This is a genomic window from Kitasatospora sp. P5_F3 (assembly GCF_054049135.1).
In genome coordinates this window covers 1-56331 of the sequence record NZ_JBFUMY010000041.1, presented here as the reverse complement: position 1 = coordinate 56331, position 56331 = coordinate 1, and the positions used below count along the sequence as shown (strand labels likewise).

The 56331-nt window shown below is 71.4% G+C and carries 51 protein-coding genes and 1 pseudogene (1 of these 52 only partly in view); 35 read left to right on the top strand and 17 right to left on the bottom strand.

The features are described from left to right. Positions 1-358 (bottom strand): annotated as a pseudogene (locus ACXJMZ_RS24000) (IS256 family transposase); it reaches 384 nt to the left of the window's first position. A gap of 49 nt (positions 359-407) precedes the next feature. On the opposite strand from ACXJMZ_RS24000, the gene ACXJMZ_RS23995 reads away from it, so the two are divergent. Together ACXJMZ_RS23995 and ACXJMZ_RS23990 are read left to right on the top strand one after the other, a co-directional pair. Further along, positions 408-878, top strand: a complete 471-nt coding sequence (locus ACXJMZ_RS23995) for a hypothetical protein (RefSeq protein ID WP_457032117.1) — start codon at positions 408-410, stop codon at positions 876-878. Positions 879-1487: 609 nt separating this feature from the next. Beyond that, on the top strand, positions 1488-3188 hold the full coding sequence (locus tag ACXJMZ_RS23990) for a stealth family protein (RefSeq protein WP_457032116.1): 1701 nt from the start codon (positions 1488-1490) through the stop codon (positions 3186-3188). 23 nt (positions 3189-3211) lie between these two features. Here the strand turns inward: ACXJMZ_RS23990 and ACXJMZ_RS23985 are convergent, their stop codons facing one another. Next, positions 3212-4342 carry a sensor histidine kinase gene (locus ACXJMZ_RS23985; protein ID WP_457032115.1) on the bottom strand — a complete coding sequence of 377 codons (1131 nt, stop codon included), beginning with the start codon at positions 4340-4342 and terminating at the stop codon, positions 3212-3214. After that, complete coding sequence (locus ACXJMZ_RS23980; RefSeq protein WP_457032114.1) at positions 4339-5010, bottom strand: response regulator; 672 nt, start codon at positions 5008-5010, stop codon at positions 4339-4341. The genes ACXJMZ_RS23985 and ACXJMZ_RS23980 overlap by 4 nt, the downstream gene beginning before the upstream one ends. Before the next feature lie 231 nt (positions 5011-5241). On the opposite strand from ACXJMZ_RS23980, the gene ACXJMZ_RS23975 reads away from it, so the two are divergent. Both ACXJMZ_RS23975 and ACXJMZ_RS23970 read left to right on the top strand, forming a co-directional pair. Continuing rightward, positions 5242-7095, top strand: coding sequence for a phosphatidylglycerol lysyltransferase domain-containing protein (locus ACXJMZ_RS23975; protein ID WP_457032113.1), 1854 nt, complete (start codon positions 5242-5244; stop codon positions 7093-7095). A 230-nt stretch (positions 7096-7325) separates the two neighbouring features. Then, positions 7326-7928, top strand: a complete 603-nt coding sequence (locus ACXJMZ_RS23970; RefSeq protein WP_457032112.1) for a hypothetical protein — start codon at positions 7326-7328, stop codon at positions 7926-7928. 42 nt (positions 7929-7970) lie between these two features. Here ACXJMZ_RS23970 and ACXJMZ_RS23965 read toward each other — a convergent pair whose 3' ends face one another. Next, positions 7971-10652 carry a SpoIIE family protein phosphatase gene (locus tag ACXJMZ_RS23965; RefSeq protein ID WP_457032111.1) on the bottom strand — a complete coding sequence of 894 codons (2682 nt, stop codon included), beginning with the start codon at positions 10650-10652 and terminating at the stop codon, positions 7971-7973. A 218-nt stretch (positions 10653-10870) separates the two neighbouring features. Between ACXJMZ_RS23965 and ACXJMZ_RS23960 the strand changes: the two genes are divergently transcribed. From ACXJMZ_RS23960 to ACXJMZ_RS23940, 5 genes are all read left to right on the top strand, one after another. Continuing rightward, positions 10871-12031 carry a rhodanese-like domain-containing protein gene (locus tag ACXJMZ_RS23960; protein WP_457032110.1) on the top strand — a complete coding sequence of 387 codons (1161 nt, stop codon included), beginning with the start codon at positions 10871-10873 and terminating at the stop codon, positions 12029-12031. Positions 12032-12093: 62 nt separating this feature from the next. Further along, positions 12094-12717, top strand: coding sequence for a DUF5819 family protein (locus tag ACXJMZ_RS23955; protein WP_457032109.1), 624 nt, complete (start codon positions 12094-12096; stop codon positions 12715-12717). Next, positions 12714-13931, top strand: coding sequence for an HTTM domain-containing protein (locus ACXJMZ_RS23950; RefSeq protein ID WP_457032108.1), 1218 nt, complete (start codon positions 12714-12716; stop codon positions 13929-13931). The genes ACXJMZ_RS23955 and ACXJMZ_RS23950 overlap by 4 nt, the downstream gene beginning before the upstream one ends. A gap of 75 nt (positions 13932-14006) precedes the next feature. Continuing rightward, positions 14007-16013 (top strand): FUSC family protein, encoded by a 2007-nt coding sequence (locus ACXJMZ_RS23945; protein ID WP_457032107.1) that lies wholly within the window; start codon positions 14007-14009, stop codon positions 16011-16013. After that, positions 16010-16678, top strand: coding sequence for a TrmH family RNA methyltransferase (locus tag ACXJMZ_RS23940; RefSeq protein WP_457032106.1), 669 nt, complete (start codon positions 16010-16012; stop codon positions 16676-16678). Before ACXJMZ_RS23945 ends, ACXJMZ_RS23940 begins: the two co-directional genes overlap by 4 nt. A gap of 146 nt (positions 16679-16824) precedes the next feature. Here the strand turns inward: ACXJMZ_RS23940 and ACXJMZ_RS23935 are convergent, their stop codons facing one another. From ACXJMZ_RS23935 to ACXJMZ_RS23925, 3 genes are all read right to left on the bottom strand, one after another. Continuing rightward, complete coding sequence (locus tag ACXJMZ_RS23935; protein ID WP_457032105.1) at positions 16825-18087, bottom strand: peptidoglycan-binding protein; 1263 nt, start codon at positions 18085-18087, stop codon at positions 16825-16827. An 89-nt stretch (positions 18088-18176) separates the two neighbouring features. Further along, on the bottom strand, positions 18177-19058 hold the full coding sequence (locus tag ACXJMZ_RS23930; protein ID WP_457032104.1) for a pyridoxamine 5'-phosphate oxidase family protein: 882 nt from the start codon (positions 19056-19058) through the stop codon (positions 18177-18179). Between the two features lie 29 nt (positions 19059-19087). Beyond that, complete coding sequence (locus ACXJMZ_RS23925) at positions 19088-19525, bottom strand: VOC family protein (protein ID WP_457032103.1); 438 nt, start codon at positions 19523-19525, stop codon at positions 19088-19090. Positions 19526-19635: 110 nt separating this feature from the next. Here ACXJMZ_RS23925 and ACXJMZ_RS23920 point away from each other — a divergent pair, with 110 nt between their 5' ends. After that, the gene (locus ACXJMZ_RS23920) at positions 19636-20181 is read left to right on the top strand and encodes a CGNR zinc finger domain-containing protein (protein WP_457032102.1); all 546 of its coding nucleotides are present in this window, start codon (positions 19636-19638) and stop codon (positions 20179-20181) included. Between the two features lie 164 nt (positions 20182-20345). On the opposite strand, the gene ACXJMZ_RS23915 is transcribed toward ACXJMZ_RS23920, so the two are convergent. Continuing rightward, positions 20346-21818: an FAD-dependent oxidoreductase gene (locus ACXJMZ_RS23915; RefSeq protein WP_457032101.1), complete on the bottom strand. Its 1473-nt coding sequence runs from the start codon at positions 21816-21818 to the stop codon at positions 20346-20348. A gap of 114 nt (positions 21819-21932) precedes the next feature. On the opposite strand from ACXJMZ_RS23915, the gene ACXJMZ_RS23910 reads away from it, so the two are divergent. Beyond that, positions 21933-23024 (top strand): glycosyltransferase, encoded by a 1092-nt coding sequence (locus ACXJMZ_RS23910; RefSeq protein WP_457032100.1) that lies wholly within the window; start codon positions 21933-21935, stop codon positions 23022-23024. Here the strand turns inward: ACXJMZ_RS23910 and paaN are convergent. Further along, positions 23021-24721 carry a phenylacetic acid degradation protein PaaN gene (gene paaN / locus ACXJMZ_RS23905; RefSeq protein ID WP_457032099.1) on the bottom strand — a complete coding sequence of 567 codons (1701 nt, stop codon included), beginning with the start codon at positions 24719-24721 and terminating at the stop codon, positions 23021-23023. The two genes, ACXJMZ_RS23910 and paaN, sit on opposite strands and share 4 nt — an antisense overlap. A gap of 122 nt (positions 24722-24843) precedes the next feature. On the opposite strand from paaN, the gene ACXJMZ_RS23900 reads away from it, so the two are divergent. After that, positions 24844-25425: a TetR/AcrR family transcriptional regulator gene (locus ACXJMZ_RS23900; RefSeq protein ID WP_057228670.1), complete on the top strand. Its 582-nt coding sequence runs from the start codon at positions 24844-24846 to the stop codon at positions 25423-25425. A 25-nt stretch (positions 25426-25450) separates the two neighbouring features. After that, a complete protein-coding gene (locus ACXJMZ_RS23895) occupies positions 25451-25993 on the top strand; it encodes a DinB family protein (protein WP_457032098.1) in 543 nt (180 codons plus the stop codon). Positions 25994-26014: 21 nt separating this feature from the next. On the opposite strand, the gene ACXJMZ_RS23890 is transcribed toward ACXJMZ_RS23895, so the two are convergent. Continuing rightward, positions 26015-26503, bottom strand: coding sequence for an Lrp/AsnC family transcriptional regulator (locus ACXJMZ_RS23890; protein WP_457032097.1), 489 nt, complete (start codon positions 26501-26503; stop codon positions 26015-26017). A 188-nt stretch (positions 26504-26691) separates the two neighbouring features. On the opposite strand from ACXJMZ_RS23890, the gene pdhA reads away from it, so the two are divergent. The 4 genes from pdhA to ACXJMZ_RS23870 all read left to right on the top strand — a co-directional run bounded on the left by pdhA (position 26692) and on the right by ACXJMZ_RS23870 (position 31753). Continuing rightward, positions 26692-27831, top strand: coding sequence for a pyruvate dehydrogenase (acetyl-transferring) E1 component subunit alpha (pdhA, locus tag ACXJMZ_RS23885; RefSeq protein ID WP_457032096.1), 1140 nt, complete (start codon positions 26692-26694; stop codon positions 27829-27831). Next, positions 27828-28817: an alpha-ketoacid dehydrogenase subunit beta gene (locus tag ACXJMZ_RS23880; RefSeq protein ID WP_457032095.1), complete on the top strand. Its 990-nt coding sequence runs from the start codon at positions 27828-27830 to the stop codon at positions 28815-28817. The genes pdhA and ACXJMZ_RS23880 overlap by 4 nt, the downstream gene beginning before the upstream one ends. Positions 28818-28822: 5 nt before the next feature. Continuing rightward, positions 28823-30073 carry a dihydrolipoamide acetyltransferase family protein gene (locus tag ACXJMZ_RS23875; protein WP_457032127.1) on the top strand — a complete coding sequence of 417 codons (1251 nt, stop codon included), beginning with the start codon at positions 28823-28825 and terminating at the stop codon, positions 30071-30073. Between the two features lie 285 nt (positions 30074-30358). Beyond that, a complete protein-coding gene (locus ACXJMZ_RS23870) occupies positions 30359-31753 on the top strand; it encodes a globin domain-containing protein (protein ID WP_457032094.1) in 1395 nt (464 codons plus the stop codon). A 7-nt stretch (positions 31754-31760) separates the two neighbouring features. Here ACXJMZ_RS23870 and ACXJMZ_RS23865 read toward each other — a convergent pair whose 3' ends face one another. Beyond that, positions 31761-32285 carry an NUDIX domain-containing protein gene (locus tag ACXJMZ_RS23865; RefSeq protein ID WP_457032093.1) on the bottom strand — a complete coding sequence of 175 codons (525 nt, stop codon included), beginning with the start codon at positions 32283-32285 and terminating at the stop codon, positions 31761-31763. 371 nt (positions 32286-32656) lie between these two features. Between ACXJMZ_RS23865 and ACXJMZ_RS23860 the strand changes: the two genes are divergently transcribed. Both ACXJMZ_RS23860 and ACXJMZ_RS23855 read left to right on the top strand, forming a co-directional pair. After that, positions 32657-33469: an IclR family transcriptional regulator gene (locus ACXJMZ_RS23860; RefSeq protein ID WP_457032092.1), complete on the top strand. Its 813-nt coding sequence runs from the start codon at positions 32657-32659 to the stop codon at positions 33467-33469. A gap of 263 nt (positions 33470-33732) precedes the next feature. Further along, on the top strand, positions 33733-34158 hold the full coding sequence (locus ACXJMZ_RS23855) for an SsgA family sporulation/cell division regulator (RefSeq protein WP_457032091.1): 426 nt from the start codon (positions 33733-33735) through the stop codon (positions 34156-34158). 86 nt (positions 34159-34244) lie between these two features. Here the strand turns inward: ACXJMZ_RS23855 and ACXJMZ_RS23850 are convergent, their stop codons facing one another. Further along, entirely contained in the window at positions 34245-34622 is a 378-nt protein-coding gene (locus tag ACXJMZ_RS23850) for a phage holin family protein (RefSeq protein WP_457032090.1), read from the bottom strand. 94 nt (positions 34623-34716) lie between these two features. Between ACXJMZ_RS23850 and ACXJMZ_RS23845 the strand changes: the two genes are divergently transcribed. From ACXJMZ_RS23845 to thiC, 4 genes are all read left to right on the top strand, one after another. Then, positions 34717-35034, top strand: coding sequence for a cupin domain-containing protein (locus tag ACXJMZ_RS23845; RefSeq protein WP_457032089.1), 318 nt, complete (start codon positions 34717-34719; stop codon positions 35032-35034). A gap of 47 nt (positions 35035-35081) precedes the next feature. Then, positions 35082-35744, top strand: a complete 663-nt coding sequence (gene tenA, locus ACXJMZ_RS23840; protein WP_457032088.1) for a thiaminase II — start codon at positions 35082-35084, stop codon at positions 35742-35744. Between the two features lie 181 nt (positions 35745-35925). Next, positions 35926-36126: a DUF5326 family protein gene (locus ACXJMZ_RS23835; RefSeq protein WP_457032087.1), complete on the top strand. Its 201-nt coding sequence runs from the start codon at positions 35926-35928 to the stop codon at positions 36124-36126. A 269-nt stretch (positions 36127-36395) separates the two neighbouring features. After that, complete coding sequence (gene thiC / locus ACXJMZ_RS23830; RefSeq protein WP_457032086.1) at positions 36396-38210, top strand: phosphomethylpyrimidine synthase ThiC; 1815 nt, start codon at positions 36396-36398, stop codon at positions 38208-38210. A gap of 77 nt (positions 38211-38287) precedes the next feature. On the opposite strand, the gene ACXJMZ_RS23825 is transcribed toward thiC, so the two are convergent. Next, entirely contained in the window at positions 38288-38692 is a 405-nt protein-coding gene (locus tag ACXJMZ_RS23825; protein WP_457032085.1) for a CBS domain-containing protein, read from the bottom strand. A gap of 235 nt (positions 38693-38927) precedes the next feature. Between ACXJMZ_RS23825 and ACXJMZ_RS23820 the strand changes: the two genes are divergently transcribed. Beyond that, entirely contained in the window at positions 38928-39383 is a 456-nt protein-coding gene (locus ACXJMZ_RS23820) for a DUF5994 family protein (RefSeq protein ID WP_457032084.1), read from the top strand. Between the two features lie 13 nt (positions 39384-39396). On the opposite strand, the gene ACXJMZ_RS23815 is transcribed toward ACXJMZ_RS23820, so the two are convergent. The 4 genes from ACXJMZ_RS23815 to ACXJMZ_RS23800 all read right to left on the bottom strand — a co-directional run bounded on the left by ACXJMZ_RS23815 (position 39397) and on the right by ACXJMZ_RS23800 (position 43390). Then, the gene (locus ACXJMZ_RS23815; protein ID WP_457032083.1) at positions 39397-40011 is read right to left on the bottom strand and encodes a DJ-1/PfpI family protein; all 615 of its coding nucleotides are present in this window, start codon (positions 40009-40011) and stop codon (positions 39397-39399) included. A 25-nt stretch (positions 40012-40036) separates the two neighbouring features. After that, on the bottom strand, positions 40037-40810 hold the full coding sequence (locus ACXJMZ_RS23810; protein ID WP_457032082.1) for a hypothetical protein: 774 nt from the start codon (positions 40808-40810) through the stop codon (positions 40037-40039). Between the two features lie 142 nt (positions 40811-40952). After that, a complete protein-coding gene (locus tag ACXJMZ_RS23805) occupies positions 40953-42074 on the bottom strand; it encodes a metallophosphoesterase (protein ID WP_457032081.1) in 1122 nt (373 codons plus the stop codon). 158 nt (positions 42075-42232) lie between these two features. Continuing rightward, positions 42233-43390 carry a LacI family DNA-binding transcriptional regulator gene (locus ACXJMZ_RS23800; protein ID WP_184916672.1) on the bottom strand — a complete coding sequence of 386 codons (1158 nt, stop codon included), beginning with the start codon at positions 43388-43390 and terminating at the stop codon, positions 42233-42235. Positions 43391-43718: 328 nt separating this feature from the next. On the opposite strand from ACXJMZ_RS23800, the gene hisC reads away from it, so the two are divergent. From hisC to cydD, 11 genes are all read left to right on the top strand, one after another. Beyond that, entirely contained in the window at positions 43719-44798 is a 1080-nt protein-coding gene (gene hisC, locus ACXJMZ_RS23795; protein ID WP_457032080.1) for a histidinol-phosphate transaminase, read from the top strand. A 169-nt stretch (positions 44799-44967) separates the two neighbouring features. Next, positions 44968-45738 (top strand): hypothetical protein, encoded by a 771-nt coding sequence (locus tag ACXJMZ_RS23790; RefSeq protein ID WP_457032079.1) that lies wholly within the window; start codon positions 44968-44970, stop codon positions 45736-45738. Between the two features lie 189 nt (positions 45739-45927). Next, positions 45928-47208 carry an efflux RND transporter periplasmic adaptor subunit gene (locus tag ACXJMZ_RS23785; protein ID WP_457032078.1) on the top strand — a complete coding sequence of 427 codons (1281 nt, stop codon included), beginning with the start codon at positions 45928-45930 and terminating at the stop codon, positions 47206-47208. Continuing rightward, complete coding sequence (locus ACXJMZ_RS23780) at positions 47208-47942, top strand: ABC transporter ATP-binding protein (RefSeq protein ID WP_457032077.1); 735 nt, start codon at positions 47208-47210, stop codon at positions 47940-47942. Before ACXJMZ_RS23785 ends, ACXJMZ_RS23780 begins: the two co-directional genes overlap by 1 nt. Next, positions 47939-49138 (top strand): ABC transporter permease, encoded by a 1200-nt coding sequence (locus ACXJMZ_RS23775; RefSeq protein ID WP_457032076.1) that lies wholly within the window; start codon positions 47939-47941, stop codon positions 49136-49138. Before ACXJMZ_RS23780 ends, ACXJMZ_RS23775 begins: the two co-directional genes overlap by 4 nt. 9 nt (positions 49139-49147) lie before the next feature. Next, complete coding sequence (locus ACXJMZ_RS23770; protein ID WP_457032075.1) at positions 49148-49729, top strand: DUF5666 domain-containing protein; 582 nt, start codon at positions 49148-49150, stop codon at positions 49727-49729. 115 nt (positions 49730-49844) lie between these two features. Then, on the top strand, positions 49845-50579 hold the full coding sequence (locus ACXJMZ_RS23765) for a response regulator transcription factor (protein WP_457032074.1): 735 nt from the start codon (positions 49845-49847) through the stop codon (positions 50577-50579). Continuing rightward, a complete protein-coding gene (locus ACXJMZ_RS23760) occupies positions 50580-52010 on the top strand; it encodes a sensor histidine kinase (protein WP_457032073.1) in 1431 nt (476 codons plus the stop codon). A 165-nt stretch (positions 52011-52175) separates the two neighbouring features. Beyond that, positions 52176-53711, top strand: a complete 1536-nt coding sequence (locus tag ACXJMZ_RS23755; protein ID WP_457032072.1) for a cytochrome ubiquinol oxidase subunit I — start codon at positions 52176-52178, stop codon at positions 53709-53711. A gap of 9 nt (positions 53712-53720) precedes the next feature. Then, positions 53721-54722 (top strand): cytochrome d ubiquinol oxidase subunit II, encoded by a 1002-nt coding sequence (gene cydB, locus ACXJMZ_RS23750; RefSeq protein WP_457032071.1) that lies wholly within the window; start codon positions 53721-53723, stop codon positions 54720-54722. Between the two features lie 2 nt (positions 54723-54724). After that, positions 54725-56331: thiol reductant ABC exporter subunit CydD (gene cydD, locus ACXJMZ_RS23745; protein WP_457032070.1), on the top strand; the 1607-nt coding region annotated here is incomplete at its 3' end.

Sequence of the window (56331 nt, the reverse complement as noted above, 5' to 3'; positions counted from 1 at the left end):
GGGCCGGAGCGCCTTGGCGATCTTGTCCCAGTCCTGGCGGGCCGCGTGGCGGAAGCTGTTTCGCAGGAGATGAACTACGCAAGTCTGGACAACTGTCCGGGGCCAGACGGCTTCCACCGCTTCGGGCAGGCCCTTCAGCCCGTCGCAGACCAGCATCAGGACGTCCTCCAGGCCCCGGTTCTTCAGGTCCGTGAATGACGACGTAGACCGGGCGGTTGGCGACGTGCCCGTCCCTGATCTTGACGTTGATCGCGTCCACGAACAGGACCGGATAGACGCGGTCCAGCGGGCGGTTGGCCCATTCCGCCATCCCGTCCATCACGCTGTCGGTGATGGTGGAGATGGTGGCCGTGGACACGCTCGCACCGTAGACCTCGGCCAGGTGCGCGGAGAGCGACCGCGAGCGGTTGTACGAGCTTGTGATGCGTGGGACGTCGTGCCTGATCCCCGTGGAGGCGGCCGTGTGGCTCGTTTTCCAGGTCGAGGAGTTACGCAACTGGCTGATCGGCAACGGCTTCGTCCCGATGGTGGAAGGGCCGGACGGCTGGTACGCCGTGGTGGATTTCGCCCCTGCCCTGGAGACGCTCTGGGAGCCGCGGCAGCCCGATTGTGAGTCTCTCCAAGACGGTCTCAGTGAGTCCAGCAAGGGTGTCCTCATCGCCGCCGCCAACCTGTCCGGTCTCTCGACCGACCCGCTCCGCCACTCAATCCAGGCTCTCGAGTACGAGGAGGCCCGGTTGGTGGCCCAGGCGGTCATGTACGCGGCTGGCTTCATGGACGGGTCGGCCGATCCGTTCGGCAATGAGGTGCCGAACGACGGGACCGGTACCGGGCCGAATGCCGCCGCCCACGAGAAGCGGTGGTCCAGCCAGAGCTGACCTCAACAGAGCAGGGCGGACTGGAGACGATGGTTTCCGGCCCGCCCTGCTCGTTTCCGGCGCTCTCCTGTGGGCACAACCGGAACCGGGCGGGATCAGACGGCGCGGGAGGCGAGTTCCCGGCGGCGCGCTTGCAGGCAAGCGCGATCTCGCCAAGCAGTACGCCCAGGACGCGTGCGCAGCACTGGCAGGTGGTGCGGAGTTGGTCGAGCCAGATGCGGACGTCCTTGGCGAGCTTCTTCCGGCCGAGGCTGGGGCGCGGGTGGTGCCGTAGACGCGGACGCAGCAGGTGTCGCCGACGGCCCGGCCCAGAAGACCGGACCAGCCACCTACGCGCTCGCCAGCTGACCAAACCGGACGAATCCATGTGCCAGGCGCAGTCCTTAACCTGTGTTGGCTCCTCCCACCAGGCAACTCTTCGTCCTGGTCAGCGAGTTCTGTGAACAACCCACCAGCAAAGGGTGCCTCTCGAAAGAGAGGCACCCTTTCTTGTTTGGTCTCGGCCGCCGGGAGTTCACCGGTCGGCCAATGAGTTTTCGGCGTGAGAGCCCTCAGGGTTCTCCCAGATCGCGGTGGCATCCTGCTGACTCCCGCTCTCTGGAGTTGCCCATGCCCGCTGCTGTCCTGGCCGGCCGTGCTGCGCGGCGTCTGGTGCGCCGGCTGTGCCGTCTGCCCGTCCGGGTCGTCGCAACGCCGGAGCCGGAGCAGGTGCCCGATCCGGTCCGGACGGCGGAGGAGCGACTGCTCGGACTGCACCCCGGGCTGGTCCGGCACGGTGACCGGTTGGCCGGGGTCCGGGACGATCTGCTCTCCTGGCAGGCCCGCGACGCCGGGCTGGCCGAGGTGGCCGAGGTGCTCGACCGAGCGGGGGTCGGGTACGCCCTGGTGCCCGACCCGGGCTACCGGCACCGGCTGGCGATCCGGCCGGGCGACCGCAGGGCCGTCCTGGACGCCTTTGCCGTAGCCTGCGCCGATCAGCCGGTGTACTTCGAACTGCTCGGCCACGGCAAGGAGTTGGGCCTGACGCTGGCTGACGGTCTGTTGGCGGCGGTGGCGGCCACCGAGGCGGTCATGGCCGAGCCGGAGGAGGGGGCGCAGGAGGAGCCGGAGATCGAGCGGGTCAAGGGTCTGCGGGTGTTCCGCCCCACCGTGACCACCGGCCGGACCCTGTACTACGGCGCCGACCACGGCTGCGACCTGGAGTTCTGGGACGTGGACGCCGAGGGCTCCGGCGCGGTCGCCGCGATCGCCGAGACGCCGTACGGCTGGTGGCTGCCGTCGATGGAGACCTCGGGACCGGTGCGGATCGCGGGCCGCGACATCCCGGTGCTCGGGTTGCTGGCCGGTACCTTTCCGAAGGACGTCGACTTCCCGGTCGACGCCGTGATCACCTGGGTGGACGACAGCGACCCGGGATGGCGCCACCGCCGGGCCGCGGCGCTGGCCACGGCCGGCCCGGAACTGCGGCTGGACGCGGCCGACCACCGGTACCGCAACCGCGACGAACTCCGGTACTGCCTGCGGTCGATCGCCGCCTACGCACCCTGGGTGCGGCAGATCTTCCTGGTCACCGACGACCAGGTGCCGCCGTGGCTCGACACCGCCCACCCCGGGATCACCGTGGTGCCGCACCGGGAGCTGTTCGCCGACCCGGCCGTGCTGCCGGTCTTCAACTCGCACGCCATCGAGACGCAGCTGCACCGGATACCGGGCCTGGCCGAGCACTTCCTCTACTTCAACGACGATCTCTTCCTCGGCCGCCCGGTCCAGCCGCACTCCTTCTTCCTGGGCAGCGGCCTGCCCAGGATCGTCCGGAACAGCAGGACGGTGCCGCCCGGTGAGCGCACCGAGGAGGACAGCGTCTACACCGCGGCGCAGAAGAACGCCCGGGCCGCGCTGCTGGCGGCCTTCGGCCGGACCTATCCGCAGATCCTCAGCCACTCGCCCTACCCGCTCTCCCGCCGGCTGCTCGCCGACTCCGCCGAGCGGTTCGCGGCCGGGCTGGCGGAGACCGGCCGGTCGGTGTTCCGGAGCTCCGCCGACCTGCCCCCGGTCACCCTGGCGCTGTACGCCGCGCACGCCGCCGGGCAGGCGGTGGACGCCCGGCTGGAGCACTTCTACGCGGTGACCGACCGGGCCGAGCAGCTGGGGCAGTTGGCGGACCTGCTGGCGTCCCGCTGGGCGGACACCTTCTGCCTGGCGGACGGGGACGGGCCGGAGCTCCCGGCGGAGGAGCAGAGCCGGGTGCTGGCCGAGTTCCTGCGCGACTACTTCCCGGTGGCCTCGCCGTACGAGCTGTCGCCGCCGTGATCGACTGCCGCTGACCCCCGGCCCTACTCCCCCGAGGCCGGCAGCTCGGCCCGGACCACGAAGCCGCCCTCCGGAGTGGGCGCCGCGACCAGGCTGCCGCCGAGCAGGACGGCCCGCTCGCGCAGCCCGACCAGGCCGTGGCCGCCGCCGGGCAGGGCCGCCGCGGTGTCCGGCGGCCGGGTCGGCGGGCCGTTCCTGACCTCGACCAGCAGCCGGGTGCCCCGGGTGGTGAGCCGGACCTCCACGGCTGCGCCCGGCGCGTGCTTGCTGATGTTGGTGAGCGCCTCCTGGACGGTCCGGAAGGCGGCCCGCTCGACCGCCTCCGGCCAGGGCTGGTCCCCGGTCGCCAGGCTGGTGGTGACGGTCAGTCCGCTGTTCTCGATCAGCCGGGGCAGGTCGGCCAGCCGGGGCTGCGGGGCGAGCGGATCAGTACCCCGTACGCCGGCCGCGCGCAGCACCCCGACCATCTGCCGCAGCTCCTCCAGGGTGCGCACCGACAGCTCCCTGATGGTCCGTGCGGTGGTCTGCGCGGCCGGGTCGGCGGTGCTCACCTGGAGCGCCCCGGCCTGAATGCTGATCAGACTGACCTGGTGCGAGACCACGTCGTGCATCTCCCGGGCCAGCCGGGCCCGCTCGGTGCTCAGCACCCGGTCGGCGAGCAGGCGATTCTCCCGCTGCCGGCCCTCGGTCAGTTCGTCCAGCCGGGCGGCCAGTTCGGTCCTGGTCCGGGCCAGCAGGCCGATCGCGGCCGGTGCGGCGCCCAGCATCACGCACTGGATGGCGTACAGCGCGTTGTCCCGGTCGAGCGCCAGCGGGTGGTCCTCCAGCGGCCAGTGGAAGAACTCGACCAGCGCGAAGACGCTGGCGCTGAGCGTGGTGATCCGCAGCCCGGGCCGGTACGCGGCGACCGAGTAGACCGCGGTGACCGGGGCGATCCAGATGTAGTTCACGAAGGTGCCTGGCAGCACCAGCAGCAGGGTGAGCAGCGGGCAGCGGCGGCGCAGCAGCAGCGCCACGGTGGCCAGCCCGGAGAGTGCCAGCTCCCACCAGGAGGAGTCCTTGGCGACCAGCGCGGCGTCCATCGCGGACAGCAGCACCGGCAGCAGCAGCATCAGCCAGGGCGCGGTCAGCCGGGCCCTGGCGGCGGATCTCATGCGCTCGGCTCGGGCGGGGTACGGACCAGCCCGGCGCGGTTGGCCAGCACGGCGGCCTGCACCCGGTTGGCGGCGCCGAGCTTCCCGAGGATGGCGCTGATGTGGTCCTTGACGGTGCCGGTGCCGAGGAACAGCCGGTCGGCGATCTCGGCGTTCGACAGTCCCTCGCCGAGCAGTGCCAGGACGTCCAGCTCACGTCCCGTCAGGCCGCGGGTCAGCGCCGCCGCCTCGGCGTCCGGGCCGCCGCCCTCGACGTAGCCGCTTATCACGGTGCGGGTCACGGTCGGCGAGAGCACGCTGCCGCCGGCCGCGAGCACCCGGACGGCGTGCACCAGCTGCTCGGGGGCGGTGTCCTTGAGCATGAAGCCGGCCGCCCCGGCCCGCAGTGCGGTGCCGATGTACTCGTCGGTGTCGAAGGTGGTCAGCATGGCCACCGCAGGGGGGTGCGGCAGGGCGCGCAGCCGACGCAGCACCGAGATGCCGTCCAGGTCGGGCATCCGGATGTCGAGCAGCACCACGTGCGGGCGAAGCTGGGTGACCTTCTCCTCCGCCAGTGCACCCGAACAGTCGCCAACCACCTCCAGATCGGGGGCCGATCCGACGATCAGGCCCAAGCCGGAGCGGACCAGGATCTCGTCGTCCACGATCAGGACGCGGATCGCCGTCATGGTCTCTCCCTCGGGATGGTGGGGGTGGTGGTGCTCCGAGCCTAGGGGCAGGTCGGAACCGGTGTGACGGCGGCCGGTGGGAGATCACCCCCGCCGTTCGGCGGGGTACGGAATCCGCTACCGGGTTCACGTAATTCTCATCTGCCGTGAGCAACCATGGAATGCGGTGTAACCGCCCGTAGGTGATCTCGTGCGGATGCGCCCTCACAACTGATCGTTTGGAATTGAGCTGTGTCCTCCACCGTGAAGCCGGAGCCTCCGACCACCACCCATGGCGAGCGCCCCGGCGCCGCCGCCCGTCTGCTGTCCCGCTGGCGGCCCAGGGCTGCCAGGGCGACCGTCTGGTACCTGCGTCTGCTGGCCCTGCTGAATCTGGTGGCGGTGCTCGCCGTCCCGTTCCGGGACCAGGTGCAGACGCACAACGAGGGCGAGTACTTCACCCCGTACCTGATGACCGCCGGGCTGACCTCGGCGGTGCTGTCGCTGCTGCTGGCGGTGGCGATGCGGCGCCGCAAGCGGGCCGCGTGGATCTTCAACACGGTGGTCTCCGGGCTGTTCTTCCTGCTCTACCTGACCGCGATGGTGTGGACGGAGGACGGGGTCCGGTTCAACCACCACCCGTTCAACTACTTCTCCACGGTGCTCACCGGGCTGTTCTTCCTGGCCCTGCTGGTCGGCCGCAAGGAGTTCACCTCCAAGGGCGACCGCTCCAACCCGGTGGCGGCGGTGGCGGCCTTCGTCGGCGGCCTGCTGCTGGGCGGCGGGATCGGCGCGCTGCTGGTCGGGATGACCAACACGGTGGCCGGGGCCGACTTCGGTGACCGGTTCGGCTACTCGATCGCCCGGATGGTCACCGTCCAGCCGACCGAGCACGCCTCCAGCGTGATCTCCGTCCCCACCTGGGTGAACGGGTCGATCAACCTGATGAGCGCGGTGCTCTTCCTGCTGGTGATGTATGTGGCGTTCCGCTCGCCGCGCGGCCAGGAGCTGCTGACCCCCGAGGATGAGCTGCAGCTGCGCGGTCTGCTGGAGAAGCAGGGCGAGCGCGACTCGCTCGGCTACTTCGCGCTGCGCCGGGACAAGGCGGTGATCTTCTCGCCGAGCGGCAAGGCTGCGGTCGCCTACCGAGTGCTCGGCGGTGTCTCGCTGGCCTCCGGTGACCCGATCGGCGACTCGGAGGCCTGGCCGGGCGCGATCGACGCCTGGCTGGCCGAGGCCCGCGAGCACGCCTGGGTCCCCGCCGTGATGGGTGCCTCCGAGGACGCCGGAGTGATCTACGCCAGGCACGGCCTGGACGCCCTCGAGCTCGGTGACGAGGCGATCGTCGAACTCGACGAGTTCTCCCTCGACGGCCGCGCCATGCGGGTGGTCCGCCAGGCCTACAACCGGGTCAAGCGCGCCGGGTACACCGTCCGGGTCCGACGCCACGAGGACATCCCCGAGGCCGAGATGGCCGAGCTGGTCCACAAGGCCGACCACTGGCGGGACGGCGCCACCGAGCGCGGCTTCTCGATGGCGCTCGGCCGCCTCGGCGACCCCGACGACGGCCGCTGCGTGATGCTCGAATGCCACGACGGCGACGGCGAACTGCGCGCCCTGCTCAGCTTCGTGCCGTGGGGGGCGAACGGGCTGTCGCTGGATCTGATGCGCCGTGAGCGCGACACCGAGAACGGCCTGATGGAGTTCATGGTGATCGAACTCCTCCAGCGCGCCAAGGAGGTCGACCTCGAACGGGTCTCGCTGAACTTCGCGATGTTCCGCTCGGTGTTCGAGCGCGGATCGAAGCTCGGCGCCGGTCCGGTGCTGCGGCTGTGGCGCTCGGTCCTCGGCTTCTTCTCCCGCTGGTGGCAGATCGAGTCCCTCTATCGGGCGAACGCCAAGTACCGGCCGATCTGGGAACCCCGTTATCTGCTCTTCGAGAAGAGCAGTGAGATTCCCCGGATCGGCATCGCCAGCGCCCGCGCCGAGGGTTTCATCACCGCCCCCAGTCTTCCCGCCCTGTTCCGCCGCCGGCACGCCCGGCCCACCGCCGATTCGGCGGCTGCGGCCGGCCTGCCGGTCCCGGAACGCGGCGGGGAGGGATAGTCCTCCGCCGGGGGGCGGAGGACTTCCCGCCGCTACCAGCCGACCGGGGGATACATTCCGCTTTCTGTCCCCCTGGAGGATGACCTGATGTGGGCTCAGGAGCTGATGCGGCCCGTTTATCGGATACCTACTGTTGATGTAGGACACCACGCATTAATGGGTGTGCGGGAAATGTAGGAGTGAGAACGGGGACAGTAGTGGACCAGCAGGGGTTGCCAAGGCGGGCCGCAGTGGCCGAGTGGGGAACGCTGTTCTCGACCGTGAGGTCGGAGATCGCGCGCAAGCGGTTCGCCGCCGTCCCACTGGCCACCACCGCCACGCTGCTGGTGCTGCTGTTCAGCATCGTCCAGCACCTGCCCGGCGGGGAGCGCTTCGTCACCCACGTGGGCGTGGTCAAGGCCGGTCTCCCGCTGGACGTCTCGCTGCTGCGCACCCCGCTCTCGCTGTACGTCCCCGCGCTCGACCTGCCGGTCTGGGGCGCGCTGGTGCAGGTCTTCCTGGTGTTCGGCCTCGCCGAGCTGGTGCTCGGCCGGCGGCTGACCCTGGTGGTGGCCTACGTCTGCACGCTGGCCGGCACGCTGTTCGCCCGGATCGGTGTGGCGATCGGCCCGGACCACCTGTTCGGCTTCCCCGCCGCGGTGGCCCACATCCGGGACACCGGCCCGTCCGCCGCCGTGGTCGCACTGGCGATCGTGGTGGCGATCCGCTGCCGGGCCTGGTGGACGGCTGGGGCGACTTCTGGCCCAGGGTGCTGGCCGGGGTCGGCGCCGCCACCCTGGTCGCCACCGAGGCCCGGCGCCACCGGGCCGCGGCGGCCGCCGCGGCCCGGGTGATGGCCTCCTGACGTCCGGTCAGCTCCGGCGGGCCGGCCCCGTTCAGCTCCTCGGCAGTGCCAGCTCGAACCAGACCACCTTGCCGACCGCCTTCCGGGCGGTGCCCCACTTCTCGGCCAGCTTGCTCACCAGGTTGAGGCCCCGGCCGTTCTCGTCCAGCTCCTCGGACGGCTCCAGCGACGGCAGGTTGTGGTTGTCGTCGCTGACCTCGACCAGCAGCTTGTCCACCCGGATCAGCTGGAGCTGGACGTGGTCCCTGGCCACCCGTACCGCGTTCGTCACCAGCTCGCTGACCAGCAGTTCGACGGTGTCGCTGAGCGCGGTCAGCTGCCAGGTGGCCAGCTGCTCGCGGACCAGCTGCCTGGCCCGGCGGACCTCGGTCTCGTCCACCGCCAGCTCCCAGGTCTGCACGTCGGTCGGGGCGACGCCGTCGAAGCGGGCCACCAGCAGGGCGATGTCGTCCTGCCGGTCCTCCGAGTGCAGCCGCTCCAGCACCACGTCGCAGGCCTCCTCAGGGCTCTGCTTCGGGTCGATCAGATTGCCGCAGAGGGCGGCGAGGCCGGCTCCTATGTCGCCGCCCCTGACCTCCACCAGACCGTCGGTGCAGAGCACCAGCATCGAGCCGTCCGAGACGTCGATCTTCTTCGAGACGAACGGCACCCCGCCGACCCCGATCGGCGCGCCGGACGGGATCTCCAGCAGCTCGCCGGTGCCGTCCGGGTGCACCAGCACCGGCGGCACGTGCCCGGCGCTGGCCAGCTCGCAGGTCCGGTTGATCGGGTCGTAGACCGCGTACAGGCAGGTGGCCAGGTGGTCGTCACCGAGCTTGTGGGCCAGGTTGTCCAGGTGGCGCAGCAGCTGACCCGGCGGCAGGTCGAGTGCGGCCAGGGTCTGCATCGCGGTGCGGAACCGGCCCATCGCGGCGGCCGAGAGCAGGCCGTGGCCCATCACGTCGCCGACCACCAGGGCGACCCGGCTGCCGGGCAGCTGGATCGCGTCGAACCAGTCGCCGCCGACCTCGGCCTTCTGGTCGCCGGGCAGGTAGCGGTGGGCGATCTGCACGCCGGGGATCTTCGGCGGGCGGGTCGGGATCATCGAGCGCTGCAGGATGGTGGCGGTCTTCGCCTCCATCCGGTGCAGCCGGGCGTTGTCCAGCGAGAGCGCGGCCCGGGCGGCCAGCTCGCGCAGGGTGGCCGCGTCGGCGTGGTCGAACGGCGCCCGGTCGGGCAGCCGGAGCAGCTTGAGGATGCCGAGCACGGTGCCCCGGGCGGACAGCGGCAGCACCAGCATCGAACGGCCCATCACCACCGGCACCAGCTCAGGGCCGCCGAGCGAGGCGGCGTAGTCGACCGCCACGTCCGGGTTGATCACCGGGACCAGCACCGGCTGGTTCTCCTGCAGGGCCAGGCCCGGCGGGGTGGAGCGCGGCATCGCCAGCAGCGCGCCCTCCTCCAGGACGTGCTCCCACTGGCCCACGGTGGCGTTGAAGGCCCGGGCCACCCGGCGCAGCATGGTGCCGTCGGAGGGGCGGCTGGTCGGCAGCACCGAGTCGGAGATCAGGCCGTCCCGCAGGTCGACGCAGGCGAAGTCGGCGATGCTCGGGACCAGCACCTCGCACAGCTCGCGCGCGGTGGTGTCCAGATCCAGCGTGGTGCCGACCCGGTTGCCGACCTCGCGCAGCAGGGCGAGCTGCTCGCTCGCCGGACTGCTGGTCAGTACCTCGACGGCGGGCGGGTCGGCGGTGGTCGAGTCGGCGGTGGGCTGCGGCGGGACGGGCTGGTGGACCCACCCGCCGCTGCCGTTGATCCTGGTGCGGTCGGCTGCTGACTCGATGGCGGGGCCTCCCGGGGTAGGTCCGGTGGACGTACTGGAGCTCGCGTCACGCGGGGCGGGGACCGATCCGGCGCCGTTGGCCAGCACCTGGAGCGAGCCGTTGGAGGACGGGCGCAGCGGCTCGGCCGGGCGGCGCCCGGCGCGCGGCTGGGCGGCCCGCTGCTGTGCGGTCGGGTACCGGCGGCCCAGGCCGGTGGCGGCGGCCCTGGCGGTGCCGGTCGGCTCGTACGGCTGCACCGGGAGCCGGGTGGTGGCGTCCACCCAGAGGGCCGGCAGGCCGGCCGTCCGGAGCTGGCCGAGCAGACGGTGCCTGCGCTCCTCGGAGCAGGTGGGCAGCAGGGCGGCCAGCGGCCCGGTGTCGCCCTGCCCGGCCGGGGTGATGTCGGGGCGGAGCCGGTGCAGGCCGCCGACCGGGCCGGGGGAGGGGACGAACGGGAACTGCCGGCTGCCGAGCGCGATCCGGGGACCGCCGGCCCGCAGCGGCCGGGCGTCGGCGGCCAGTGCCAGCAGGCCGCGGCCGGTGGGCTCGGTCAGCGGGTAGGCCCACCAGAACACGTCGCGCAGCCGCTCCTCGCGGTCCACCACGGCCATCGCTCCGGCCCAGGGGGCGTTTCCGGTCTGGGTCAGGTCGTCCAGGGTGTCCAGTGCGTCGCACCTGCGGGCGGCGCCGGGCACCCGGTGGGCGATCTCGGGCCGGGGCTCGACGGCGGGCAGCAGCCCGGAGGCCGTCCGGCCGAAGGCCACCTCGGCCCGGTGACCGAAGAGCTCCTCGGCGGCCCGGCTCCAGTACGTGATCCGGCCGTCCGGATCGATCAGCACGACGGCCAGCCGCACCAGGGCGGCAACTGACGGCTGGTCGGCCGACGGTGGGAAATCTGGCTGGTCCACCATGAATTGGGTCTGCTCCCGCCTGGCCGCCGCTTCCTGTCTCTCCGGTCCCTGCTGCACCCTCCAGCGAAGCACGGCGAAGGGCGGCACTGAAAGCAAAACGGGGAGATTCGTAAGTATCAGTTGCGTGTCACCCTCCGTGCGCCCCCTTGTACCACCGGTTCACCCGGCGGCGCCCCGGTAGGGTGACAGACCGTATCCCCCGGACGGAGGCACAGAAGGTGAGCGCGGAGAGCAGCAGCCCCGTCCAGTGGGCCGATCAGGAGCGGTGGCAGCTCGAGGAGCGGGTGGCGGCGACCGAGCTGGCCTGGTTGACGCTGGAGGTGGACGTCGAGACCCTGCGGGTCGAGATCGACAACTTCGCGCTGATCCACCATCAGCTGCTCGGCCCGCTGTACGCGCGGCTGGACGAGCTGGACGCACTGGTCGCGGAGACCGTGGCGGCCCGTACGGGTGCCGCCGAGGACCTTCGCCGGGCGGCCGAGGCCAGGCAGCGGGTGGACGAACTTCCCGACCTGGACGCGCTCTTCGACAGCCTGCCGACCGAGCCCGCCGCCGAGCCCGAGCCGCCCCGCCGGGTCCGCCCCGGCAAGGACGCGCAGCGGCTCTACCGCGAGCTGGCCCGCCGGGCGCACCCGGACCTGACCACCGAACCGGCCGAGCAGGAGCGCCGGGTGACCTTCATCGCCCGGGTCAACGAGGCGTACGCGCACGGCGACGCCAAGGCGCTGGCCGAGCTGACCGAGGAGTGGTCCACCGCGCCGGAGGCCGCCCCGGCCCCGGAGGCGCCCGACCGGCCGGACTGGCTGCGGCAGCGGCTGGAGTGGCTGACCGGGAAGATCGGCCGGCTGGCCACCGAGCAGGTCCGGCTGGAGAACACCCCGATGGGCGAGCTGCTGCGGCTCGCCCCGCAGGAGCCCGACCGCCTGCTGGAGGAGCTGGCCGACCAGCTGCTCGGCCAGGCCGCGGCCAAGCAGGCCGAACTGGACCGGCTGCTGGCCGGGCCGGGCGACAATGGTGTTGACCGCCAACGGACACAGGAGACCCAGACGATGTTCGCCCAGCAGCTCCCCACCGCCGCCGCCGCCTCGGTGCCCACCGAAGCCCCGCTGCTCGACGTCCGCGAGCAGGACGAGTGGGACGCCGGCCACGTGGACGGCGCCCTGCACATCCCGATCGGCGAGGTGGTCGCCCGGATCGAGGAGCTGCCGGACGCGAAGCTGTACGTGCTCTGCCGGGTTGGCGGCCGGTCCGCCCAGGTGGTGCAGTACCTGGTCGCCCAGGGCCGCGAGGCGGTCAACGTGGACGGCGGGATGTTCGCCTGGGAGGCGGCCGGCCGCCCGATGGTGAGCAGCGACGGCCGGGACGCCTTCGTTCTCTAGTAGGTCAGGTCCTCGTAGGGCAGGATGACCGGGCACACCGCAGCCCGAGGGGAGATCCGGCCGTGCGTACCTGGTCCACCCCGGCGCTGGTGGTGCTCTGTGCCACCGGGGCGGTGTTGCTCGGCGGCACCGCCCTGTTCCTGGCCGCGCTGTTCCTGCACTCGGCTCCGTCCAACGCGCTGTCCCAGCAGTACCGCACCGAGCTGGACGCGGTGATCTACCCGGAGTTCGAGCAGAACTGGCGGCTGTTCGCGCCCAACCCGCTGCAGCAGAACGTGACGGTGGACGCCCGGCTGCAGACCATCGCCGCCGACGGCACGGTCAGCACCCAGGAGTGGGCCGGGCTGACGGCGGGTGACATCGCGGCGGTCCGGGGCAACCCGGCGCCCAGCCACGTGGACCAGAACCTGCTGCGCCGGGCCTGGGACTTCTACGACGCCACCCACCCGGCACAGGGGAACACCGGCCCCCGGGCCGGTCTGGCCGAGCAGTACCTGAAGCGGATCGCGCTCCAGCGGCTCGGCCCGGCCGCCGGGGGAGTGCGGCTGTTCCAGGTCCAACTACGGGTCGGCACGGCCGAGTTGGCCCCGCCCGAGTGGAGCCGGGAGCAGGTGGACACCGCGCCGAAGTACCGCGAGCTGCCCTGGTGGCCGGTGGCCGAGGCCGACCTCCGGGGGCTGTGGTGAGCACCCCGCCGCAGGATGCCCCGCAACAGGACGCCCCGCAGCAGGACACTTCGCAACAGGACGTCGAGCAGCCGAGCACCGAGCAGCAGACGGAGCGTCACCTGCTGGGCGCCGTCCCCCGGCAGCGCGGCCGAGCAGGCCGGCTCGACCTCAGGGCCCGCCACACGGGCAGGCTGCGGGCCGCCTTCGCCACCTTCACCGGCCGCCCGCTCGCCCCGTACCAGGCGGCGGTGGCCCGGATCGGCTTCGGTCTTGCCTGGGTGGGCTACCTGATCCGGGAGTGGCCCAACCGCCGGGTGCTGTACGGCGACCGCTCGCCCTGGTCGGCGGAGCTGGCCGACCGGCTGCTGGCGGAGAACCACGCCTTCACCGTGCTGCCCTGGTTCCAGGGGCGGCTCTGGTTCGAACTGGTCTACCACCTGGCGATCCTGGCCGCCGTGCTGTTCACGCTCGGCTGGCGGACCAGGGCCAGCGGCGCGGTCTTCCTGGTCACCGTGCTCTCGCTGCAGAACCGGAACGTCTTCGTCGGCGACGGCGGCGACAACGTGATCCACCTGATGGCGGTCTACCTGGTGCTCACCCGGTGCGCCCGGGTCTGGTCGCTGGACGCCAGGCGCGGCCGGGACGGCGGGGCGGTCTGGCTCTGGCTGCTGCTCGGCGCTGTGCTGGCAGCCGGTCCGCCGTCCTGGCCGTGGCTGCTCTGGCTGGCGGCCGCACTCTGGTGGTCCGTCAACCGGTGGCGCCCGGACGGCGAGCCGCGCGCGGTGCTGGACGCGCTGGCCACCATGCTGCACAACTGCGCGATGCTGGTGATCGCGGTCCAGGTGGTGCTGGTCTACGCCACGGCCGGCTGGTACAAGGTGCAGGGCTCCCGCTGGCAGGACGGCACCGCGCTGCACTATCCGCTGCACCTGGACTACTTCACACCCTGGCCCTGGCTCTCCGGGCTGGTCGGCTCCAGCCTGCTGCTGGTGTTCCTGTTCAGCTACGGCACGGTGATCATCCAGGTCGCCTTCCCGTTCACGCTGTTCAACCGGCGGCTGAAGAACGTCCTGCTGGCCCTGATGATCACCGAGCACCTGGCGATCGCGGTCCTGCTCGGCCTGCCGTTCTTCTCACTGGCGATGATCGCGGCGGACGCGGTCTTCCTGCCGACCGCCGCCCTGCTGTGGATCGAGCACCGGGTACGGGGTTCCAAGGACCTGACCGTCTAGGCTGTGCGGTATGTCCTGGTTCACGGCCCTGCGTGACAGCGTGCGGCCGGTCCTGGACCGGCCACCTCCGCCGCGATGGGCGCCTTCATCGCGGGCACCGCGACCTTCCAGCGCAGCTTCCGTCCGCGCGCCTCGCTGGCCCTCGCAGCGGGGATCGGACTGGGTGTCAGCACCTTCTGCGGCTACCTCGCGGTCGGCATCCCCGGCGCCTTCCCGGTGCTGCTCGCGGTCTGGGCCTTCGCCGCCGGGCTGGCCTGGTCGACCGGCCCGACCGGCGGCGTGGTCGCCAGCACCACCGTCTCGGTGATGCTGGTGGTGGTCCAACTGCCCGTCAGTGTGCCCACCGCGCTGGGGCACGGACTGCTCTGCGCGCTCGGCGGCGGCACCCAGGCGCTGGTGGTGATGCTCTGGCCGATCGAGAGCTGGCGGGCCCAGCGGGACGCCCTCGCCGACACCTACGCGGAACTCGCCGACTACGCCCGCCGCCTGCGCCAGGACCCGGTCGCGCACGTCGACCCGGCCCCGTTCATCCTGGCCAGGCAGGCCGCCGCGCTGACCCCCTGGCAGGCCAAGCACCGCCCGGTCGAACTCAAGGGGCTGCGTGGCATCGCCGAACGCGTCCGCCCCACCCTGGCCGCGCTCGCCGACCCCAAGGTCGGCGCCCCCGTCGAGGGCCCCGAACGGGACCGGGCCCGGGAGCTGCTGGCCGCCGCCGCGGAGGCGATGGACGCGCTGGCCCGGGCGATCCGTACCGGGGACCCGCTCCGGCTGCCCAAGTCCACCCCCGCGCTCACCATGGTCGGCCGGGAACGCCGGGAGGAGCGCCGGGACGGACGTCGGGACGAGCGCCGGGACACCGAGGACGGACGCAGCGTGCTCACCGGTGCCGCCCGCCGCTCCGCCCGGCGGCTCACCAGCCTGATCCGCAAGGCCGTCGACACCCTGGACAAGCAGGACCAGGACACCGTCAGCAGCCCGGTGGTCGGTCCTGGACTGCGCCGGCCCTCGCTGTTCCGGCTGCTGCCGGTCGTCGCCCTGGCCGTCCGCCGCCAGCTCCAGCCGCGCTCGGCGGTCTTCCAGCACGCCGTCCGGCTCTCCTGCGTGGTCACCATCGCCTACCTGGCCGCCAAACTGCTTCACCTGCACCACGGCTACTGGGCCCCGCTGACCGCCGCCATGGTGATGCGGCCCGACTTCGCCCAGACCTACAGCCGGGGCGTGGCCCGGCTGGCCGGCACCGTGGTCGGCGTCGCGGTCAGCACCGCCGTGGTCCAGCTCTTCGACCCCGGCCAGTGGCTCTCCGCCGCACTCGCCGTGGTCTTCATCGGCGGCGCCTTTCTCACCCTCCGTACGGGCTACGCGGTGATGACCGCCTGCGTCTCCAGCTACGTGGTCTTCCTGCTCGGCCTGCAGCCGGGCAACCCGCTGCAGACCGCCGCCGAACGGATCACCCTGACCCTGCTCGGCGGCTCCATCGCCCTACTCGCCTACGCCCTCTTCCCCACCTGGCAGACCGCCCGCCTGGCCGAGCGGCTGGCCGAGTGGTTGGCCGCCGCCGGACGGTACGCCGCTGCGGTGCTGGTGGTCTTCGGCGACCCGGCCGGAGCGGACCACCGGGACGTGCGGACCGCCCTGCTGGACTCCAGGGAGGCCCGCTCCGAGCTGCTCCAGGCGATCGAACGGGCCGACGCGGAGCCGGTCCGGCACGACTCCCACCTGCCCGAACTGTCCCGCAAGCAGATCGACCGGGCCCGCGCCGCGATCGGACTGCTCGGCCGCAGCGCCGTCCTGATGGAGGCTCACCTGCCCGCCGAGGACGCCGACCCGGTGCCCGGCGCGACGGAGTTCGCCGAGGAGCTGCGGGACGCCACCGCGATCGCCGCGGCCGCCCTGCTGGTCGGTGACCCGGTCGACCTGACCGGCCTGCGGGCCGCCCACCGGCAGTGGGACGACCGGCTCGCCGCCCTGCCCGCCACCGACCGGGTCGAGGTGGCCGGCGCGGGTTCCCGGCTGCTGCTCTCCGCCCTGACCGACCTCGAGAAGGTCACCCGCGCCAAGCGCCCCGTACCCTCGGGGGCGTGAGCAGCAGCATCGGTACCCCGCACGCGGGCGAACAGTACGACGACGCCTTCGCCCCCTCCGGCACCGACGACCGTGAGATCGGCGTCGGCCCGCACCCCGAACCCTGGCCGGCCGGTCCGCAGTACGACCCCGAGCTGCTCGCCCACGGGGACCGACGCAACGTCACCGACCAGTACCGCTACTGGACCCGGGAGGCGATCGTCGCCGACCTGGACACCCGGCGGCACGGCTTCCACGTCGCGGTGGAGAACTGGCAGCACGACTTCAACATCGGCTCGGTGGTCCGCACCGCCAACGCCTTCCTCACCGCCGAGGTGCACATCGTCGGCCGCCGCCGCTGGAATCGGCGCGGCGCCATGGTCACCGATCGGTACCAGCACGTCCGCCACCACGACTCGGTCGCCACCCTGGCCGCCTTCGCGGCCGCCCACGACCTCCCGATCATCGGCATCGACAATCTCCCGGGCGCCGTCCCGATCGAGACCTTCCCGCTGCCCGCCCGCTGCATCCTGCTCTTCGGTCAGGAGGGCCCGGGCCTCACCGAGGAAGCCTGGGCCCACGCCACCGCCGTCTGCTCCATCGCCCAGTACGGCTCCACCCGCTCCATCAACGCGGGGGCGGCCGCCGCGATCGCCATGCACAGCTGGATCCGCACGCACGGCTGAGGCATCGGCCACCAGGGGCTCGGGGAACTGCGACGCCGACCTCGAAACAGGTGATCCGTACGTAGGTGGTCAGGCACTTTCGTACGTGACCCCGGCGCCAGATCTCCTCGCAGTTCCCCGAGCCCATGGGCCGTAGACGGTTGAGCTCAGCTGAAAAGCAGCCGCCAGGTGTGCGGCCCCGGAAGGCCGTCCGCTTCGCTGCCGGTCCAGCCCTGGGCGGTCTGGAAGTCGGCGACGTTGCGCCGGTCGCTCTCGGACCAGGCCGGTCCGGGACCCTCGGTGTAGTGGCGGGCGAAGCCCTTCTTCACCAGCTGCTCGCCCAGCAGCCTGATGGAGTCGTTCGACTGCCCGGGCCCGAAGCTGTCGGCGCCGGGATAGGCCGGCGCCCCACCGGCCGGCGGCGGCGGGGTGACCGCGGCCGGGATGTCCTTGCCCTTGCCGTTGACCAGGTAGTCCCAGGTGTCCTTGCCCGGCAGGCCGTCGGCCTCGGCCCCGCGCCACCCCTGCGCCAGCTGGAACGCCTCGGTCGCCCGCCGGTCCGGCTCGCCCCAGCTCGGGTCCGGACCCTCGCCGTAGAACCGCCCGGCGCCGCGCTTCACCAGCATCTCGCCGAGCTGCTGCACGTACCGGTTGGACTGGCCGGGCCCGAACTTGTCCGCCCCGGGGTAGCCCTCCGCCACGGGACCGTCCAGGCCCCGGAAGCGGTAGGCGACATAGGAGGCGGAGTTGCTCCAGTACGCGTACGGCGTGGCCCGTTTGCGGGTGCCGGGCCTGGTCTGCTCGTACGCCAGGTACTGGGTCTGCGCCGCGTTGGTCCAGCCGCCGAATATGACGGTGTGTGAGCCCGCCCCGGGGTTGGCCGGGTTGTTGTAGATCAGTGCGTCGCCGGGCTGGAGCTCGGTGCGGCCGATCCGGGTGGCGAAGTCCGGCAGCGTCCAGGTGGTCTGACTGCTGCCCAGGCCCCAGGCCATCGAGACGAAGCCGGAGCAGTCCTGCCGGTAGCCGTCGGACCAGTAGCTGCTCATGCTGTACGGCACCTGCTGGTCCACCCAGCGCTGGGCCCGGGCCAGGATCTCGGTGCGGGTGGTGGCGGCGCCGACGGAGCGCAGTCGGGGCGCCAGTTCGGCCTGCCGTCCGAACAGCGGGCTGACGGTGCCCTGCGGGGTGGAGCCCGCGGCGCTGCCGCTGGGCTGCGGGGCGGGCGTGGCGCCGGCTGCTCCGGCGGCCGCACTGCCGCCGAGGACGGTGCCGACCGCGGCGACCAGGACCGCCGCCCTCCGTGCGCCCCGGGCCGAACGGTGGCCGCCGTCGGCCGGACCGGCCCCGTGCATCCGGGCCAGCCGTCGGGCCGAGCAGCCCGCACAGGCGCAGCTCCGGTCCGGTTCTATCTCGGTGAACTCGATCAGCACGTCTGACCCTGCCTCTCCTCGGGTGTGCCGGAGGAGATGTGTTCCACCGTGAGCTGTCGGTGTATCAGGAGAAAGGTCACAAATAGGATTTATGCCCGAGCAATCGGCGGATTGGCGGGGGAGTACTCGGGCTCGCTCCAGGTGAGCGGACTGGCGTGGGCCAGCTCGACCACCCGCTCGACGGTGAACCACACCGTGCGGTCGGCGTCCGGCTCGGCCCGGCCGGAGACCAGCAGGGCGCCGCCGGTCTCCCAGTCGGGCAGCAGCAGCCCGGCGGCGGGGTTCAGCTCCAGATTCCCCAGGGTCATGAACATGTTGTTGCCCGGGTAGTCGGGCCAGCTCAGCAGCTCGGGGCCGTGTACGGAGAGGAAGCCCGGGTGCCCGCCCCGGTGCGAGGCGTCCACCCGGCCGTCCGGTCCGGCCGTGGCGACGAAGAAGGTGTCGGTGGTGGTCGCCGCGAGCTGCTGGACGGTACTGAGCCGGGATCCCGAGCCGAGCAGCTCGGGGGTGGACGGAGTGTCCAGCGGGTGCCGGCGCTGGATGTACTTCGGGCAGTTGGCGTACACCTGCTCGGCGGTGATCAGCAGCCTGCCCCGGCCGTCCGGGACGGAGCGGCCGTTCAGCCGCATCCGCCGTCGGCCCGCCGGATCCAGCGCGATGGTGCCGACCTCGGCCGGGGTCTCCAGCACTGCCGCCAGCGGGTCACCGGGCACCGGGCGGGCCGCCACCGCGAGCGTGCTTTCGCCGCTGTCGGCCGCCAGGAACCCGGCGGGCCCGCTGAGCATGCTCGCCCAGACCCGCCCCTCGGAGTCGGTGGCACCGACCACCAGCGTCCGACGGTCACTCAGGAACCGGGCGGCCACGGCCGGGATGACCGCACCGATGCCCCGGCCGACGTGCGCCGCTCGGTCCCGCACCCCGGCCCGCTCCTGGACCGCCCGCTCGCCCGGGTGGAAGGTCTCGACAGTCATCGTGGTCCGCCTCCAGATCGCAGGTGGGTTTAGAAGAATCCGCAGGTCGGAGCAGCCGCGACCGGAGCGGGAGTGCCCTCGAGACCGGCCGGGGCGTAGATCTCCAGCCGGATGCCGTCGGGGTCGGTGAAGAAGATCCCCCCGGAGCTCGCGCCTTCGCCGTGCGGGACGACGCCGTCGTAGGCGAACTCGGCGCCGAGCTCGCGCAGCCGCGCCTCGGCGGCGCGTACCTCGTCCAGCGACTCGACCTGGAAGGAGAGGTGGTGTAGGCCGGCGGTGCCGGTGTCGAAACGTTCCTTGCTCTGCTGCCAGAGCGTCAGCAGCAGCTTGCCGTCCAGTGCCAGGAAGGCGAAGCGACGGTCCGCCTCGGTGCCCTCACCGGCCAGCTCCAGGCCGAACACCTCCCGGTAGAAGGCGATGGAACGGGTGACATCGGTGACGTTGAGTCCGACGTGGCCAGTCTGCATGACAGCTCCCGAAGTGAAATGGCTAACCTGTACTAGCGACTGTAGAGGTTAGAGATTCGGGGCGTCAACCATTACTGGATGGAGAACTGGTTAGAAGTAGACTCGGCGTCATGGCAGACCCCCGTGACCCGCGCCCCCTGCTCGGCGAGCCGCTCTCGCTCGACCTGCTGAACACGCGCTGGAACAGCGGCGGTGTCCAGGACCTGCTGGCCAGGCCGGACGGCTACGGGATCTGGCTCTCCTCGGCCGGCCTCGCCGACCGCTGCCCCGCAGATGCAGCCGGCCTGGCCGCCGCCCAGACCACCCGGGACGCTCTGGCCGGCCTGGTCCGCGCCGCCGAGGAGCAGCGCGAACCCGAACTGGACGCCCTGAACCAGGTCCTGGCCCACGGCCGGCTCCGCCACACCCTCACCCCGGCGGGCCCCACCGAAACCGTCGAGGTCGACTCCCCCGAGTGGCTGGCCGCCTGGCTCGCCGCCGACGACTACCTGTCCCTACTCCGACAGGGCGCGCACCGCATCAAGGCCTGCGCGCACGAGAACTGCATCCTGCACTTCTTCGACACCTCGCAGAACGGCCGCCGCCGCTGGTGCTCGATGGCCATCTGCGGCAACCGCGCCAAGGCCTCCCGCCACTACGAGAAGACCTCGCACTGAGGCACGCTGCGCTCACACATCAGCCATCAGGGGCTCGGGGAACTGCGACGCCCACCTCCGGAGCGTTCAACGTACGTATCGGGGCAGGCACTTTCGCAGTGACCCGCATGCCAGATCTCCTCGCAGTTCCCCGAGCCCCTGGATAGTGCAACCAGGCGCCCTGCCTAAAGCTCGGCCCCGAGCAGTCGGACCAGCGCCGCCCGGATCTCCGCCCGGCTCGGATCGACACCCGCCCAGGCGGCGTGCCCGTCCGGACGGACCAGCAGCACCGTGTCGCGCAGCTTCCCGTGCGGCGAGGCCGGTGCGGCGGTGACCAGCCGGTCGGCCCAGGGTTCGACCACCGGCTGCTGGTCGTCGTTGGAGACCAGCACGGCCCGCCCGCGCCGGAGCGCCTCGTACAGCCGGGACGGTGCACCGGGCTCGTCCACGGCGAGCCGCAGGTCGGGAATCCGGCGGCCGACCAGGTGGTGGGCGTCCTTCGGGGCGGGGTACTGGACGGCGATCCCGGAGACCTGACGGGCGCCCAACTCGCCCAGCGGGCCGAGCAGGTTGGCCGCCGAGACCAGGGTGGAACGCAGCAGCCTGGTCGGTACCGAGTTGGCCAGCGCCAGCCGGACCAGTGCGCCCGAGCTGCGGACGGCGGCCCGCCCGACCGGGTGACGCTCCGTCTGGTAGGTGTCCAGCAGCGCGTCGGGGGCCCATCCGCGTACTGCGCCGACCAGCTTCCAGCTCAGGTTGGCGGCATCCTGCAGCCCGGTGTTCATGCCCTGGCCGCCCGCCGGGGAGTGGCAGTGCGCGGCGTCCCCGGCCAGGAAGACCCGTCCGGAACGGTAGTTGGGCACCTGGCGCTCGTCGCTGTGGAACCGCGACACCCAGCGGGCGTCGTGCAGCCCGTGGTCGACCCCGAAGGCGTCCTGGGTGATCCGGCTGATCTCACCGAGCTCCACCGGTGCGCCGTCCGGGAGTTGGCGGTTCCGGTCCCAGGCGATCACCCGGTACCAGCCGTCGCCGAACGGCACCAGGAAGGCGAAGCCGTTCTCCCCGGCGGCGACCGTGAGCGTCTCGGTGGGCGGGTGCTCCAGCCGGACGTCGGCCAGCAGTACCGAACTCACCACGGACTCCCCGGGGTACGGAATCCCCAGCAGGTCGCGCACCGAGCTGCGCACGCCGTCCGCGCCGACCGCGTAGCCGGCCCGGTAGCTCTCACCGCTCCTGGTCTCCAGCTCGACGCCCGCGGCGTCCTGCCGCAGCCCGGTCACCTCGGCGCCCCGGACCAGCACCGCCCCGGCCTTCACGGCCCGCTCCTGGAGCAGCCGTTCGACGTTGTACTGCGGGGTGATCAGCACGAACGGAAACCGGCTGGGCAGCTTGCCCAGCTCCACCTTGAGGCTCCCGAACAGCCGCAGGTCTGCCAGCGGCGTCCCGGTGGCGATCAGCTCGTCGGCCAGCCCCCGGGCGTCCAGCTGCTCCAGGGTCCGGGCGTGTACGGCGAAGGCCCGGGTCAGATTGGACTCGGTGCCGCGCTTCTCCAGCACGGTCACCCGCAGTCCGGCGGTGGCCAGGTCACCGGCCAGCAGGAGCCCGGTCGGGCCCGCGCCGACGATCACCACATCGGAGGCCAGCTGATTGTCGGACATGCCATCTCCCGTTGATCGGACCAGCGTTCGGCTCGGCTCAGCACCTGAGCCTTCTAAGCTCCCTCTCAGCCTTCCATCATCGCGGGCCCATCAGACACTGTGAATCTCACTGGCATGACAGAGCTCGCACCCCGGGGCACGACCGTGGTCGGCCCGCCCCCTGCCAACGAACGTCCGACCAGGACGAAACTCGTCGAGGTGGTCGTCCCGGTCTACAACGAGGAGCACACGGTCGAGCGGTGTGTCCGCCGACTGCATGCCTACCTGGGAGAGACCTTCCCCTATCCGTACCGGATCACCATCGCGGACAACGCGAGTATCGACGGCACCTGGGCGGTGGCCACCGCGCTGGCCGCCGAGATCCCCCAGGTCGAGGCGGTCCACCTGGACCTCAAGGGCCGTGGCCGGGCGCTGCGTCAGGTCTGGGGCGACAGCGACGCCGACGTGGTGGCGTACATGGACGTCGACCTCTCCACCGGCCTGGAGGCCTTCCTGCCACTGGTCGCCCCGCTGCTCTCCGGCCACAGCGACCTGGCCATCGGCAGCCGCCTGCACCGGGGTTCGGCGGTGGTCCGGGGAGCAAAGCGGGAGTTCATCTCGCGCGGGTACAACGTGCTGCTGCGGGCCACCATGGCGGCCAAGTTCTCGGACGCCCAGTGCGGGTTCAAGGCGGCCAGGACCGAGGTGGTGCAGCAGCTGCTCGGCTCGGTCGAGGACAACGCCTGGTTCTTCGACACCGAACTGCTGCTGCTGGCCGAACGCACCGGTCTGCGGATCCACGAGGTCCCGGTCGACTGGGTGGACGACCCCGACAGCCGGGTCGACATCGTCCGCACCGTCCTGGACGACCTCAAGGGCATGACCCGGGTGGCCCGCCGCACCATGACCGGCGCGGGCCGGGTCGACCACCTGCCGACCCGGGTGCAGCAGGCCCAGCTCCCGCCCGGCCTCGGCTGGCAGCTCGCCAGCTTCGCCGTGGTCGGCACCCTGAGCACGCTGGCCTTCATGCTGCTGTTCCTGGCCACCCGTCAACTGGCGCCCGCCTTCTGGGCGAACGCCTTCGCCCTGGCCGTCACCGCCGTGGCAAACACGGCCGCCAACCGCCGCTTCACCTTCGGCGTGACCGGCGCCCGGGACGCCCTGAAGCACCAGATCGAGGGCGGTATCGCCTTCCTGATCGGCCTCCCCGGGCCCCGGTGCGACTAGCTGTGCCGGCGGACCTCGACCGTACGGAACCGGCTCGCCACGAACGCCCCGTCACAGTAGGCCGCGTTGGCCGCCGGGTTGGCCCCGGTGCCGTGCAGGTCGGAGAAGGCCGCCGTCTGGTTGGCGTACACCCCACCCGTGAGGTTGAGCGAGAGCGAGACCCCGGCGTCCAGGCAGGCGGCCACCAGCGCGGCCTCCACCGCCTCGTCGACGGTGTACCCGGCAGCGGTCATCGCCCCCTGCTCGCGGACCGTCCGACCCAGCAACTCCACGGCTGCCTCGGCGGATTCGACCGCGACCACGAACGAGACCGGACCGAAGCACTCGCCGAGGAACGCCGCCCGGTCGTCCGGCTTGTCCGCGTCCACCTTCACCAGCGCGGGCGTCCGCACGGTCGCCGCCGGGAACTCCGGCGAGGTCACCACCCGTGGCGCCAGCGCCAGTTCGCCGTACTCGCCACCGGCGGCCCGGACCGTCCGGCCGAGCACCCCGGGGTTGACCACGGCGCCGAGGATGGCGGCGGCCCGGGCGTCGTCGGAGAGCAGGCCCTCGATCGCGGCGGCCAGGTCGGCCACCACCTCGTCGTACGACTTGCCGCCCTCGTCGGTGCGGACACCGGTGCGGGGGATCAGCAGGTTCTGCGGGGTGGTGCACATCTGGCCGCTGTAGAGCGACAGCGAGAAGGCCAGGTTGGCCAGCATGCCCCGGTAGTTGTCGGTGGAGTCGATCACCACCGAGTTGACCCCGGCCTTCTCGGTGTAGACCTGCGCCTGCTTGGCGTTGGTCTCCAGCCAGTCGCCGAACTGGGTGGAGCCGGTGTAGTCGATCAGCTTCACCTCGGGCCGCACGGCCAGCGTCTGCGCGATGGTGGAGCCCTCGTGCTCGGCGGCCAGGCAGACCAGGTTGGGGTCGAAGCCGGCCTCGGCCAGCACCTCGCGGGCCACCTTGACGGTGAGCGCCAGCGGCAGGGTGGCCCGGGGGTGCGGCTTGACCAGCACCGGGTTTCCGGTGGCCAGCGAGGCGAACAGGCCGGGGTAGCCGTTCCAGGTCGGGAAGGTGTTGCAGCCGATCAGCAGCGCCACGCCGAGCGGCACCGGGACGAACTCCTTGACCATGGTCAGCGGGTCCCGCTTGCCCTGCGGCTTGGTCCAGCTCGCCCGCTCGGGCAGCCGGGTCTGCTCGATGAAGGCGTACGTGACCGCCTCCAGGCCACGGTCCTGCGCGTGCGGGCCACCGGCCTGGAAGGCCATCCCGTACGCCTGGCCCGTGGTGTGCATCACCGCGTGCGCGAACTCGTGCGAGCGGGCGTTGATCCGGGCCAGGATCTCCAGGCAGACCGCCGCGCGGACGGTCGGTCCTGCCGCTGCCCAGCCGGGGCGGGACAGTTCGAGCGCGCCGATCAGCGCCTCGACGTCCGCGTGCGGGTAGCTGACGCCGAGTTCGATGCCGTACGGCGAGGACTCGCCGCTGACCAGCTCGCCGTCGGCCGGCTGGCCGTCCAGCGCGAACACGCTGCCGAGCAGCGCGTCGAAGGCGGCCTGGCCGTCGGCCTGGCCGGTCTCGCCGTACGCCTTCGGGAACTCCGGGTACGGCGACCAGTAGTCCCGTGCCGTGGTGGCCTCCACCGCGCGGGTGAGGGTGGGCTGGTGACGCTCGATCAGCTCGGCGACGACGGGGTGGCTGGCCGCTGCGGTCATGACGCGCTCCTTTTGGGGCGGACTGGTCACCCCTCAGCGTAACCGAACGATCGGTCGGGTCAATGGGGCAGTTTGTGGGACCGGTGGCGTACGGGCCGGGGACGACGGCCATACTCGTTCACATGGCCGAGAACTCCACCCGTACCGCCTACACCGTCGACTCGCTGCTCGCCGTCACGGTCGGGGTCTTCAACGAGCGCGGATACGACGGCACCTCGATGGAGGACCTCTCGCGGGCGGCCGGGATCTCCAAGTCCTCGATCTACCACCACGTGCGGGGCAAGGAGGAGCTGCTCAAGCTGGCGGTCGGCCGCGCGCTGGACGCGCTGTTCGGCATCCTGGCCGAGCCCGAGGCGCTGGACGGCCGGTCGGTGGACCGGCTGGAGCACGTGGTCCGCCGCACCACCGAGGTGCTGCTCGCCGAACTGCCCTACGTCACCCTGCTGCTCCGGGTCCGCGGCAACACCGCGACCGAGCAGTGGGCGCTGGAGCGTCGCCGGGACTTCGACCACCAGGTGGCCGAACTGCTCCGGGCCGCCGTGGCGGCGGGCGAGCTGCGCGCGGACGTCGAACCCCGGCTGGCCACCCGGCTGCTGTTCGGGATGATCAACTCGATCGTGGAGTGGTACCGGCCCGGCAGCAAGCACACCGACGGGGTCGCCGAGGCCGTGGTGCATCTGGCCTTCGACGGTCTGCGGGCCTGACAGTGCCGGCTGGCAGACTCCCGGCATGACCGAGATCCCTGCGCACTTCGCCCCACCGATGGCCGAGGACGACCGCGAGCCGCTGCCGCTCACCGGCACCGAGCGCGAGCTGCTCACCGCATTCCTGGACTGGCACCGGGAGACCCTCGTCCTCAAGTGCGCCGGTCTCTCCGACGCCGAGCTCTCCTCCCGGCCCGTCTCCTCCTCCGGCCTCAGCCTGCACGGCCTGCTCCGGCACCTGGCCGGGGTGGAGCGCTGGTGGATCCGGATGCAGTTCGCGGGGGAGGAGCTCCCGATGCTGTACTACTCCGACGAGGACCCCGACCAGGACTTCGAGCGCCTGGACGGCAGCGTGGCCGAGGCCCTCGCCGTCTGGCGCACCGAGTGCGACCACTCCCGCCGCATCGTGGCCGCCACCCCCGACCTGGACGCGACCGGCACTCACCGCGCCACCGGCAAGCCGGTCTCGCTCCGCCGCATCCTGATCCACATGCTGGCCGAGTACGCCCGCCACAACGGGCACGCGGACCTCATGCGCGAGAGCCTGGACGGCTCGACCGGCTACTGAGACGAATGGCTGAGTGCCTGCCTAAACGGGAGGCACTTGGTCGGTCTCCTCGAAGACCAGCAGCGTCTGCGTCGCGAGCACCTGCGGGATGCCCTGGATCTGGCCGAGGACCAGCTCGCGCAGGGCGTGGTTGTCCGCCGTGTGCACCAGCAGCAGCACGTCGAACTCGCCGCCCACCAGCGCGATGTGCGCCACCCCCGGCAGCGCGAGCAGCTGCTCGCGGACCGTCCGCCAGGAGTTCTGCACGATCTTGAGCGTGATGTACGCCGAGGCCCCCTGCCCGGCCCGTTCGTGATCTATCCGAGCGGTGAAGCCGCGGATGATGCCGTCCTCGACCATCCGGGCGATCCGGGCGTAGGCGTTGGCCCGGGAGACGTGCACCCGCTCGGCGACCGAGCGGATCGAGGCCCGGCCGTCCTGCTGGAGCAGCCGGAGGATCGCTCGGTCGACCCGATCCAGCCTGGACGTCTGTTCAGTGGACACGGCCCCCGACCCTCCCGAAATGGACATGCTGTCTTCAATAGACCGCCGTTCGGGCCGATTGTCCACCACCTTGGCGCAGCTGTGGCCAGATTGAACAGACAACCGAACAATCGGTAGGGAGGAGCTGCTCCGGCGACCAGCCATGTCACCCCTCGTGCACCACCGGCACCACCTGCCCCTGCCGCACCCTCCCCCACCCTCTGGAGGTGCCCGAGATGACCGTTCTCGATCATCGACACCTGGCCGCCCCCGTACCCGGCTGGCGTCCCGACGCCACCGGTCCGCGGACCGATCCCGCCCCGCTGCTCCCCGACGAGTCCCCGTACCGGGTGCTCGGCACCCCGGCCGCCGAGAAGGCGGACCCGGAACTGCTCGCCGAGCTGTACCGCCGACTGGTGGTCGGCCGCCGCTACAACCAGCAGGCCACCACGCTGACCAAGCAGGGACGGCTCGCCGTCTACCCGGCCTCGACCGGCCAGGAGGCCTGCCAGGTGGCGGCCGCGCTGGCGCTCCGTCAGGACGACTGGCTGTTCCCGAGCTACCGGGACACCCTCGCGGTGGTCTCCCGGGGCGTCGACCCCCTGGAGGCGCTGACCCTGCTGCGCGGCAACGCGCACACCGGGTACGACCCGAAGGCGACCCGGACCGCTCCGCTCTGCACCCCGCTGGCCACCCAGGCCCCGCACGCGGTCGGCCTGGCGTACGCGGCGCAGCTGCGCGGCGAGCCGACCGTGGCGCTGGCGCTGCTCGGCGACGGCGGCACCAGCGAGGGCGACTTCCACGAGGCGCTGAACTTCGCCGCCGTGCTGAACGCCCCGGTGGTCTTCCTGGTGCAGAACAACGGCTACGCGATCTCCGTCCCGCTCACCCGGCAGTCCGCCGCTCCGACGCTCGCCCACAAGGCGGTCGGCTACGGCATGCCAGGCCGGCTGGTGGACGGCAACGACGCGGTGGCCGTGCACGCGGTGCTGACCGAGGCGGTCGAGCGGGCCCGCTCCGGCGGCGGCCCGACCCTGGTCGAGGCGCTGACCTACCGGATCGAGGCGCACACCAACGCCGACGACGCGACCCGCTACCGGCAGGACGAGGAGATCGCCGCCTGGCGCGAGCACGACCCGATCCTGCTGATGGAGCGTCACCTCCGCAGCGCCGGGCAGCTGGACGACCGGCTCGTCCAGGCCGCCACCGAGGAGGCCGAGGCGCTGGCCGCCCGGATGCGCGCCGAGTTCCACACCGACCCCGAACTGGACCCGATGTCGCTCTTCGCCCACGTCTACGCCGAGCCGACCCAGCAACTGGTCGAGCAGGCAACCCAGTTGACCGCCGAGCTGGAAGCGGAGGAGCACGCCCGATGAGCACCACGGTCGAGACCCGCACGATGGCTCAGGCGCTCAACTCCGCCCTCCGGGACGCGATGCGCGCCGACGAGTCGGTGCACGTGCTGGGCGAGGACGTCGGCGCGCTCGGCGGGGTCTTCCGGATCACCGACGGCCTGACCGCCGAGTTCGGCAGCCAGCGCTGCCTGGACACCCCGCTGGCCGAGGCCGGCATCCTCGGCACCGCGGTCGGCATGGCGATGTACGGGCTGCGCCCGGTGGTGGAGATGCAGTTCGACGCCTTCGCCTACCCGGCGATGGAGCAACTCGTCTCGCACGTCGCGAAGATGCGCAACCGGACGGCCGGCAGGATGCCGCTGCCGATCACCATCCGGATCCCGTACGGCGGCGGCATCGGCGGTGTCGAGCACCACAGCGACTCCTCCGAGGCGTACTACACCCACACCCCCGGCCTGCACGTGGTCACCCCGGCCACCGTGGCCGACGCGTACGGGCTGCTGCGGGCCTCGATCGCCTCCGACGACCCGGTGGTCTTCCTGGAGCCGAAGCGGCTCTACTGGGGCAAGGACGCGCTGGACGCGACCGCGCCGGTCGAGCCGATCGGGCGCGCGGTGCTGCGGCGGCAGGGGCGGTCGGCGGTGCTGATCACCTACGGGCCCTCGCTGCCGGTCTGCCTGGAGGCGGCCGAGGCGGCCAAGGCCGAGGGCTGGGACCTGGCGGTGCTGGACCTGCGCTCGCTGGTGCCGTTCGACGAGCAGACCGCCGTCGAGGTGGTCCGTTCGCTCGGCCGCGCGGTGGTGGTGCACGAGGCGACCGGCTTCGGCGGTGCGGGCGCGGAGATCGCCGCCCGGCTGACCGAGAAGTGCTTCCACCACCTGGCCGCCCCGGTGCTCCGGGTGACCGGCTTCGACATCCCGTACCCGCCGCCGATGCTGGAGCACCACCACCTGCCCGGGGTGGACCGGATTCTCGACGCCGTGGCCCGGCTGCAGTGGGAGGACTGACGATGATGCCGGTGGTACGCGAGTTCACGCTGCCGGACCTCGGTGAGGGTCTCACCGGGGCCGAGGTGGTGCGCTGGCTGGTCGAGGTGGGCGAGGTGATCGCCGTGGACCAGCCGGTGGTGGAGGTGGAGACCGCCAAGGCGGTGGTCGAGGTGCCCTGCCCGTACGGCGGGGTGGTCACCGCGCGGTACGGCGCGGAGGGCGAGGAGGTCCCGGTCGGCGCGCCGCTGGTGACGGTCGCGGTGTCGCCCGGCGCCGAGGGCCAGGACGCGCCGGTGGAACGGCCGTTGGTCGGCTACGGCGTCGCCGAGCGGCAGCCCGGGGCCCGCCGGGCCCGGGTCGGCGCGAAGGCCGCAGCCGCCGCGCCCGCCCCCGTCATGGTGGTCGAGGCCCCGGTTCTCGAGGCCCCGGTGGTGCTGCCGGTGATCTCGCCGCTGGTGCGCCGGATGGCCCGCGAGCACGGCATCGACCTGGCGAAGGTCACCGGCAGCGGCCCGGACGGGCTGATCATGCGCCGGGACGTCGAGCAGGCACTCACCGCACCGGTGGCACCAGTGGCGCCGGCGGACGAGAACCTGGTCCCGCTGCGCGGACTGCGCCGCACCGTCGCGGAGAAGCTGACCCGCAGTCACCAGGAGATCCCCGCCGCGACCTGCTGGGTGGACGCCGACGCGACCGCCCTGATGGAGCTGCGCGCTCAGCTGAACCGGTCGGCCGGCCCCAAGGTCAGCGTGCTGGCCCTGCTGGCCCGGATCTCCACCGCCGCGCTGGCCCGCTTCCCGGAGCTGAACTCCAGCGTCACGCCCGACGGTTCGGCGATCAACCGGCACTCCGCCGTGCACCTCGGTTTCGCCGCGCAGAGCGAACGCGGCCTGGTGGTCCCGGTGATCCGGGACGCCCACCTGCTGGGAACCGAACAACTGGGCGCCGAGCTCGCAAGATTGACCGAATCCGCTCGGTCCGGTCGGCTCACCCCGGCCGAGCTGACCGGCGGCACGTTCACGCTGAACAACTACGGCGTGTTCGGCGTGGACGGCTCCACCCCGATCCTCAACCACCCCGAGGCGGCGATGCTCGGAGTCGGCCGGATCACGCCCAAGCCCTGGGTGTACCAGGGGGAGTTGGCGGTCCGCCAGGTCACCCAGCTGTCGTTCACCTTCGACCACCGGGTGTGCGACGGCGGTACGGCGGGCGGCTTCCTGCGGTTCGTCGCGGACTGTGTGGAGCAGCCCGGAGTACTGCTCCGGCAGTTGTGAGCGCGGAAGCGTAGCGCCGTGGAAGCCCGGCTGTCCGGGCTTCCACGGATTTGTCCGATGAGCTGTACGGCCGTGCCAGTCTGCTGAGCCCCAGCAACTGGTTCGACCGGAAGCGAAACGATTCTCTTGGGCACTCGTCAAATCGCGGTGAAGACAGCCTCGTTGAGGGTCCGGGCGGGGCGCGGCTCGGTCGCGGTGGCCGCCGTACCCGGCCTCCCACCGGTGGACCCGGTGCCACCCGTGCGGGTGGCACCCCCGGAGCCGAAGCCGCTGACCCTCGGTCCGGTGACGGCCACGACCGGCCCGGCACTCGTACCCGCCGAGCCGGTCACGGTTCCCCCCGCCACCCTGGTCATTCCGGCCAAGCCGGACCACCCCCCGGCCGTTCCGGTGCCCGCGCCGGTGATCGAGCCGCTGTTCACCCAGGCCCCCGGCCTCAACTGGGCCGGCCCCGGTGACCACTGGAGCCGGGCCTGGGCGTTGGACACCCTGGGCGCGTCCCCGGCCGCCCCGTCCCCGGCGGACGACCTCCGGGACGCCGTCGAACAGCCGCCCACCGCCCGGGACATCGAGCTGATCCGGGCCAGCCTGGCCGTGCTGGAGCCGCAGGCCGACCGGGCCACCGCGCACTTCTACGCGCTGATCTTCGTGCACCATCCCGAGGTCAGGGCGCTCTTCCCGGCCGCCATGGACGTCCAGCGTGACCGGCTGTTCCGCTCGCTGCTGATGGCCGCCCGCAGCGCGGACGACCCGGCCGGGCTGACCGAGTACCTGACCCGGCTGGGCCAGGGGCACCGCAAGTACGGGACGCTGACGGGTCATTACGCCCCGGTCGGGGAGTGCCTGGTGGCCGCGCTGGAGAAGTACTGCGGCAGTCGCTGGGACGCCGACACCGAGCTGGCCTGGCGGCGGGTCTACGGACTGATCGCCAAGGTGATGACGGACGCCGCCGAGGCGGCCGCCAAGTCGTCCCCGCCGTGGTGGCAGGCCGAGGTGGTGGACCACCGGCTGTGCACCTCGGAGATCGCGGTGATCACGCTGCGCCCCGACCAGGCGTACCCGTACCGGGCCGGACAGTACGCCACGTTGGAGACGCCGTGGTGGCCCCGGGTCTGGCGGCACTTCTCGTTCGCCACCGCGCCCCGTCCTGACGGGCTGCTCACCCTGCACGTCAAGGCAGTACAGGCGGGCTGGGTCAGCAACGCGCTGGTGAACCGGGCGGCCCCGGGGGACGTGCTCCGGCTCGGCCCGGCGGCCGGCACCATGCGGGTGGACCACGAGCGGGGCGCCGACCTGGTCTGCGTCGGCGGCGGCACCGGGATCGCCCCGATCGCCGCGCTGGTCGAGGAGGTGGCCGAGCACGGTGCGGACGGCCGCTCGGTGGACGTCTTCTACGGCGCGCGCCGCCAGGACGAGCTGTACGAGCTGGACGCCCTGCGGGGGTTGGCCGGCCGGCACCCCTGGCTGACCGTCCACCCGGTGCTCTCCGAGCAGCAGGCGGTCGGCCTGCTGGCCGGTGAACTCCCGGACGCGGTCTCCCGGTACGGCAGTTGGGCCGGCCGGGACGCCTTCCTGAGCGGCCCGCCCGCGATGGTCCGCCGGGCGAAGCAGGCCCTCACGAGGGCGGGCGTCACCGCCGACCGCATCCACCACGACCTGGACGCGCTCCAGAGCTTCTGACGACCGCTCAGTCCAGGTCGGTGGCGAGCAGTGCCCGGACACCTTCGATGTTCGCCGCCAGGTAGGCCCGCAGGCTCGGGGGGACCACGTTGACCGAGGTGACGCCCTCGCGGGTGAACGGGAGGCGGACGATCTCGTACTCGCCCTGCGGGTCGTCCACCTCGGGGCCGTGCCGCCGGGCCGGGTCCATCGAGCTGAGCCGGCAGACGAAGAAGTGCTGGACCTTGACGCCGTGCGGGTGGGCGAGGGTGCCGTCCTCGTGGTGCGAGTGCGAGACCGTGTCGACGAAGGCGGGCACCACGTCCTCGACCTTGCCGCCGAGCTCCTCGTCCACCTCGCGGTGCAGCGCCTCGACCACCGTCAGGTCGGTGGGTTCGACCCCGCCGCCGGGGGTGATCCAGTACGGCTTCGCCCCGGGCCTGGTCCGTTTGATCAGCAGGATGTCGGCGGGCGAGTGCGGGTCGTCCGGGTCCAGGTCCAGCAGGATCGCCCGCGCGGTGCGCTTGACGACAGGGCGGACGGGGCCGGCCATGACCACCTCCGGGGCAGGAGCGTTGTGCGGGATTCTCCCGCTCCAGGGGAGGGTCGAAACTCGCACAGACGCGCGAACTGGAGGTCCCAGTTCCGCCGAACGGCTGATTCGGCGTGCCCGAGCGTGTCAAGCCCTCGCTAGCCCAGTCGGGGGCAGTGGATCTTCGATACCAAGGCATATGCCAGATGAAGATCACCTCAGAGGGCAGATGGCTCGACCGTGACCTTCGATTCAAAGGTTTTTTGGTGGCATTGCTGGCGGGAATGATTGCAGGCATGCCCGCCCTGTGCTGCAATGAGCGCCAATCGGGCAGATCGGAACGTTCCGGATCGGATGCCCACATCTGCACTGACTCGGGCAGGGGGCTGGGAGTGACAGTCGATCAGATCGCGCAGACAACCCGGAACATACGGGGCGTCAGGCCTCCGGCCCGGGCCGTCCCGGCCCGGGAACCGACCCTGATCGCCTCGGTGCAGCGGGCCCTGCGCCTGCTGGAGGCGGTCGGTGGTCACCTGCAGGGCGCCACCGCCAAGCAGCTGGCCCGGGCCGCCGGGCTGCCGCTCGGCACCACGTACCACCTGCTCCGCACCCTCACCCACGAGGGCTATCTCCGCCGGGCGGAGGGCAGGTTCTTCTACGGCGCCTCGGTCGACGGGATCGGCCGGGCCGACCACCGGCAGTCCGAGCGGGCCGACCTGCGCAGCCGGATGGTGCAGCTCGGTGAGGAGTTGGAGGCCGCGGTCTACTTCGCGGTCTACGAGGACGGCGAGATCCGGGTGGTCGACATCGCCGCCGGGTCGAACCGGCCGGCCGTCGCCGAGTGGGCCGACTTCCGCAGCACCGCGCACGCCCATGCGGTCGGCCAGTGCCTGCTCTCCCAGCTCGGCGAGGAGGCCCGCCGGGACCACCTCTCCCGGCACCCCCCGGTCGAGCTCACCCCCTCCACCGTCACCGACCGCTCGGTGCTGCTCCGCCGGCTGGCCGCCACCGAACCGACCCGGCCGGTGCTGGAGCGTCAGCAGTACGCACTGGGCACGGTCTGTGCCGCGGTGCCGATCACGGTCGGCTCCGCCGTCGCGACCATGGCCCTGTCGCTCCCGGTCGACCGGGCCGACCAACTGCCGGACAAGGCCGAGCGGCTGCGTTCACTGGTCGGCGCCATGTCCCCGTCGTTCGTCCACTGATCTGCCGTTCGTGTTCGCTCACCATTTGAAAAAGCGCATCTTGTCCACTTCGTCCCCAAACCAGCACGATGGTTGTGAACGGGGACATGGGGACAACGCCTGAGCCGTAGCTTGCACCCCCTCGGCCACCAGGGCCGGCGGCCGCCCCCTCCGGGCGCCGTTCCACTACATCGAATCGCATGTCCGGCCACAGCGGCGACACCCTCGGCAGGTCGGAGGGCTCAGCCCGCCGCGGGGCCGGGCAGAACGAGAGGTACTGGCGCATGCACAGCACAGTCCAGGGCCACGCGGTGATGAACCTCGTGGTCTCGCAAGAGCTCTCCTTCCGCATCGTGGTCGATCTCGACTACGACCCGGTGGACCCGTTCGCGGTCCGGTGCACCTTCCACCTCCCCGGCGACGAGCCGGTCACCTGGGTCTTCGCCCGGGAGCTGCTGCTGGACGGCATCAGCCGGCCGACCGGTGAGGGCGACGTGCACATCCACCCGGTCGGCGAGGAGCTGTCCGAGGTCTGCATCGTGCTGCACTCGCCGGACGGGGACGCCCTGCTGCGCGCCTCGGCCCCGCCGCTGATCGCCTTCCTGGCCCGCACCGACCGGCTGGTCCCGATGGGCCAGGAACTCACCGGGCGGGAGCTGGACGTCCAGCTCGCCGACATCCTCAGCCGGGGCTGCGAGAACCTCGGCTGACGCCGGGTCAGCCGTTCGGGCAGGACGATGGGCCCACCGCTCGGGCGATGGGCCCATCCCTGTGTTCCGGCGGCCGCCCGACCCTGTCAGTCGTCGTCACCGAGGGCCAGGTTGAGGCCCCAGGACACCACGCTGATGATCAGCGCGCCGAGCAGGGCCGCCCAGAAACTCTCGACGTGGAAGTCCAGGTCGAGCTTGTCCGAGGCCCAGGAGGTCAGCCAGAGCATCAGGGCGTTGATCACGAAGGTGATCAGGCCCAGGGTGAGGATGAACAGGGGCAGCGAGAACAGCTTCACCAACGGCTTGATCAGGAAGTTCACCACGCCGAAGATCAGGGCGACCGCGATCACCGTGATGGTCTTGCTCTGCCAGTCGTCGCCGGACAGTGTGATGCCGTCCACGATCCAGGCGGCCACCCAGATGGCGGCCGCGTTGATCAGGGTCTTGAGGAGAATGCTCTTCATGGGCCAGAGCCTGGCAGGCAGCCGGGGCCCAGGGGAAGCTCTCCGCGCGGATGTTGTTCAATGTGGCCACCGCGACAAGGAGGGGTGTGCCCCGATGAAGGTCTTCCGCCTGGACCAGCTGGACGCCGAACGGGCCGCCGGGGAAGGCGCGTACCTGCGCTTCCTGAAGGAGCGGAACATGTCCGCCGGGCTGTACGCGCTCTCCCCCGGTGACACCGACCCGCAGGCCGGTCACGCCCAGGACGAGCTCTACCAGGTGGTCAGCGGCCGGGCCGAACTCACCGTCGGCGCCGAGACCACCACGGTCGGCCGGGGCAGTGTGGTCTTCGTCCCGGCCGGTGTCCCGCACCGCTTCCACCACATCACCGAGGAGCTCCGGGTGCTGGTGGTGTTCTCCCCGCCGGAGGACTGAGGTTAGGGTCGGCCCGGGCCGACGACCAACCGAGGAGAACAGAACCCGTGACCTTCACCGACGAGCTCTGGTCGGCCATCGAGCCGATCTACGCCGAGATCCTGGCGCACCCCTTCATCGGCGGGCTGACCGACGGCACGCTGCCGCAGGACGCCTTCCGGCACTTCGTGGTCCAGGACTCGCACTACCTGCGCGACTACGCCCGCGCTCTCGCCGTCTGCGCGGCCAAGGCCCCCGACGAGCAGGACGTCCGGGCCTTCGCCGACGACGCGGTCGGCGCGCTGGCCGCCGAGCAGGGCATGCACGCCGAGTTCCTCGGCGCCTTCGGCGAGACCGCCGAACAGGCCGCCGCCGAACCGGTGTTGCCCACCACCCGGGCCTACACCAGCTACCTGCTGGCCACCGTCTACGGCGGCTCGTTCGCCGAGGCGGTCGGCGCGGTGCTGCCGTGCTACTGGATCTACGCCCGGGTCGGCGAGCAGCTGCTCACCAAGTCCTCGCCCGACCCGCTGTACGCCAAGTGGATCGCCACCTACGGGGACGAGACCTTCCAGTCGGTGGTGCGCCGGGTGCTCGCGCTCACCGACCGGCTCGGCGAGCAGCTCGCCCCGGCCGAACGCCGCCGGGTGATCGGGCACTTCACCACCACCTCGCGCTACGAGTGGATGTTCTGGGACGCCGCCTGGCGCCGCGAGGTCTGGCCGGTCTGAGCCGTCGTCCGGCGCCGGACCCGGGGTGATCCCTTCCCCGGGTCTCGGGGTGATCTCCGGGTTCTCTCCGGGCTGCAGGCCCTCGGAAGGCAGGCCCGGGGCCTGTACGGTCGAGGTATCGAAAGCAAGCGGGACGCGACGGAACAGCCGTCACCGGCCCGAGGGGAGAGAAGGTACGGACATGGCTGAGCTCTGGAAGTCGCTGCCCTCGTGGGTGCGCAACATCGTCGTCCCGATTCTGGTGCTGATCCTGGCCTGGAACCTGATCTGGTTCGTGATCGGTGCGTTCACCTCGCTGATCGCCTTCCTGATCAAGGCCCTGATCCTGGTCGGCGTCGCGGCCGGTGTGGTGATTCTGGTGAAGAAGGCCGCCAAGAGCTGACCCGCGCCCCACGGACGCCCGGGCCCGGTACCCCTCGCGGGGGTGCCGGGCCCGTCCGCATTCCGGTCACCGGTGGGGGCGCCCTGGACCATCCCCGACCGGACCGCTACGGTGTTGGACGTTTGTTGCAGGCAATTCCGCCTGTGGACACGGGAGCTCGGAGCACCGGGCTGAGAGGGCGCTGAACGGTACGTCACCACACGTACCAACCGCTGCGCCGACCGCAGGAACCTGACCGGGTAATGCCGGCGTAGGGAGATAGAGGTCTCATGACCACGTTCGACGCACAGCAGAAGTCTGCCCCGAACAGCGTCACCAGCGCGACCACCGGCTACCCGACTCCCGCCTGGCGCAAGGCGTACCGCGAGGGCTCCCGGCCCGACCTGCGGGTGCCGTACCGCGAGGTGCAGCTGACCAACGGCAAGTCCGTTCCGCTGTACGACACTTCGGGCCCGTACACCGACCCGACCTACCAGCCCGACGTCCGGCGCGGGCTGCCCGCGCTGCGTGACCCGTGGATCCGCCAGCGCGGGGACGTCGAGGAGTACGACGGCCGGGAGGCCCGGCCCGAGGACGACGGGATCAAGCACACCGCGCCGCGCGGCGGGAACCTGCGCAACCTGGACGCGGTCTTCCCCGGCCGCCCGCGCCGTCCGCTGCGCGGCCGGGACGGCGTGGCGGTGACCCAGCTCGCCTACGCGAAGCGCGGGATCGTCACCCCGGAGATGGAGTTCATCGCGCTCCGGGAGGGCCTGGACGCCGAGTTCGTCCGCAACGAGGTGGCGATCGGCCGGGCCGTGATCCCGCTGAACGTGAACCACCCCGAGGTCGAGCCCTCCATCATCGGCACCAACTTCCTGGTCAAGATCAACGCCAACATCGGCAACTCCGCCGTCACCTCCTCGATCGAGGAGGAGGTGGAGAAGATGACCTGGGCCACCCGCTGGGGCGCCGACACCGTGATGGACCTCTCCACCGGCCGCAACATCCACACCACCCGCGAGTGGATCCTGCGCAACTCCCCCGTGCCGATCGGCACCGTGCCGCTCTACCAGGCGCTGGAGAAGGTGGACGGCAAGGCCGAGGAGCTGAGCTGGGAGGTCTACCGCGACACCATCATCGAGCAGTGCGAGCAGGGCGTCGACTACATGACCGTGCACGCCGGCGTGCTGCTGCGGTACGTCCCGATGACCGCCCGCCGGAAGACCGGCATCGTCTCGCGCGGCGGCTCGATCATGGCGGCCTGGTGCCTGGCGCACCATCAGGAGAACTTCCTCTACACCAACTTCGAGGAACTCTGCGACATCCTCGCCGCCTACGACGTCACCTTCTCGCTCGGTGACGGCCTGCGGCCGGGCTCGACCGCCGACGCCAACGACGAGGCGCAGTTCGCCGAGCTGCAGACGCTCGGCGAGCTCGGCCGGATCGCCCGGGCGCGCGATGTCCAGGTGATGATCGAGGGCCCCGGCCACGTCGCGATGAACAAGATCAAGGAGAACATGGATCTCCAGAAGGAGATCTGCGACGAGGCGCCGTTCTACACCCTCGGCCCGCTCACCACCGACGTCGCACCCGGCTACGACCACATCACCTCGGGCATCGGTGCCGCGATGATCGCCTGGTGGGGCACCGCGATGCTCTGTTACGTCACGCCCAAGGAGCACCTGGGCCTGCCCAACCGGGACGACGTCAAGACCGGCGTGATCACGTACAAGATCGCCGCCCACGCCGCCGACCTCGCCAAGGGCCACCCGGGCGCCTCGGACTGGGACGACGCGCTCTCCGACGCCCGGTTCGAGTTCCGCTGGGAGGACCAGTTCAACCTGGCCCTCGACCCGGAGACGGCCCGCGCCTTCCACGACGAGACGCTCCCCGCCGAGCCCGCCAAGACCGCCCACTTCTGCTCGATGTGCGGCCCGAAGTTCTGCTCGATGAAGATCAGTCAGAAGATCCGCGCCGAGCACGGCGACGGCTCCAGCGCCGTGGCCACCGAGTTCGACGCCGACGCCTTGGCCGGCATGCAGGCCAAGTCCGAGGAGTTCGCCGCCACCGGCAACCGGGTCTACCTCCCGCTGGCCGACTGACCCGGCGTCACCCAGACCGCGCTGCTCCGGGGGGAGGAGGGGATCCCCCGGGGCAGCGCTGCCGTCTTGCGGCCGGGTCAGGCAGCGGTCAGCAGGTCGGTGACCCGGGCCGAGGTGATGACGCCGAGCAGGTAGCCGTCGTCGTCGATGACCGGCCAGACCGTCAGCTGCTTGGTCTGCATCGCCAGGGCGGCCATCGCAAGGCCCATGGTGGGCCAGGCGAACGGGCCGCGCTGGTGGGAGGTGGCGCCGACCAGGGTCCGCTCGGAGTACTGGGCGCGAGACCGGAAGGAGCTCATGCCGATCTCGGTGAGCAGCCCCTCGCAGCGGCCGTCGTGGTCGCGGACCAGCAGGTAGGGGACGTGCGCGCTGCGGAAGATCTCGTTGGCGTGGCCGATGGTCCGGTCGTCGGTGATCTGGAAGTCGTGGCGCTCCAAGGCGTCCGCGACGGTCAGCCGGGTGGTGGTCGGGAAAGTGGTCACGGTGTCACCGACGCCTGCCCCGGGTGACGGCTTCGCCGGCCCGGTGTCGTCCTGCGACCAGGGCGGAGCCGGAAGACCGGACCGCGGAATGCCCTGGAGAAGCCCCAGGCTACTCCGGCGGCGGAGCGCGCGGAGTACGGTGGGCAGTACCGAGGAAACGTCGACCACCGGCAGTCTGCCGATGCCCGCCCTGGGTTGTGAGCGGTCCGCACCCGGGCCGGATGGGCGGATTCCGATGAGGACCGTCAACTTTCCGAACAGCGCAGGTGGTTGGGTCTCCCCTGGGATGCCGCCGCTGCCCCGGCTGATGCTGGAGCGGACGCGGGGCCGGGACGGCCTCTTCGACGGTGCCTGGTGGCCCCGCTCCACCGACCTCGGCGCCGAACTGCCCGACCTGATCAGCGCACTCACCGCCCACCCGGGCGGCCGGATACTCCGGGTCGGTCTCGACCCGGCGGGCTGGCACCACCTCCCGACCGCAGTCGCTGCGAACGGGCTGCCGGTGCGGGTGAGTTGGTGCTCGTCCAGCGTGGGCACCATCACCCTGACCCGGGACAACCAGGACCAGCTGCTGCTCCTGGTCGTCCCACCGGGCACCGTCGCAGCCGTCGCGGCGCGAGCGATGGCCGGTGCGGCCACCACCGGCAACCACACCCCGGCGGCCGAACTGCTGGCCGAGTCGGTCGCCTGATCGCCGCCGGGGATCAGCCCAGGGCGCGGGCGCGGGCCAGGACGTCGGGGGTGGCCTTGGCCACCGAGCCGGAGTCGTACGGCGGTTGGGGGTCGTATTCGGTGTAGAGCTGGATGGCCTGCGCGGTGGTGTCGTCGCTGAGCAGGGCGGCCAGCCGGATCGCCATGTCGATGCCGGAGGAGACCCCGGCGGAGGTGATGACGCGGTCGTGGCGGATCACCCGCTCGGGGGAGTAGATCGCGCCGAAGGCCTCCAGCTCGGCGACGGAGGCCCAGTGGGTGGTGGCGGTCAGGCCGGTGAGCAGGCCGGCTGCGCCGAGTGCGAGGGCGCCGGTGCAGACCGAGGTGGTGAAGCGGGTGGTGGCGTGCATCCGGCGGATCCAGGCGACGAAGTCCGGGTCGGTCAGCGCCCGCGCCGGTCCGCCGGGAATCAGCAGGACGTCGCAGGACTCGACCTCGGAGTAGCCGGTCTCCACCTCGACCGGGAGGGCGCCCAACCCGTCCCGGACCCGGCCGGGTTCGGGAGCGACGAAGCGCACCGTCGCTCCCGGCAGGTACCCGAGGATCTCGTACGGACCGATCGCGTCGAGCGGTTCGAAGCCGTCGAAGAGCGGGATCACGATGTTCATGCGGGTCAGGGTAGCCGGGCGTCGATCAGACCTCGTCGGGCCCGGTGAAGTCCGGTGAGCTGTAGCCCGGGCCGGTGAACTCGGCCGGTCTGGGGGTGCGGCCGTCCGGCTCGGTGACGCCCTCGATGCCCGGGCTGGTGAAGCCGGGGCTGCTGTAACCGGGCGGGCCGGGGCGGGTGTTGGCGCGAGGGGAGGGGAGCGGGGCGGGCTCGGTGTAGAGGTTGGCGAGCAGCCAGGGGAGCAGGGCCCGTTCGCGCAGGGCGGTCTGCCAGAGCCGCCGGGCTTCGGCCAGTTCGTTCTCCTGTACGGCGGCGCCGTCGCGGAGGGCGGTGAGCAGTAGTCCGACGATCCCGACCAGCAGGGCGGCCCCGCCGACCGCGAGCGAGATCCAACCCGCCGTCACCACGGCGTGGGCGAGGGTGAGTTCGGGTGCGGCGCCGCGTACCACGTAGCCGATCAGCAGCAGCACCAGGCCGCCTGTGCCGGCCAGGATCGGGGTGAGCACGGTGAGGACGGGGAGCAGCCCGGCGCCCTCCTCGGAGCGCAGCCGGTCGGTCAGCCCGAGCGGCGCGGGCGGACCGGCGTCGCGCAGCGCGGTGTACCGCTGGTACTCCGGTTCGGCGGCGGCCGCGATGGTGTCGGCCAACGAAGCGGCCTTGGTACGCAGTTGGGCCGCGTTGAGGTGCGGGCCCGGTGCCCGGAGCGCCTCGGTGAGGCGGGCGTCGCGGAGCACCTCGTCCAGGGCCCGGTCGAAGTCCGACCGGTCTTCGGTCAGCAGGTGCGGGGTGGTGTTGACCACGGGGTACCCCGTTCGGTCGTCGCGGAGGTGCGGTGAGGAGTGTGCAGGTGCCTCGATGGTAGGGGTGGGAACTGACCGGGACACAGTCGGTTTCCGGAATTTCAGCTCGTTCGGGACGAGGTCAACACGGTGCAGTGACAGTTCAGTTCAACGGCAGTCGGGCGACCAGCAGCCGCCCGTCCATGGTGACCCCGCCGTCCATCGCGATCGCCAGCTCGTCCGCGTAGATGTACGGGCCCGGGATGTGCGGCGGCGTGCCGTCCTCGGAGTGCGCGGTGCCGGTCAGGTACGGGATCGGGCTGTGCCCGTGCACCACCCGGTGACCGCCGTACGCGCCGAGCAGCTCGTGCACCGCCTGCGCCCCCGCCTCGCCGCGGAAGGCGAACCGCTTGGTGAAGCGGCGGAAGCAGTCCCACCACTCGTCCGCGCCCTCGCCGGCCAGCAGCCGGTGCACCGAGTCGTTGACGTCGTCGATGGTGGCGCCGTACTCCAGATAGGCGGTGGTGTCGGAGTGCAGCAGCAGGTGGCCGTCCTCCAGGGCGATCGCGGGCAGCCGGGAGAGCCAGCTGACGTGGTGGCCCTCCAGCCGTTCCAGGTCGGTCTGCTGACCCCCGTTCAGCCGCCAGGCGGCCAGGAAGGAGGCGGTGCCCGCGGTGGACTGCACCGGCTCGTCGCCGTACCGGGCGGCGCCCAGGAAGAGCAGTTCGTGATTGCCCATCAGAGCCCGGCAGTACCCGCCCGCGGCGGCGGCCTCGGCGGCCAGCTGCATCACCAGGTTGATCACGCCGATGCCGTCGGGACCGCGGTCGGTGAAGTCGCCGAGGAACCAGAGCCTGGACCGCCCGGCCGACCACCGGCCCTCCGCGTCGATCAGGCCCTGCTGGTGCAGCGCGGCCAGCAGCTCGTCCAGGTAGCCGTGCACGTCGCCGACCACGTAGAGCGGCCCGGGCGCCTCGCCGGGCTCGGGCTGCGGGTAGGGGTAGTGCAGCTCCTCGGCCGGGACCGGGCCGAGCTCGATGGTCGGCGGGTCGTCGGAGGAGGAGGCCGTCTCCCGGAAGGCGGGGGCGGTCTGACCTGCCGTCGGCCAGTGCTGCTCCAGGAACCGGGCGCCGCCGTAGCCGCTGTAGGTGGCGTCGTAGCCGTAGCCGCCCACCGGCTCGGGCGGTTCGAAGTAGGAGCCGTACGGGAGCACGTCGAGGTCCTGCTGCTGGCGGTGGCCTGACTCGGGCAGCTCAGGTCCGGGGAGGCGGTCCTCGGGTGTCATTCGCCCATCATAGGAAGACCACTCTCCCGTCGTCCTCACCCGGTGCCCATCAATTGCCCATGCTGCTGTCCGGCGGGTGCCCACCGGCGGCCCGTGGGTGGCTCCGCCGGAAGGCGGGACCACCCACAGGCGCCGGTGCGGTGTGGCCGGAGCCGTCGTCAGACCTCCCCCGGCGGGCGGGGCGGGCTGACGGTGGTGCGGGGGCTGCGGCGTTGGGAGGAGGCCCGGACGATCAGTTCGGTGGGCATCAGGGTGCCCGGTGGCGGTCCGGCCGAGGCGGTCCGGAACCGGGGTGGGAAGAGCCGCCCGACGTCGACTCCGGTGCCGGAGTCGACTCCCTCGATCGCGTCGATGAGGAGGTTGACCACCGTGGTGCCGATCCGACGGGGTTTCAGCGACAGGGTGGTGATCGGCGGCTCGGTGCCGGCGTACACGTCGCTCTCGCTGCAGCAGACCAGCAGCAGGTCGTCCGGCACCCGCATCCCGTACCGCCGGGCGGCGGCCAGCAGATCGGTGCCGTTCGGGTCGAACAGGCCGTAGACCGCGTCCGGCCGGTCGGGCCGGGCCAGCAGTCGGTCGGCGGCCACCGCTCCGGCGGCCGGGTCGTGGGCGGGGTAGGTCTCGTAGACCGGCTCCTGGCCGACCCGGCGGCACCAGTCGAGGTAGGCCTCGGTGGAGAGCCGGGTGTAGGTGTCGGTGGAGGTGCCGGTGAGCAGGCCGATCCGGCGGGCGCCGGCCTCGCTCAGGTGGTCGAGGATGTTGAGCACGGCGGCCTCGTGGTCGTTGTCCACCCACGCGGTGACCGGGCAGTTGCCCGGCTTGCCGTCGCTGACCACCGGGACGCCGGACCGGTAGAGCTCGCTGACCAGGGGGTCCTGGTCGGGTGGGTCGATGACCACGGTGCCGTCCAGGGCGATGTTGCCCCAGACGTCGTGCCGGGAGGAGGCGGGGAGCACGACCAGCGCGTACCCCCGGCTGAGCGCCGCGCTGGTCGCGGCTCGCGCCATCTCGGCGAAGTAGGCGAACTCGGTGAAGGTGAAGGGCTCCTCGCCATAGGTGGTGACGGTCAGTCCGATCAGGCCGGACCGGCCCGTGCGCAAGGTGCGGGCGGCGGCGGAGGGACGGTAGCCGAGGCGCTCGGCCACCTCGCGGACTCGGCTTCTGGTCTCGTCGGGCAGGCGGCCCTTCCCGTTCAGGGCGTCCGAGACCGTGGTGATCGACACTCCGGCGGCTGCTGCCACATCCCGGATGCCGGCCCGTTCCAGTCGCCGCGAAGTGGTGGGTCGCCGACCGCTCTGATTGGCTGCTGCTGTCATGGCGGACCGATCGTATGGCTCATGACGCCCTGTTGTGACCGGGGCCGACCGAGGGGCAGAAGAACCGTTTCTCCATGAGACATTGCGGTGTTGCCCCTTGGATACCCGCCCTGTTCCAGCCGTCTTACCTCTGACATGTGCCATAGGAACGCGGCAGAATGGCTGATCGGTATCCGTACCCCGAACGAGCAACTCACCCCTACGGGTGAGCGGCCTCGGTATCGTTCGGGGCACCCGACCGGGGTGGTACGGATGCGCACCAAGGGCCGAGCGCGCACGGCGATCCCGGCCGCGCAGGGCACCACTGAATTTCGCTAAGGAGAGCACCGTGACCGGTACGGCAGCGCAGGGTCCCCGGCTGAGGCCGACCCTGGACGGCATCCCGACCTACAAGCCGGGCAAGCCGGCCAGCGCCGACTCGTACAAGCTGTCCTCCAACGAGAACCCGTACGAGCCGCTCCCGGGCGTGCTGGACGCGGCCGTCGCGGCGGCCGGTTCGTTCAACCGCTACCCGGACATGGCCTCCAGCGAGCTGGTCGCCGAGCTCGCGGCCCGCTTCGAGGTGCCGCTGGAGCACGTCGCGCTCGGTACCGGCTCGGTCAGCGTCGCGCAGTCCCTGGTGCTCTCCACCGCCGGTCCGGGCGACGAGGTGATGTTCGCCTGGCGCTCCTTCGAGGCGTACCCGATCATCACCCAGGTCGCCGGGGCCACCCCCGTCCCGGTCCCGCTCACCGCCGGTGAGGAGCACGACCTGGACGCGATGCTCGCCGCGATCACCCCGCAGACCCGACTGATCTTCGTCTGCAACCCGAACAACCCGACCGGCACGGTGATCCACCGCCCCGAGCTGGAGCGCTTCCTGGACGCCGTCCCCGGCGACATCCTGGTCGTGCTGGACGAGGCGTACATCGAGTTCATCCGGGACGAGCGGGTGCCGAACGGCATCGAGATCTACCGCGACCGCCCCAACGTCTGCGTGCTGCGCACCTTCTCCAAGGCGTACGGCCTGGCGGGCCTGCGGGTCGGCTTCGCCGTCGCGCACGAGCCGGTGGCCACCGCGCTGCGCAAGACCGCCATCCCGTTCGGTGTCAGCCAGCTCGCCCAGGACGCCGCGGTGGCCTCGCTGCGCGCCGAGGACGCCCTGCTGGTCCGGGTCGAGGCGCTGGTCGCCGAGCGCGGCCGGGTCGCCGCCGCACTGGCCGGCCAGGGCTGGGAACTCGCCGACACCCAGGCCAACTTCGTCTGGCTCCGGCTCGGCGAGCGCACCCTCGACTTCGCCGCCGCCTGTGCCGCGGCCGGCGTCGTGGTCCGCCCGTTCCCCGGCGAGGGCGTCCGGGTCACCATCGGCGAGACGGCTGGCAACGACATCTTCCTGGCCACCGCCGAGGCCTTCCGCAAGTCGCTCTGACCGCGCGGGGCACCGGGCCGGGACCCCGGCCCGGTGCCTGCGGTATTCACGGCACCTACACAATTTCGTCACGATGTGCGCAGTTGGTCCGATGTGTACGGAGCGATGGCCGAGGATGGACCGGGGCGGGGCTGCCGCCCGCTTCCTGCCCGTCGAGAGAGCCACCATCGTGCGCACTGCCCGGATCACGGCCGCCGCTCTGCTTCCGCTCGCCGTCTCGCTGACCGCCTGCGGCGGTGCTTCCGGGGCGGCCGCCGAGCGGACGCCCAAGGACGCGCTCAAGGCGGCGGCCGTCGCGATGACGCAGGTCAGCAGCGCCGAGGTGGCACTCGACGGTGGCTGGTCCGGGCAGGTGTCCTGGCTGCCCGCCGTGCGGCTCGTGCTCTCGGGGGCGGAGGAGGTCCGACTGCTGGCCCTCGGCGAGGCGATCTACGTCGGCGGCACCGCCGACACGGCGGCCCGTACCGGCGGCCGGGCGTGGGAGAAGCTGGCCGATCCGTTCCGGAGCGCGGGGCGGGCGGCGGCGCTCGGGCTCGGTCCTGCCCTGGCGTTCGGCCAACGGGTCGACCCCGCAGGGGCGTTGGAGCAGGCTGCCCGGGGGACGGTCACCGAGGTCGGGCGGGAGAGCATCGACGGTGTGCCCACCACGCACTACCGGGCGGTGCTGAACGGTGAGGACTACTTCGCCGACGGGCGCGGCCTGAACGACGAGCGTCGCCGCACGCTGGCCGCGGCTTTCCGGGCGAGCGGCCCGACCACCGCCACCGTCGACCTCTGGCTGAACGGCGCCGACCAGCTGCTGCAGAAGACCGAATCCGGCAACCCGACGGTCACCGACGTGACCAACACCGTCCGCTACCGTCACTTCGGCACGCCGGTCGACCTCCAACCGCCGTCCTCGGTCGATGTCCTGGACCCGATGACCGCCGGGGGCCGGTAGCGGCCCCGGCGGGTGAAGGTTGACCGCGTTGGCTGGGAAGAAGCTGGGAGCGGCCCCCGATCGACGGGCACCGCCGGGCCGTCCGGCCTGGCGGCGAACCATGGCGGGGGATATGTCCGGGCCCGGCGGTCAGGGAACTCCCAGGTAGGGCACAGGGATTGGCAAGAGCTCGGCGGCAGGCTGTGCGACATGAAGGCGCTCCCTCGACGGCGTTCTGCCGTCCTCGTCAACTCCGCGCTCGTGGTGGCCCTGCTGGGTGGGGCCGTGGTCGTGTACACCACGCTCGACAGTGGGACCAGTACGGCGGCCAGCAAGTCACCGACCCGGTCGGCCACCGTCTCGAAGGGCACGGTCCTGGCCACGGTGTCCGGATCAGGGGCCCTGTCGTCACCGACCGATGCCGGACAGGACTTCGTCACCGGTGGGAAGTTGACCGCCGTGAAGGTCTCGGTCGGCGACGCGGTGAAGAAGGGCGACGTGCTGGCGACGGTGGCGACCACCGAGGCGCAGCAGCAGGTGGACGCCGCCAAGAAGGCGCTGACCACGGCTCAGGCGAACCTGACCAAGGCCGAGGCGGGCCAGAAGGTCACCACCAGCACACCGGGCAAGACGGACGCCAGGACCGGCCAGCAGGCCCCGGCGACCAGCACGACCACCACCGAGGTGGACGAGGCCCAGGTGGCGCAGGCCGAGCAGCAGGTGGAGACGGCGCAGACCAACCTCACCAATGCTCAGACCGCACTGGCCGGCACCACGCTGACCGCCTCGGTGGACGGCACGGTGGCCTCGGTCTCCGGCAAGGTCGGCGACACGGTGACCGGTAGCGGCACCAAGAGCACCGGCGGCACGAGCACCACCACCAGCTCCACCCCGAGCGGCTTCGTGGTGCTGACCAACCCCACCGGCATGCGGGTCACCGCGAGCTTCTCCGAGCTGGACTCGCTCAAGGTGAAGAAGGGCGCCGCCGCCACCGTCACGCTCAACGCTCAGTCCGACACCAAGCTCAACGCGACGGTCCTGTCGGTGAGTTCACTCCCGAACAGCAGCGGCAGCGGTGCCGGCAGCAGCAGCGCGGTGCAGTACAGCGCGGTCCTGCAGATCACCGGCGACACCAGCAAGCTCCGTACCGGCCTGAGCGCGACCATCTCGGTGATCACCGGGCAGGCCGACAACGCGCTCTCGGTCCCGACCGCCGCGCTCTCCGGCACCGGCAGCTCCCGCACCGCGACCGTGGTCAAGGCGGACGGCAGCACCGAGCGGGTCAGCGTGACCGTCGGCATCGAGGGCGACAGCACCGTCCAGGTACTGGAGGGGCTGAGCGAGGGCGACCAGGTCCAGTTGGTCAGCACCACGGTCAGCGGCGGCAACGGCTTCCCGAGCGGTAACTTCCCCGGCCTCGGAGCGACCGGTGGCGGCCAGACCGGTGGCGGCGCGCGTGCCGGCAACGGCGGTACGGGTGGCGGGCGTTGATGACGAGCAAGCCCCCGGTCATCCAGCTCCGCAGCGTCGCCAAGCGCTACGGCCACGGTGACGCCACCGTGCACGCGCTGCGCGGACCGGACGGCCCCGACGGCAGTCCGCTCGGCGTCAGCCTCGACATCGACGAGGGCGACTTCGTTGCGGTGATGGGCAGTTCGGGTTCCGGCAAGTCCACCTTGATGAACATCCTGGGCTGTCTGGACGTCCCGACCTCAGGCCGCTACCTGCTGGACGGCACCGACGTCGGGCACCTGGACGAGCAGCAGCTCTCGCTGGTCCGCAACCGCAAGATCGGCTTCATCTTCCAGTCCTTCAACCTGGTGCCGCGCACCACCGCGCTGGCCCAGGTGGAGCTTCCGCTCGCCTATGCGGGCGTCCGCTCCGTCGAACGCCGCCGCCGTGCGCTGGCCGCACTGGAACGTGTCGGCCTGGCCGACCGGGCCGGGCACAAGCCGAACGAGCTCTCCGGAGGCCAGCAGCAACGCGTCGCGGTGGCCCGGGCATTGGTGACGGCCCCGGCCATGCTGCTGGCGGACGAGCCGACCGGCAACCTGGACAGCCGCTCGACCGACGAGGTGCTCACCATCATCGAAGGACTCAACCGGACCGGCCGGACGATCGTGCTGATCACCCATGAGGACGAGGTGGCCGAACGCGCCAAGCGCGTGATTCGGCTGGTGGACGGCGCCATCGCCTCGGACGTCCGGCAGGGGGTGTCGGTGTGATCGCCTGGCAGATGATCCGCTTCGCCTTCGGCGGCCTGGCCGCGAACAAGGTCAGGTCCGCCCTCACCATGCTCGGCGTGCTGATCGGGGTGGCCGCCGTGATCCTGCTGCTCGCGGTCGGCAACGGCTCCTCGGTCGCGGTGAAGAACTCCATCACCGCGCTGGGCACCAACTCACTCACCGTCAGCTCCAGCAACCTGCGCGGTTCGGCCACCGCCGCCAAGCCGCTCACGGTCAACGACGCCAAGGCACTGGCCGCGGCGCAGGCCCCGGCGATCAAGTCCGTCGCCCCGGTGGTCACCACCTCGGGGACGGCGCTGTACGGGGACATCTCGCACGCGCCCGGGTCGATCGTCGGCACCTACCCGGCGTACTTCGAGACCGCCAACCAGAAGATCGCCAAGGGCGACTACTTCTCCAACGACGACGTGCTCAACTCCCGCAAGGTGGCGGTGATCGGCTCCACCACCGCGACCCAGCTGTTCGCCGGCGAGGACCCGGTCGGCAAGCGGATCGTGATCGGCGGCACCCCGTTCACCGTGACCGGGGTGCTGCAGACCAAGGGCAGCAGCGGCTTCAACGACCCGGACGACGTGGTGATCGCCCCGCTGCCCACCGTGCAGAACGCGTTCACCGGCTTCGGCTCGGTGAACCAGATCCTGGTGCAGGCGACCAGCGCCGAGTCGACCACCGAGGCACAGGCCGAGATCAGCCGGGTGCTGCTCGGCGCGCACGCGATCACCGATCCGACCAAGGCCGACTTCCGGATCAGCAACCAGACCTCGCTGCTGACCGCCCGGGAGTCCACCACCAAGACCTTCACCGTGCTGCTCGGTGCGGTGGCCGCGATCTCGCTGCTGGTCGGCGGGATCGGGATCACCAACATCATGCTGGTCACGGTGACCGAGCGGACCAGGGAGATCGGCATCCGCAAGGCGCTCGGCGCTCCCCGGGCAGCTATCCTCGGCCAGTTCCTCACCGAGTCGACCCTGCTCTCCGTGCTGGGTGCGGGGCTCGGAGTGGCGGCCGGCCTGTTCGGGGCTCGGTTCACCATCGTCGGCATCACTCCGGTGGTGATCCCCGAATCCGTCGTCGGGGCGTTCGCGATCGCGGTCGTCATCGGCCTGTTCTTCGGCAGCTACCCCGCCAACCGGGCCGCCGCGCTGCGCCCCATCGATGCCCTCCGCCACGAATAGGAGCCACCCATGACCACCGAGACTCCGAAGACCGACGACCCGCTCGCCACCCCGCCCGACGCCCGGGACGTGACCGCCGAGCTGGCCGCCGCACCCCGGCGCCGGCTGCCCTGGCCGACCCTGGTCCTCTCCGGTGCCGTGCTCGCCACCCTCGCCTTCGCGGGTGGCGTCCAGTACCAGAAGAGCAACGGCACCCCGTCCAACCAACGGGCCTCGGCCCCCAACCAGCAGCAGGGCGGCCAGAACGGCTACGGCGGCGGCAACCGCCGGGCCCAGAACGGGACCGGCGGCACCGGCACCACCGGCAGCCAGCCCGGCTTCACCCGGGGCACCGTCAAGGCGGTGGACGGCGCGACCGTCTACCTGACCGACGCCAACGGGAACACCGTCAAGGTCACCACCACCGATGCCACCAAGGTGCAGCTCGCCAAGGAGGGCAAGGCCGCCGACCTGCAGCCCGGCCAGACGGTCACCGTGGTCGGCACCCCGGACGCCTCCGGCGGCTACGCGGCCACCCAGCTCACCGAGGGCGCCGCGCTGGGCGGTTTCGGCGGCGTACGCCCCGGCGCGGGAGCCTCGCCCACGGGCTGATTTCCATCTCATCAGGTCCTCATCAACCGGACGTACGCTCCCCGGGCTATCGTCCATGGAGGACCAAGCCCGACCGGGAGGCGGATCAGCAGTGCAACGGACAGCGAGCACGACCATGAGCCCGACCAGCACCGCCACCGGTGAGGCGTACCTGCTGGTGGTGGACGACGAGCCGAACATCCGCGAACTGCTCTCCGCCTCCCTCCGGTTCTCCGGTTTCCGGGTGGCCTCGGCCGCCACCGGCGAGGAGGCGCTCAGCTCGATCGCGGCCGAGCGGCCCGACCTGGTGGTGCTCGACGTGATGCTCCCCGACCTGGACGGCTTCACCGTGGTCGAGCGGCTCCGCGAGCAGGCCCAGTGGCCGCAGCCGGTCGACAACGTGCCGGTGCTCTTCCTCACCGCCAAGGACGGCACCACCGACAAGGTGCACGGTCTGGCGGCGGGCGCGGACGACTACGTCACCAAGCCGTTCAGCCTGGAGGAGCTGATCGCCCGGATCCGGGCGATCCTGCGCCGGGCCGGCGGGCCGGTCGAGGACGGCCGTCTGACGGTCGGTGACCTGACCCTCGATCCGACCGCGCACGAGGTGACCAGGGCCGACCAGCCGATCGGGCTCTCGCCGACCGAGTTCAAGCTGCTGCACTACCTGATGGCCAACGTGAACCGGGTGGTCTCCAAGGCGCAGATCCTCGACCACGTCTGGGCCTACGACTTCGGCGGCGACCTCTCCATCGTCGAGTCGTACGTCTCCTACCTGCGCCGCAAGCTCGACTCGGGCCCGGTGCACGGCCCCAAGCTGATCCACACCGTCCGCGGCATCGGCTACGCGCTCCGCCGCCCGCTGCCGTAGATGCGGATGTCCCGGCTCTCGCTCCGTACCCGTCTGCTGCTGCTCACCCTGCTGCTGGTCATCACCGGTCTCGCGGCCAGCGACGTGTTCGTGCTGGCCACCGTCCAGGGCAATCTGGTGGACCGCGCGGACGAGCAGCTCCAGCGGTTCGCCGAGCCGATCTCGCACCGCGATCCGGAACGCACCCTCGACGCGCGCCAGTTGAACCAGACGGCCAACCGCCGGATCGGCCCCGCCCTGCCCAGCCAGTACCTGGTGCAGTTCCTCGGCGCGAACGGCAACGTCGAACAGGTGCTCCGGGAACCGATGAGCGGCGCCGACCCCGGCCCCCGGCTGACCGGCCTCGGCCCGACCAACCGGCCCTTCGACGCCCCCGGCGAGCTCCCGGGCCACCGCTGGCGGGTGCTGGTCCTGCCGATCGCCAAGAGCACCGCGGCCACCCCGCAGTACGTACTGACCGCGATCTCGCTCGACGACGTCGACTCCACCGTCTCCCGGTTGGAGACCTCCTTCCTGGTCATCGGCGGCGTGGTGCTGCTGCTGATCACCGGGCTCGGCGCCTTCGCCGTCCGGGCCGGGCTGCGCCCGCTGTCCCGGATCGAGCAGGACGCCGAGCTGATCGCCACCGGCGGTCTCTCGCACCGGATCACCCAGCCGCCGACCACCACCGAGGTCGGCCGGCTGACCGCCGCGCTGAACAGCATGCTCGGCCAGCTCGAAGCGGCGTTCGCCGCCCGGGCCCGCTCGGAGACCCGGATGCGGCGCTTCGTCGCCGATGCCTCGCACGAGCTGCGGACCCCGCTCGCCGGCATCCGCGGCTTCGCCGAGCTGCACCGGATGGGCGCCCTGCAGGACACCGACCGCGCGATGGACCGGATCGAGTCCGAGGCGATCCGGCTGGGCACCCTGGTCGAGGACCTGCTGACGCTCGCCCGGCTGGACGAGGAGCGTCCGCTCGACCTGGCCCCGATGGACCTGCGCACGCTGGCGGCCGACGCCCTGCACGACCTGACCGCACTCGACCCGGGGCGCCCGGTCTCGCTCACCGGCCCGGCCGGCGCCGGCAGCCCGCAGGCCGCCCCGGTGCTCGGCGACGAGGCCAGGCTCCGCCAGGTGGTCACCAACCTGGTCGGCAACGCCGCGAAGCACACCCCGCCGGGCACCCCGGTCCGGATCGGCGTCGGCCGGACCGCCACCCACTGCCTGCTCGAAGTGGCGGACTCCGGAGCCGGTCTGACTCCGGATCAGTCCGCCCAGATCTTCGACCGCTTCTACCGCGTCGACCCCTCCCGCAGCCGCCAGGACGGCGGCGGCGCCGGTCTTGGCCTGGCCATCGCGCACGCCCTCACCAGCGCGCACCACGGCTCCCTCACGGTGGAGTCCGGCCTCGGCGAGGGCGCGGTCTTCCAGCTCCGGCTGCCCCCGGCCTGACTCGCCCCACCCCGGTGTTCGAACCGACCTAAGCATCGTGGATACTCTCCTTGTGAACGTGTTCACGTTCACAAGCGGACAAGCTTCGATGGCATATCGGCATGGATCTGCTAAAGATGCTCTTTGTCCGTTATGTGAAAATTCACCGGCCGGAGAGAGGGCGAAGTGGAGCTAGCAGTCGCTCACGAGACCATCGCGCGATGGCAGTTCGGGATCACCACCGTCTACCACTTCCTCTTCGTCCCGCTGACGATCAGTCTGGCGGCCCTGGTCGCAGGACTGGAAACGGCCTGGGTCCGGACCGGCAAGGAGAAGTACTTCCACGCCACCAAGTTCTGGGGCAAGCTCTTCCTGATCAACATCGCCATGGGCGTGGTCACCGGCATCGTCCAGGAGTTCCAGTTCGGGATGAACTGGTCCGACTACTCCCGCTTCGTCGGCGACGTCTTCGGTGCTCCGCTCGCGATGGAGGCGCTGATCGCCTTCTTCTTCGAGTCCACCTTCATCGGCCTGTGGATCTTCGGCTGGGACAAGCTGCCGAAGAAGATCCACTGCGCCTGCATGTGGATGGTCGCGATCGGCACCCTGCTCTCCGGCTACTTCATCCTGGCGGCCAACTCCTGGATGCAGCACCCGGTCGGCTACGTCGTCGACCCGGTGACCGGAAAGGCCCAACTCACCGACATCGCCCGGGTGCTGTTCCAGGACACCACCGTGGTCGTCGTGCTGCACACCATCACCGCCGCCTTCCTCACCGGCGCCGCCTTCATGGTCGGGATCAGCTCCTTCCACCTCTGGAAGACCAAGCGCAGCAACACCCCGGACCCGAAGAAGACCGCCGTGATGCGGACCTCGCTCCGGCTCGCCCTGGTGGTCGCCGTGATCGCCGGCCTCGGCACCGCCTTCAGCGGCGACAGCCTGGCCAAGGTGATGTTCCGTCAGCAGCCGATGAAGATGGCCTCCGCCGAGGCCCTCTGGGAGACCGAGGCCCCGGCCCCCTTCTCGATCTTCGCGGTCGGTGACGTCAACGAGGGCCACAACTCCGTCGCCCTGGAGATCCCGGCGATACTGTCCTTCCTCGCCAACGGTGACTTCACCTCCGCCGTCCCTGGCATCAACGAGACGGCCGCCGCCGAGGCCGCCAAGTACGGCGGCGACCCCAAGGACTACATCCCGAACATCTTCGTCACCTACTGGGGCTTCCGCCTCATGATCGGTTTCGGGATGACCTCCTTCGTGGCCGCCCTGATCGGACTCTGGACCACCCGCCGCAAGTTCTGGCTGGCCCCCGAACACCGCACCGCCGACGACGAAGTGCCCAGACTCATGCTCACCAGGAACCGTGAGATGAACGGCTTCCTCACCAGGTGGAGCTGGCGGATCGGCATCCTCACCATGGGCTTCCCGCTGATCGCCAACAGCTTCGGCTGGATCTTCACCGAGATGGGCCGGCAGCCCTGGGCCGTCTTCGGCCTGATGACGACCGCCTCCGCGGTCTCCCCGACCGTCAGCGTCACCACTCAGCTGATCGCCCTCACCACCTTCACGGCCCTCTACGCGATCCTCGCCGTGATCGAGGTCAGACTCCTCGTCAAGTACGCCAAGGCGGGCCCCATCACCACCGAGGAACCCCCCACCAAGGACCCGACCCTGCGCCCCGGGCCCGAAGACGCCGACAAGCCCCTCGCCTTCGCTTACTGAGGACTCCCGATGCAACTCCACGACGTCTGGTTCATCCTGATCGCCGTCCTCTGGATCGGCTACTTCTTCCTCGAAGGCTTCGACTTCGGCATCGGCGTGCTGACCAAGCTGCTCGCCCGGAACACCGCCGAGCGCCGGGTCCTGATCAACACCATCGGCCCGGTCTGGGACGGCAACGAGGTCTGGCTGCTGACCGCCGGCGGCGCCACCTTCGCAGCCTTCCCGGACTGGTACGCCACCCTCTTCTCCGGCTTCTACCTGCCGCTCCTGATCATCCTGGTCTGCCTGATCATCCGAGGGGTGGCCTTCGAGTACCGCGCCAAGCGCACCGGGGAACGCTGGCAGCGCAACTGGGAGCAGGCCATCTTCTGGACCTCCCTGCTGCCCGCCTTCCTCTGGGGCGTGGCCTTCGCCAACATCGTGAACGGCGTCGACATCGACGCCGAGAAGAACTACGTCGGTACCTTCTGGGACCTGCTCAACCCGTACGCCATCCTCGGCGGTCTGGTGACCCTCAGCCTCTTCACCTTCCACGGCGCCCTGTTCGCCGCCCTGAAGACCGTCGGCGACATCCGCACCCGTGCTCGCTCGACGGCCCTCCAACTCGGCCTGCTCACCGCGGTGCTGGCCCTGGTCTTCCTGGTCTGGACCCAGTCCGACAGCGGCAACACCTGGAGCCTGATCGCCCTGGTGATCGCTGTCGTGGCGCTGCTCGGATCGCTCGGCGCCAACCAACTGGCCCGCGAGGGCTGGGCGTTCATCCTCTCCGGGGTCACCATCACCTCGGCCGTGGCGATGCTCTTCCTGGCCCTCTTCCCCGACGTGATGCCGTCCTCCCTGAACCCCGAGTGGTCGCTCACCGTCAGCAACGCCGCGTCCTCCGCCTACACCCTCAAGCTGATGACCATCGTCGCGGTGGTCTTCACGCCCCTCGTGCTGCTCTACCAGTCCTGGACCTACTGGGTGTTCCGCAAGCGGATCGGCACCCAGCACATCCCGGCTGTGCACTGATCATGCGACCCGTCGACCCCCGGCTGCTCAGCCAAGCCAGGACCACCCGCGCCTTCCTCGCCGGATCTGTACTCCTCGGCGGGGTCGGCGCGGTCCTCACCGTCCTCCAGGCCGGCCTGATCGCCGACATCGTCGTCAGCGCCTTCCAGCAGCACACCTATACCCTCACCACCCCCCTCGCCCTCCTCGCGGCCACCGCCCTCGGCCGCGCCGCAGTCGCCTGGCTCACCGAACTGACGGCCCATCGCTCGGTCGCCCGGGTGAAGTCCACCCTCCGCCGCCGCCTGCTCGACCACGCCACCGCACTCGGCCCCGGCTACCTCTCCACCCGCCGCACCGGCGAACTCACCACCCTGGCCACCCGGGGCGTCGACGCCCTCGACGACTACTTCGCGCGCTACCTCCCCCAGCTCGCGCTCGCCGTCGTCGTCCCGGCCATCGTCCTGCTCCGGATCCTCGGCGCCGACCTCACCTCGGCCGCGATCATCGCCGGCACCCTCCCCCTCATCCCGCTCTTCATGGTCCTGATCGGCCTGGCCACCCAGAACCTGATGGACCGCCAGTGGAGCTCCCTCTCCAGGCTCAGCCACCACTTCCTCGACGTGGTCGCCGGCCTCCCCACCCTCAAGGTCTTCAACCGCGCCAAGCACCAGGCCGCGACCATCGCCCGGATCACCGACGACTACCGCAGGGCGACCCTCCGCACCCTCCGGATCGCCTTCATCAGCTCCTTCGCCCTGGAGCTCCTGGCCACCCTCTCGGTTGCCCTGGTCGCCGTCTCCATCGGCTTCCGCCTGGTCAACGGCACCCTGACCCTCGAAACCGGCCTCCTCGTCCTGATCCTGGCCCCCGAGGTCTACTTCCCGATCCGCCAGGTCGGCGCCCTCTACCACTCCAGCGTCGAGGGCCTCTCGGCCGCCGGCGAGATCTTCGAAGTCCTCGAAACGCCTCTCCCCGCCCCGGGCACCATCCAGGCCCCCGACCTCCGTACGGCCACCATCACCCTCACCGCCGTCACCGTCGCGGACCGCCTGCCCCCCACCACCATCACGCTCACCCCCGGCTCCGTCACCGCCCTCACCGGCCCCTCCGGCTCCGGCAAGACCACCCTCCTCTCCACCCTGCTCGGCTTCACCGCCCCCACCGCAGGCACCATCCGCATCAACGACCACGACCTCACCACCCTCGACCCGACCACCTGGCACCGTCAGATCGCCTGGGTCCCGCAACACCCCCACCTCTTCGCCGGCACCGTCGCCGACAACATCCGGCTGGCCCGCCCCGGCGCCACCGACGAGGACCTCCACACCGCCCTGGCCGCCGCCCACGCCACCGACTTCGCCGACCTCACCATGACCCTCGGCGAGAACGGCGCCGGCCTCTCCGCCGGCCAACGCCAACGCCTCGCCCTGGCCCGCGCCCTCCTGACGGACCGTCCGCTCCTACTGATGGACGAGCCCACCGCCAACCTGGACAGCGCCGGCGAACAGGCCATCGTCGCCACCCTCCAGGCCATGAAGGACCGCACCGTCCTCTTCATCGCCCACCGCCCCGCCCTCCTCACCACCGCAACAGACCACCACCACCTCCCCACCACCACCCCCACCAC

Excerpts from the sequence above, each read along its gene's own strand:
- ACXJMZ_RS23815 (WP_457032083.1), bottom strand. The coding sequence starts at position 40,011 with ATGAACATCGTGATCCCGCTCTTCGACGGCTTCGAACCGCTCGACGCG.
- ACXJMZ_RS23925 (WP_457032103.1), bottom strand. The coding sequence starts at position 19,525 with ATGCAGACTGGCCACGTCGGACTCAACGTCACCGATGTCACCCGTTCC.
- ACXJMZ_RS23890 (WP_457032097.1), bottom strand. The coding sequence starts at position 26,503 with ATGTCCATTTCGGGAGGGTCGGGGGCCGTGTCCACTGAACAGACGTCC.
- ACXJMZ_RS23920 (WP_457032102.1), top strand. The coding sequence starts at position 19,636 with ATGGCAGACCCCCGTGACCCGCGCCCCCTGCTCGGCGAGCCGCTCTCG.
- ACXJMZ_RS23770 (WP_457032075.1), top strand. The coding sequence starts at position 49,148 with ATGACCACCGAGACTCCGAAGACCGACGACCCGCTCGCCACCCCGCCC.
- ACXJMZ_RS23980 (WP_457032114.1), bottom strand. The coding sequence starts at position 5,010 with ATGACGGCGATCCGCGTCCTGATCGTGGACGACGAGATCCTGGTCCGC.
- ACXJMZ_RS23990 (WP_457032116.1), top strand. The coding sequence starts at position 1,488 with ATGCCCGCTGCTGTCCTGGCCGGCCGTGCTGCGCGGCGTCTGGTGCGC.
- ACXJMZ_RS23895 (WP_457032098.1), top strand. The coding sequence starts at position 25,451 with ATGACCGAGATCCCTGCGCACTTCGCCCCACCGATGGCCGAGGACGAC.
- ACXJMZ_RS23845 (WP_457032089.1), top strand. The coding sequence starts at position 34,717 with ATGAAGGTCTTCCGCCTGGACCAGCTGGACGCCGAACGGGCCGCCGGG.
- ACXJMZ_RS23850 (WP_457032090.1), bottom strand. The coding sequence starts at position 34,622 with ATGAAGAGCATTCTCCTCAAGACCCTGATCAACGCGGCCGCCATCTGG.
- ACXJMZ_RS23965 (WP_457032111.1), bottom strand. The coding sequence starts at position 10,652 with ATGGTGGACCAGCCAGATTTCCCACCGTCGGCCGACCAGCCGTCAGTT.
- ACXJMZ_RS23900 (WP_057228670.1), top strand. The coding sequence starts at position 24,844 with ATGGCCGAGAACTCCACCCGTACCGCCTACACCGTCGACTCGCTGCTC.
- ACXJMZ_RS23865 (WP_457032093.1), bottom strand. The coding sequence starts at position 32,285 with ATGGCCGGCCCCGTCCGCCCTGTCGTCAAGCGCACCGCGCGGGCGATC.
- ACXJMZ_RS23985 (WP_457032115.1), bottom strand. The coding sequence starts at position 4,342 with ATGAGATCCGCCGCCAGGGCCCGGCTGACCGCGCCCTGGCTGATGCTG.
- paaN (WP_457032099.1), bottom strand. The coding sequence starts at position 24,721 with ATGACCGCAGCGGCCAGCCACCCCGTCGTCGCCGAGCTGATCGAGCGT.
- ACXJMZ_RS23855 (WP_457032091.1), top strand. The coding sequence starts at position 33,733 with ATGCACAGCACAGTCCAGGGCCACGCGGTGATGAACCTCGTGGTCTCG.
- ACXJMZ_RS23930 (WP_457032104.1), bottom strand. The coding sequence starts at position 19,058 with ATGACTGTCGAGACCTTCCACCCGGGCGAGCGGGCGGTCCAGGAGCGG.
- ACXJMZ_RS23785 (WP_457032078.1), top strand. The coding sequence starts at position 45,928 with ATGAAGGCGCTCCCTCGACGGCGTTCTGCCGTCCTCGTCAACTCCGCG.
- ACXJMZ_RS23915 (WP_457032101.1), bottom strand. The coding sequence starts at position 21,818 with ATGTCCGACAATCAGCTGGCCTCCGATGTGGTGATCGTCGGCGCGGGC.
- ACXJMZ_RS23780 (WP_457032077.1), top strand. The coding sequence starts at position 47,208 with ATGACGAGCAAGCCCCCGGTCATCCAGCTCCGCAGCGTCGCCAAGCGC.
- ACXJMZ_RS23880 (WP_457032095.1), top strand. The coding sequence starts at position 27,828 with ATGAGCACCACGGTCGAGACCCGCACGATGGCTCAGGCGCTCAACTCC.
- ACXJMZ_RS23875 (WP_457032127.1), top strand. The coding sequence starts at position 28,823 with ATGCCGGTGGTACGCGAGTTCACGCTGCCGGACCTCGGTGAGGGTCTC.
- ACXJMZ_RS23835 (WP_457032087.1), top strand. The coding sequence starts at position 35,926 with ATGGCTGAGCTCTGGAAGTCGCTGCCCTCGTGGGTGCGCAACATCGTC.
- ACXJMZ_RS23800 (WP_184916672.1), bottom strand. The coding sequence starts at position 43,390 with ATGACAGCAGCAGCCAATCAGAGCGGTCGGCGACCCACCACTTCGCGG.
- pdhA (WP_457032096.1), top strand. The coding sequence starts at position 26,692 with ATGACCGTTCTCGATCATCGACACCTGGCCGCCCCCGTACCCGGCTGG.
- ACXJMZ_RS23765 (WP_457032074.1), top strand. The coding sequence starts at position 49,845 with ATGAGCCCGACCAGCACCGCCACCGGTGAGGCGTACCTGCTGGTGGTG.
- thiC (WP_457032086.1), top strand. The coding sequence starts at position 36,396 with ATGACCACGTTCGACGCACAGCAGAAGTCTGCCCCGAACAGCGTCACC.
- ACXJMZ_RS23910 (WP_457032100.1), top strand. The coding sequence starts at position 21,933 with ATGACAGAGCTCGCACCCCGGGGCACGACCGTGGTCGGCCCGCCCCCT.
- ACXJMZ_RS23760 (WP_457032073.1), top strand. The coding sequence starts at position 50,580 with ATGCGGATGTCCCGGCTCTCGCTCCGTACCCGTCTGCTGCTGCTCACC.
- ACXJMZ_RS23820 (WP_457032084.1), top strand. The coding sequence starts at position 38,928 with ATGAGGACCGTCAACTTTCCGAACAGCGCAGGTGGTTGGGTCTCCCCT.
- cydB (WP_457032071.1), top strand. The coding sequence starts at position 53,721 with ATGCAACTCCACGACGTCTGGTTCATCCTGATCGCCGTCCTCTGGATC.
- ACXJMZ_RS23945 (WP_457032107.1), top strand. The coding sequence starts at position 14,007 with ATGGGCGCCTTCATCGCGGGCACCGCGACCTTCCAGCGCAGCTTCCGT.
- ACXJMZ_RS23805 (WP_457032081.1), bottom strand. The coding sequence starts at position 42,074 with ATGACACCCGAGGACCGCCTCCCCGGACCTGAGCTGCCCGAGTCAGGC.